The organism is Planosporangium flavigriseum (assembly GCF_011947225.1).
In the GTDB taxonomy this organism is placed as follows: Bacteria; Actinomycetota; Actinomycetes; order Mycobacteriales; family Micromonosporaceae; genus Planosporangium; species Planosporangium flavigriseum.
In genome coordinates this window covers 229,258-285,687 of the sequence record NZ_JAATVW010000005.1, presented here as the reverse complement: position 1 = coordinate 285,687, position 56,430 = coordinate 229,258, and the positions used below count along the sequence as shown (strand labels likewise).

Sequence of the window (56,430 nt, the reverse complement as noted above, 5' to 3'; positions counted from 1 at the left end):
GTCCCGTCGTAGCCGCCGCTGGGCGCGGCGGTGCGCCAGGAGCCCCAGGTGTCAGCCCCGGTCCGGCTGCGCACGGCGACGCTGACCCCGTCCGCGGGGCCCGTCCAGGTGACGCCGGCGGCGCGGAACGGTGCCAGGCCTTCCCGAGTCAGGTGCAGCGACCGGGCACCCTGCTGGTTCGCCGAACCCGCCACGAGCGGTACCCCTTCGGGCACGCCGTCCTGGCCGACGACGCCGGCCGCGGGTGCGTCGAAGCGGCCCAGGAGCAGCCGGGCGGCGCCGGGGGTGAGCCCGTTCGAGGTCGGGCCGGCCGGCGGGGTGATCGTCGGCGACGGCGCCGGGGTCTCGGTGACCTCCGCGCCGCTCGTCCCGCGGGCAAGCTGCACGACCGTCGGGACCCGGTCGGTGTTCCCGACCCCAGCCACGATCAACGGAACCGCCGCCGCGGCAACGACCCCCGCTGTGATCAACCGGTATCGTCGCCGTGACCGTGCCGCCATGCCGCTCACGCCCTACCGCCATTCGCCCGATTTGGAGTACCTCGTGGTTATATCTGCTAAAGGCGGTTTAGGTAACGTTCCCGCCGTATTTCGTGCCGCAATTGCTGCGGATCCCACACGGCCGCTGCTCACGTTCTACGACGACGCCACCGGCGAGCGGACCGAACTGTCCGGCACGACGCTGGAGAACTGGGTTGCCAAGACCGCGAACCTGCTCGTCGACGGCTGCGGCCTGGGCCCCGGCGATCTCGCCGCCGTCGTGCTCCCCCCGCACTGGCAGACCGCCGCTGTCCTTCTCGGCGCATGGTCGGCCGGGCTCACGGTCACCTATGCGGACCCGGTGCTCACGGAAGCCACCGAACCGGCCGAGGTCAGCTTCGTGACGGCCGACCGGCTGGCGACCGCCCCCGAGGCCGGCGACCGGTTCGTGCTCGGCCTCGCCCCGATGGCCCTACCGATGCGGGAAGTGCCGGCGGGGTTCGTCGACTACGTGGCTGAGGTACGCGGCCACGGCGACCACTTCCGCCCGTACGCTCCGGTCCGCGACACCGACCCGGCCACGGCCGACGGCACCACGCAAGAGGAGTACTGCCGGGCGGCGCGGGGGCTGGCGGAGGCGCGCGGCATCGGCCCGGCCGACCGGGTGCTCGTGGACGCCGCCGAGGCGGCCGATCCGCTGACGTGGCTGCTCGCGCCGCTGGTGGCCGGCGCGTCCATCGTGCTGTGCGCCAACCTCGACCCCGCCGCGCGTCAGCGCCGGCTGGAGATCGAGCGGGTCACCCGCGTCCTCTCATGATCCTGAGACTTTTCGTGTCAGCACACGGAAAAGTCTTCGGGATCATGGGTGCGGGCGGGCGGCGGCGAGCTTCTCGAACGCGGTCAACGACTCGGGGTTGACCAGCGCGCCCTTCGCGGCGGCCGACTCCACCGGCGTCCCGGTGAGGATCCGTTTCACCGGGACCTCGAGCTTCTTGCCCGACAGCGTCCGGGGCACCGCCCGTACCTGGAAGATCTCGTCGGGCACGTGCCGCGGCGACAGCGCGGTACGTAGTTCGCGGGCGATCCGGGCGTGTAGCGCCTCGTCCAGCTCACGACCCTCGTCGAGCACGACGAACAGCAGCAACTCCCCCGCGCCGCCGCTCGGGTCCTCCAGGTGCACCACCACGGAGTCCACGACCTCGTCGAGCCCCTCGACCACGGAGTAGAACTCGGCGGTACCCAGGCGTACCCCGCCGCGGTTGAGCGTGGCGTCGGACCGGCCGGTGATCACACACGAGCCCCGCTCGTCGATGGTGATCCAGTCGCCGTGCCGCCAGACCCCCGGGTACGCGTCGAAGTACGCCTCCCGGTAGCGCGAGCCGTCCTCGTCGCCCCAGAACCCGACCGGCATGCTCGGCATCGGCTCGGTGATGACCAACTCCCCCAACTCGCCGACGATCGGCTTGGCGTCGGGCCCGAAGGCCTCCACCTTCGCCCCCAGCGCCCGGCAGGAGATCTCCCCGGCGTACACCGGAAGCAGCGGCACCCCGCCGACGAACGCGGTGCACACGTCGGTGCCGCCGGACGCGGACGCCAGCAGCAGGTCCTTGCCCACCGCTTCGTATACCCAGCCGAACCCCTCGGGCGGCAGGGGCGCTCCGGTCGAGCCCACCCCCCGCAGCTTCGACAGGTCGGCGATCTCGCGCGGCACGATGCCGGCCTTGCGGCAGGACAGCAGGAACGGTGCGGAGGTACCGAAGTAGGTCATGCCCGACTCGGCGGCGATCCGCCACAGCTCACCCAGGTCCGGGGCGGCCGGGTTGCCGTCGAAGAGCACGATCGCGCTGCCCACGGCCGGACCGGAGGCCAGGTAGTTCCACATCATCCAGCCGGTGGTGGAGAACCAGAAGAACCGGTCACCGGGGCCGAGGTCGTGGTGCAGGGCGAGCATCTTGAGGTGCTCGAGCAGGATCCCACCGTGGCCGTGCACGATGGGTTTGGGCAGCCCGGTCGTCCCGGACGAGTACAGCACGTACAGCGGGTGGTCGAACGGCACCGGTTGGAAGCCCATCGGCTCGCCGGTCGGCGCCGCGAGCTCGGCCCAGCCGTCCGGGCGATCAGCGTCCAGATAGGACATGATCACCGTGTGCTCCAGCGACGGCAACGCCTCCTGGATGGCCGCCACTTCCCCGGTACGGTCGACCGCCTTGTCTCCGTAGCGGTAGCCGTCGACCGCGACCAGCACCTTGGGCGAGATCTGCCGCCACCGGTCCACCACGCTGCGGGTACCGAACTCCGGGGCGCAACTGGAGAAGACCGCGCCGAGGCTGGCCGTGGCGAGCATCAGCACATAGGTCTCGGGGATGTTCGGGGCGTACGCCGCGACCCGGTCGCCCTGCGTGACCCCCAGGCGCGCAAGCCCCGCCCGGACCCGGCGGACCTCGTCGCGCAACTGCGCCGCGGTCAGCGTGACGGGCGCCCGGGTCTGCGAGTACGCGAGCACGGCCGGCTCGTCGTCGCCGATTCCCGGCATGCGCAGGACGTTCTCGGCGTAGTTCAGCCGTGCTCCGGTAAACCACCGGGCGCCGGGCATGCGCGCGTCGCCCAGCGTCTCGCTCGGCTCGGTCGCGGCGAGCACGTCGAAGTAGTCCCAGATCGAGCGCCAGAACGCGGGCAGATCGTCGACCGACCACTGCCACAGCGCGGCGTAGTCGCCCAGGTCCCGGCCCCGTTCCTGGGACAGCCACCGAAGATAGGCGCCGATCCGTGACCGGTCGCGTATATCACTAGGTGGCGCCCACAGCACCTCGCCTGCCATAAGGCGTCATCCTTCCACGGGCCGCGGCGCAGCAGAATGGGCCCGCGACACCTACGAAGGTCAGATCTGTGGTGGTCCGGCCGCCTCGCGGGAGGCCTGGATCGCCTCCCGGCGGGCCAGTCGGTGTGCCCGCCGGATCTCCGCCTCGCGCCAGCGGCGCTCGTCCTCGGCGGTCTCCGGAACGACCGGCCGGACCTCGCGCGGGTTGCCGTCGGCGTCGACCGCCACGAACACCAGGTACGCGGTCGCGACGTCGAGGGGCTCGTCCCCGGCCCGGTTCCAGCGCTCGGCGACCAGCCGCACGCCGACCTCCATGGAGGCCGTGCCCGTCCAGTTCACCTGGGCGTGCGCGTGTACGAGGTCACCGGTGCGCACCGGTTCCAGGAACGCTATCTCGTCGATGGCGGCGGTCACCGCGGTGCCCCCGCAGTGCCGGGCGGCAGCGGCACCCGCCACGTCGTCCATGAACTTCATGATCACTCCACCGTGGACGGTCCCGTACAGGTTCACGTCCACGGCGGTCATGATCCGGCTGAGAGTCACCCGTGAGTACGACGTGGGCTTCCCGTCAGACATGCACTTGCTCTTTTCATCTTGCTGGCTGGGCTTAGCCACGAAGCAGCTGGCGCGCCATGACGATGCGCTGTACCTGATTCGTGCCTTCGTAGATCTGAGTGATCTTGGCGTCGCGCATCATGCGCTCGACCGGGAAGTCCTTGGTGAAGCCGTACCCGCCGAGAAGCTGGACGGCGTCGGTGGTGACCTCCATGGCGGCGTCGGAGGCGAAGCACTTCGCCGCCGCGCCGAAGTACGTCAGGTCGGCGTCGCCGCGCTCGGACTTGCCGGCCGCGGCGTAGGTGAGCTGCCGGGCCGCCTCGACCTTCATGCCCATGTCGGCGAGCATGAACTGGATGCCCTGGAACTCGGCGATGGCCTTGCCGAACTGGCGGCGTTCCTGGATGTACCCCTTGGCGAAGTCCAGCGCGCCCTGCGCGATACCGACGGCCTGGGAGGCGATCGTCACCCGCGTGTGGTCGAGAGTGCGCATCGCGGTGGCGAAGCCGGTCCCCGGCGCTCCGATCATCCGCGACGCCGGGATCCGCACGTTGTCGAAGTACACCTCGCGCGTCGGGGAGCCCTTGATGCCGAGCTTCTTCTCCGGCGCGCCAAAACTCACCCCGGCGTCGGACTTCTCCACCACGAAGGCGGAGATACCGCGCGCGCCGACTCCGGGCTCGGTGACCGCGAACACGGTGTAGTACTCGGAGACGCCCGCGTTGGTGATGAAGCACTTCACGCCATTGAGGACGTAGTGGTCACCGGCACGCTCGGCGCGGGTCTTCATGGACGCCGCGTCGCTGCCCGCCTCGCGCTCGGTCAGGCAGTACGAGAACATCGCGTCCCCGGCCGCCACCGGCGTCAGGTACTGGCGCTTGAGCTCCTCGGAGGCCGACAGCAGCAGCGGCATCGTGCCCAGCTTGTTCACCGCGGGAATCAGCGAGGACGAGGCGCAGACCCGCGCCACCTCCTCGATCACGATCGCCGTGGCGAGCGCGTCGGCGCCGGCGCCCCCGTACTCGACCGGGATGTGCGGAGCGTGGAAGTCGGCCGCCCGCAGCGCGTCGTAGGAGGTCTGCGGGAACTCCCCCGACTCGTCGGCTGCCGCGGCGCCCGGTGCCACCTTGCCTTCACAGACCGCGCGCACCGCCTCCCGGATCGCCTCGTGCTCCTCCGGCAGTTGGTAAACGTCGAACTGCGAATCCGCCATAGCTCTGCCTCCCGATCGGCCTGCGCGGGTGTCAGGATACCCACGAGTAACTTACGGCTGCGGGCACGGTCGGCGGGTTGGGACTATCCTCGCCCGAGCAACGTCCAAGTCGACCACCGTGGTCGTCATGTGGCTGTTAACGCAGTATTGACGACTTTTGTCCGGGTACTGCTCAGACATATATTGACAGCGAGCGGCCAGCGCAACACCCCCGTGCGCCGGAGCCCTTCACACCCACCGGAGACATGGCGTGACCATCCCGTACCCCAGCACGACACCCGCAGCTGTGACGCCATCGTCCGGCGCTGTGAGGCCGCGTCTGACCTTCCTCGGCACCGGCTACCTCGGGGCGACGTATGCGATCTGCTTCGCCGAACTGGGGTACGAGGTACTCGGCGTCGACGTCGACGAGGCGAAGATAGCGATGCTGTCCGAGGGCCAGGTGCCGTTCCACGAGCCCGGCCTCGACGAGCTGCTGCGCAAGAACCTCGCCTCGGGCAAGCTGCGCTTCTCCACCTCCTATGAGGAGGCTGCACAGTTCGGCGACGTGCACTTCATCTGCGTGGGCACTCCGCAGCGCGCCGACGGCATGGCCGCCGACCTCTCCTATGTCGAGAGCGCCGTGACCAAGCTCGCGCCGCACCTGACCCGCAAGGCGCTCATCGTCGGCAAGTCGACCGTCCCGGTCGGCACGGCCGAGTGGATCGAGCAGTTGGTCCGCCGGCACGCGCCGGCCGACGCGGGCGTCGAGGTGGCGTGGAGCCCGGAGTTCCTGCAGGAGGGCTTCGCCGTCGAGGATGTGCTGCGCCCCAACCGCATCATCGTCGGCGTGAAGAGCGAGTGGGCCAACGCGATGCTCTACGCCGCGCACAAGGGCGTGTTCGACCTGGCCGTCACCGAGGACCGCGAGGTGCCCGTCGTCGTCACCGACTTCGCCACCGCCGAACTGGTGAAGGTCGCCGCGAACGCGTTCCTGGCCACCAAGATTTCATTCATCAACGCGATGGCCGAGGTCTGCGAGGCGGCCGGCGCCGACGTCACGCTGCTGGCCCGCGCGATCGGCTACGACCCCCGGATCGGCAACAAGTTCCTGCGCGCCGGGGTCGGATTCGGCGGCGGCTGCCTGCCCAAGGACATCCGGGCGTTCCAGGCCCGGGCCCAGGAGATCGGCGCGGGCGAGGCGCTGCGGTTCCTGCACGAGGTGGACCTGATCAACCAGCGCCGCCGCCAGCGCGTCGTCCAGCTCGCGGCCGAACTGCTCGGCCGCCCGTACGGCCCCGCCGGGCCGGACCTGTCCGGCGTACGCATGGCCGTGCTCGGCGCCGCGTTCAAGCCCAACTCCGACGACGTTCGCGACTCGCCCGCCCTCTCCGTGGTGCGCAAGCTGGCCCGCAGCGGCGCGCAGGTGACCGTGTACGACCCCGAGGGCATGGAGAACGCCAAGCGCGACTTCAGCGACGTCTCGTACGCCAAGGCGATGACCGAGGCGGTCACCGGCGCCGAACTGGTCTGCGTGCTCACCGAGTGGGAAGAGTTCCGCAACGCCGACCCGCAGGCGCTCGGCGAGCTGGTCGCCGGCCGCCGCGTCATTGACGGGCGGAACTGCCTCGATCCGTCGGTGTGGATCGCCGCCGGCTGGGAGTACCGCGGCATGGGCCGGCCCGTCACTCCCTGAATTCGTTCTTCCCGCGTTCCCGCAGGTCATGGATATCTTCGGATAGTTCGATCAACTATCAGCCGGCGATATTCATGATCGTGGGGCGCGGAACGCTGCCGAAACCCGCAGAATCTTCCTGTCGAGGCCTCGCGTACGGGAAACTCCCGTAGGAGGCGTCGGGTGCGCCACGCACCCGACGGGCGGGAGGGAGCGGCGTGGACACCTATCAGTGTCCGGTCTGCGGCGGCACCGTAACCCGGGACGAGGGCTGCCACGGCTGCGGGCGCCCGTACGACAAGGACGTCGCCGCGCTGGCGATGTTCAAGCGGACGGTGGCGGCGCTCGAGGCCAAGAAGCGCCAGTACGAAAAAGACCAACTACTCCTGAAAAGCCAGCTCGCGCACGCCTCGGCGCAGCGCGACTCCCTCGCCCGCCGGGTACGCGCGAAGTTCGACCGGGAGGCCGGCGCCCGCGGCCCGACCCGCTCGCTGCGCTCCCGGATCACCCGGCGTGGCGACACCGAGCCCGTCACGGCCGACCCGGTCTCCTTCGGTGCCGGATACCCGCCCGAGCCGCCGGCGTCCCCGGCGCCGGCCGCAACCACGACCGCCGCCGCCGGTGCCGCTGCGCAGAAGGCACCCACGCCGACGAAGCAGGCGCCACGCCCGCCTCGCGACCCCCGAAATCTCCCACCCGCGATCGCCGCCCGCCTCCCCGAGGTGATGTCCCAGGCGCCGCCGCAGGTCCAGGTCCGGATTCCCGAACGCCCCCGCCCGCCGGTGACCGGCCAGGGGCGACTCGGCGGCGCCGAGACCACCACCGCGACCTCCCAGAGCGTCCTGCTGGCCGTCGGCGGCCTGCTGCTCGCCGGCGCCGCCGTCGTGCTCGCCGTCTTCGGGTTCGGCAGCCTCGGCGCGCCCGGCCGCGTCGCCCTGCTGGCCCTCGCCACCGTCATCCTGCTCATGCTGCCGGTCGAGTTGACCGGACGCGGCCTCGTCGCCACCGCCGAGACCATCGCGTCCGTCGGACTGCTCATGGTGCTGCTCGACGGGTACGCCGCCTGGTCGTTGGGGCTGCTGGGCTCGACGCTGATCAGCACCCCGGTCTACTTCGGATTCGTGTGCCTCGCCACGGCCGTCATCGCCACCGCGTACCGCGGCGCGAGCCACCTCATCGCCCCCCGCTACGCCACCGTCCTGGTGCTACAGCCGGTGCTGCCCCTGCTCGGGTACCCCTGGATCCACGGCCCGACCGGGTGGGGGCTCGCCCTCGCCGCCGTCGCGGCGCTCGACCTGGCCCTCGGGATCAGCCTGACCCGGCCCGGCCGCTTCGCGGCGCTGGCCGGGTTCGTCAAGCCCGTACACCTGCCGCTCGGGCCCCGCGCCACGGCCCCGCCCGAGGCGGAGCCGGAGCCCGCGCCGGTGGACCCCGACGCGCCGCCGGTACGGCCGGAGAGCGCGCCGGAGGAGCCCGAAGACGTCAAGACCTCGGCCGAATTCCCCGACCACACGCCGCCCGTCCGGCCGGAGCCCTCCCCCGCACCAACCCGAGCGCAGGAGGCACAGGCGCCGGCCATCCTGCGCGACGCGACGTGGGTGCTGTTCACCCTCGCGTTCGGCGCCGCCCTCGCGTACGCCTGCGTCGGTCTCATGACCGCCACCTCGCTCGCGCCGTCGGTACGCGCCGCGCTGGCCCTGCTGCTCGCAGCCGGCGTCGGCCTCGCCGGAGCCTCCGCCTGGCGGCGCAAGCCACTGCCCGACCTCACCGGCGCCCTGGCCACCCTCGCCGTCATCGTCGCGGTCACCCGGGTCGGCACGGTCGCGCTGCCGGGCCGCGCTCTCCTGTTCGCCGCCCTCGCGGTCGCGGTCGCCGCCGTGGTCGTACCCGTGCTCCCGCCAGACGCGCGGGACGGGCCACGCCTGGCCAGCGGCGTCGGCGCGGCGGTCACCGCGCTGGTACTGCTGTCAAAGGCCGGCCTCGCAATCGCCGCGCCGATCCGGGAAGCGCGTCCGTGGTGGTACGCCGACCTCAACGGGTACGCCTCCCGGATCGGCGCCGCCGCCGAGCCCTTGGGGTGGGAACTGGTCGTCGCGGGCGCCCTGTTGACCGTCGCCGTCGCGCTGGCGCTACCCGGCTCGATCCGGGTCAAGGCGGTGCTCGCCGGTGGGGTGCTGACGATTCTCACGATCCCCGCCGCAGGGCACCTCAACTGGGTGGTCACCCCCAGTCTGGTCGTGCTCGCCGCGATCGGGGTGTGCGCCAGCGGGCTGGTGGCCCGGGAGGAGAGCGCGGCGAACGGCTTCCTGATCGCCGCCGGGGTGCTCGGTGGGCACGCCGCCCTCAGCGGCCTTACCCACCCGGCGATGACGTCACTCACCCTCGGCGCGATCACGCTCGGCGGGTACGGGATCGTGATGCTGCGCCCGCTCCGCACCGGCCCGCAGGCCGAACTGGCGGCCCAGCGCGTCGGCGACTGGGCGGGCGGGGCCGCGGCCTTCGCGCTGCCCGGTACGGTCTGCGCCGGGCTCGCGGCGTTCGTACGCGATGGCGTCCTCCCCGGCGCCGGCCCGTCCTTCGTCCTCGCCGGCGGGTTCGTCGCCGTGTCGGGCACGCTCGGATACGCGGCCGTCCGGCTGGTCTCCCGGCGCCCCGTCAGCCGGCCGCTGCTGCTCGGCATCTCGCTCGGGGCGTTCACCGTCGCCTTCGCGGCGCTCGCCACCCGCGGCACGACCGTCATCGACATGGGCGTCGGGCTACTCCTGCTGACCAGCTCGATTCTGCTGTGGACAGCGCCCTCGCTGCACCGCCGGGTCGTGTTCGCCCAGGACCTCGACGGCAACGACATCGCCGCGGCGGCGGTCACCGCGAGCGCCACGGCGGCGCTGGCACGGGTACTCGCCCTGATCGTGCCCGGTATCGGGCTGGTGACCACGGCGGTGCTCGTACTCGCCGTCGCGCTCGGGGTCTCGGCGCTGCCCGCCCGGCAGCGGCGCGGCCCGGTCGCCGGCGAGATGGTCATCGGCGGCGTCATCGCGGCCGCCAGCGGCGTCGCGGCGATCAGCGCCGGGATCGGCGTGATCCACGCCGCCAGCCCGGTGTGGCACGCCGATCTTGGCCCGGCCTGGCGGCACACCGCCGAGCAGTACAGCCTGTACGGCTGGCAGCCGCCGGTCGCTCTGCTGCTGATCGCGCTGGCGGCGCTGGTCGTCGTGCCGAGTTCGCTCGGTGACGACATCGCGGCCGTCGCGATCGGGCTCGCGTCCGTGGCCGCCCCGATCGCCTTCGGCCTGCCGTGGTGGTCGCCGATCGTTTTCGGCCTGCTGACCTCGGGCGTCATGGGCGTGACCGCGGCGCTGTCGAAGCTGCCCCGGGTGGCGTACGCCCGCGGCGGAGTCGCCGCCGCGATCGCGGCCTACACCGCCGGAGCGAGCCTCGTCGGGCCCGCGTCGACCGCCGCCACGCTGTTCAGCCTCACCCTCATCGGCGTGCTGATCGGCGCCCTGGCCGGCCTGCGCCTCGACGACGCCGGTACCGCTCGCTCGCATCTCGTACCCATCGGGGGTGGCGCTTGCGCCGTCTCGGTGCTCTCGCTCGCCGGCGCCGCGGCAGCGATCACCGCGGGCGGACAGCATCCGCCGCCGGTGGTCCTCGTCGGCACGCTCGCAGCCGCCAGCCTCGCGCTGACCGTCGCCGGGCTGGCCTGCTGGCGTACGCCCGGGTTCCTGCCGTTCGTGACCGCGGCGGTCGCCATCGCCTGCACCGTGATCGCGCTCGCCGCGCTGCCCAACCGGCTGCCCATCGGTATCTACGGGGCGACCGGTGCGCTGCTCGGCGTCCTGGCCTCGCTGCTGCGGGCCGGCGCCGTCCGCCGGATCGGCTGGCGGCCCGAGGACGGCTGGCAACCGGTAGGCGGCTGGAGCCCCCGGCGCGCGTGGCAGCTCGACCGCTGGATCCCGGGCCGGGGCTGGCTCGCGATCGGCCGGTGGCGCCCCGCCGGCCAGGAGACCGGCTTCGGCGTCAGCGCGGTGGCAGCGAGCGCCGTGCCGGCGGCGATCGCCGTGGCGGCCGTCGCGCTGCCGCTGGTGGCCGCGCTGTTCGGCCCGTACCACTTTGCGCTGCACCCCTGGACGTCGACGCCGTCGGGCGCGGCCGACCTGTCCCCGTTCAACGGCTGGAAGGCTCACCCGACCGATGTGATCACGATGGCGGTGCTGACGTTCGCCGCCGCGCTCGCGGCTCTCGGGTTGGGCGGCGCCCGCGAGGCCATCGCCGACCGGACGGTGGCTGTCGTCGTCCCCGGTATCGGCCTGACGATGCTGCTCATCCCGGCCGCCGCATACCTCGGCCAGTTTCAGGCGACCTCCGCGCTGCTGGTCGCGACGCTGTGCGGGCTGAGCCTGGCGTTGACCGTGCCGCCCGCCCCGGACAGCGCGGAGCAGGCGCCGCTGCGGGTGGCGCGCCGGCTGGTGTTCGCACTGGCCGTTCTCGCCGCGATCGCCGGGCAGACCGGCAGTCTCGCGATGCGTTCGATGACGCTCCAGGCCCTCGCGGGCTCCGTGGTCGTCGGCGCGATCGGCGCGATCTGGGGCCGGTACCCGCTCGCCCGGATCCTCGGCTGGTACGTCGCCGTCAGTACGGCGCAACTACTCGCCGTCGCCGCCAGCCTCGCCGCCGACGCCCCCGCCCGCTGGGCGGCGTTCCCGCTGCTCGGCGTGTGCGCGGTGGCCGTCGCCCTGGCGGCGCGGCTGCCCCGGCTGCGTCCCACCGCCTCCATCGAAATGGAGGTCACGGTCATCGAGGCGACGGCGCTGCTCGGTATGGGCGGTGCACTCGCACTCACCATGGGGGCGCCCCGCTACACCGCGCTCGCCTGCACCGCGCTCGGTGCGATCCTCGGCCTGGCGGCGCTCCGCCCCGGCCGGCCCGAGAAGTACCTGCAGGGCCTGGTCTTCGCAGCAGCCGCGGCCGAGGTCATCGGCGTGTGGCTGCTGATGAGCACCGGCCGGGTCGCGCTGCCCGAGGCGTACAGCCTGCCGTTCGCGGTGTTCGCCCTGCTCGTCGGCGTCTTCGAACTGCAGCGCCGACCCGATCTGGGCAGCTGGTTGGCGTACGGGCCGGCGCTGGTCGCCGGCTTCCTGCCCAGCCTCGCCCTCGTCCTGATGACCGACACCGCGCCGCTGCGGCGGGTACTCGTGATCGTCGCCGGGGTGCTGACGCTGGCGGCGGGCAGCGTACGGCGGCAGAAGGCGCCGGTCGTGGTGGGCAGCGTGGTGACGGCCACCACGACGCTGCACGAGCTACTGCTGCTGTCGGCGATGCTGCCCTGGTGGCTGTTGCTCGCGCTGTTCAGCGCGGCCGGCGCGCTGCTGATCGGCCTGGGCGCGACGTACGAGAAGCGCCGCCAGAACGTGGCCCGACTGCGGGGCGCCCTGAACCGCCTGCGCTAGATCTCCGACTGGAGCGCCGCGTCCTTCTCCGCCACCAGGCGCTTGAGGTCCTCCTGGTACGCCGCCATCTTCGAGCGCAGCGCCTCGTCGGTGGCGGCCAGGATGCGCACCGCGAGCAGCCCGGCGTTGCGGGCGCCGCCGATCGACACCGTGGCGACCGGCACCCCGGCCGGCATCTGCACGATCGACAGCAGCGAGTCCATCCCGTCGAGGTACTTCAACGGCACCGGCACACCGATCACCGGTAGCGGCGTCGTCGAGGCGACCATGCCCGGCAGGTGCGCCGCGCCGCCCGCCCCGGCAATGATCACCTTCAGGCCGCGGTCAGCTGCGGTGCGTGCGTACTCGATCATCTTTTCGGGCGTCCGGTGTGCCGACACGACGTGCGCCTCGAACGCCACCCCGAACTCGGTGAGCGCCTCGGCGGCCGCCTTCATGACCGGCCAGTCCGAGTCACTGCCCATGATCACGCCGACATCAGGCATGCGGATCCCCACCCTCGGTCAGCCAGCGGGCCGCCCGCGCGGCGCGCGCCCGTACGTCTTCCATGTCATCGCCCAGCACGGTCACGTGCCCGATCTTGCGTCCGGGCCGAACCTGCTTGCCGTAGAGGTGTACCCGCGCGCCCGGCTCAGCCGCGAACAGGTGGTGCAGCCGCTCGTCGATCGACATGCCACCTTCCGTGCCGCCCAGCACATTGGCCATGACGACCGCCGGGGCGGCCAGCGAGGTGTCCCCCAGCGGGTAGTCGAGGACGGCGCGCAGGTGCTGCTCGAACTGGGAGGTTCGCGCGCCCTCGATCGTCCAGTGCCCGGAGTTGTGCGGGCGCATCGCCAGTTCGTTGACGACAAGGCCGTCGGCGGTCTCGAACAGCTCGACCGCGAGGATGCCGACGACCCCGAGCGCGTTCGCCACCTCGATGGCCAGGCGGGTCGCAGCGCACGCCAGGTCCTCCGACAGGTCCGGCGCCGGCGCGAGCACCTCCACGCAGATGCCGTCGCGCTGCACGGTCTCCACCACCGGGTACGCGGCGACCTGCCCGAACGGTGACCTCGCCACGACGGCGGCGAGCTCGCGGCGCAGCGGGACCTTCTCCTCGAGGATCAGCTCGGTGTCCGGCACGGGATCGTCAGGCCCGAGGACCCAGACGCCGCGACCGTCGTACCCGCCGCGCACCGCCTTGGCGATGATCGGCCAACCGACCTCGGCTCCGAAGGCCGCGATGTCACCGGGGTTCTCCACCGCACGCCACCGTGGGACCGGAAGCCCGAGCTCGGACAGGCGCTCGCGCATGGCGCGCTTGTCCTGGGCGTACCGCAGGGCGTCGGCGCCGGGAAGCACCGTGACACCCTCGGCCTCCAGTGCCCGAATGTGCTCGCCCGGCACGTGCTCGTGGTCGAACGTGACCACGTCACAGCCCTTGGCGAACTCCCGTAAGGCGGCGAGGTCGGTGTGGTGGCCGATGGCGACGTTGGGGGTGACCAGCGCGGCGCCGTCGGTGGGCGAAGTAGCGAGTACCCGCAGTGACTGGCCGAGCGCGATCGCGGCCTGGTGTGTCATCCGAGCCAGCTGACCGCCGCCGACCATGCCGACCACGGGCAGACCGGTGTGGGAATCCATCGGCGCAAAGACTACCTGGCGCGGCTCGACGATCGACGACCCCGCCCGAGGAGTCACAGCGCAGGACCGCGCCGCCGCAGCTCGTCGACGGCACCCAGCGCTCCGCGCAGCTCCCCCAGCCAGGCGTCGGCGTGCTGGCCGACCAGGCTCACGCACCAGGCGAGCGCGTCCGAGCGCGAACGGGCCACGCCCGACGCCACGAGGGTGTCGAGCACCTGCCGGTCGGGCTGGCGCAACCGGGTCATCACCGGCGCCGACAGCGTCGTGAACAGCTCGCGAGTGCCGCCGGCCACCGCACCCCAGCCGACCTTGCGCTTGTACCGGTGCTCCAGTTGCCGCGCGATGGCCATCCGCCGGTCACGGCTGGCCTCCCGAAACGAGGCGATCCGCCCCTGCTCGGCCGCTGCGCGGTCGGCGTCGCTGGCGTCCTGCGAGAGCGTGGGCGCCGGGAGCCGCCCGACGATGACGATCTCGTCGCGATCGATGTCGATCTCCGGCGTACCGGTGAACCAGTCATCCGGAACCGCCCCGCTGATCCAGGCCGGGGCGTCGTCGGCGGGCGGCGGCTCCTGGCGACCGCCGCCACGGCTCCACCCGGCACCGGCGGCCCCGTGTTCCGTCCTCATCGCGGGCCTCCTTCGCGCACGATTACATGCTTACATCGTTGCACGGATACGCGGACGGCGCAGCGAAGCAGTAAAGAGGGCCCGCACAGCTCAGGACGAGAGCTTGGCCACCAGTTCGTCCACGGTCGTCACGGGCGCGTCACAGACGAAGCCGCGACACACGTACGCCGTCACCCGGCCGTCCCGAAGCGGCCGTCCCACCAGCAGCGGAACCCCCGGGGTGTCCGGCTCACCGGCGACGATGACAGCACCCGGAGGAGCGGCCCGCCACGCCGCCTCCAGAAACGGCTCGACCTCCCCGCCCGGGCCGGCGATCGCGATCTCGTACGGGCCGGACAGCAGCGCCTCCCCGGTCGCGCACGAGTACCCCGCAAACCGGGCATGCTGCGCGGCCAGGGCCGCGATCTTGGTGAGGGCGAGGTCCGCCGCGTCCCGGTACCGCTTGTCGCCCGTCAACGCGGAGTACGTGGTCAGCGCCGCCGTTATCGCCGACAGCCCGGACGGAGTGGCATTGTCGGTCGGGTCGGCGGGCCTGGCCACCAGTTGCTCCGCATAGTCGGCGGTGTCGTAGAACCCGCCGGAGCCGTCCGCGAAGTGCTCCAGCGCGTGGTCGATGAGCCGCCCGGCCAGGTCCAGCCACTCACCCTCGGCGGTGAACTCGTGCAGCGCGCAGAACGCCTCGGCCACCGCGCCGTAGTCCTCGAGTACGCCCAGGGGCTCACCCACGACGCCGTCCCGCGAAACCCGCCGCAGCCGGCCGTCGACGATGTGCCTGACCAGCGCCTTCCCCGCCTGCAGCAGGGCGGCTTCGATCGCCAGCCCGTTCGACTCCCGATCTCCGATGATCGACAGGTACTCGACCAGCGCGGTCACCGTCAGGCCGTTCCACGCCGCGACGACCTTCTCGTCCCGCTCCGGCTGGGGACGCTCCGCGCGGGCGTCCCGCAGCAGGGCCCGTACCCGCTCGAAGCGCCCCTGGTCGTCCGGGTCGACCGGCAACTGCAGCACGCTCGTACCGTGCTCGAACGTGCCCGCCTCGGTGACGTTGAAGACCCGGGCCGCCCACGCGGCGTCGTCGTCGCCGAGCACCTCAGCCAGCCCGGCCGGCGTCCACACGTACGTGAGGCCCTCGACGCCGTTGGTGTCGGCGTCCAGCGCGGACGCGAAGCCGCCCTCCCCCGTACGCATCTGCTCCAGCAGGAAGTCCGTGGTCTCCCGCGCCACCCGCAGCGCGAGCTCGTCGCCGGTCAACCGCCACAGATGGGTGTACACCCGCAGCAGCAGCGCGTTGTCGTACAGCATCTTCTCGAAGTGCGGCACCGTCCAGGTGCGGTCGACGCTGTACCGGGCGAAGCCACCCGCGAGCTGGTCGTAGATGCCGCCGCGGGCCATCGCCTCGCAGGTCCCCCGCGCCATCTCCAGCGACCGCGACGAGCCGGTGCGCTGGTAGTGGCGCAGCAGGAACAGCAGGTTCATGTGCGGCGGGAACTTGGGGGCGTCGCCGAAGCCGCCGTACTGCTCGTCGTACTCCCGTGACAGCGACCCGGCCGCGGCGTCGAGCACGGCCGGGGACATCGGGCCGGCCGGAAGGTCCTGGCCGCTCGCCCGCCTGATCGCGTCGACCACAGCGGAGCTCTGGCGCAGCACTGCGTCACGGTTGTTGTGCCAGGCATCGGAGACCGACTGGACCAGGCGTACGAAGTTGGGGCGCGGAAAGTAGGTACCGCAGAAGAACGGCTCCCCGTCGGGGGTCGCGAACACCGTCATCGGCCAGCCGCCCTGGCCGGTCATCGCCTGGGTGGCGGTCATGTACACCGCATCGACGTCCGGCCGCTCCTCGCGGTCGACCTTGATCGGTACGCACGCCTCGTTGACCACCGCGGCCACGCCCTCGTGCTCGAAGCACTCGTGCGCCATGACGTGGCACCAGTGGCAGGCCGCGTACCCGATGGAGATCAGTACGGGCACGTCCCGCCGTCGAGCCTCGTCGAACGCCTCGGGACCCCACTGCCACCAGTCCACCGGGTTGTCGGCGTGTTGCTGCAGGTAGGGCGAGGTCGCATCCGCCAAACGGTTGGCCATGTGATCCACCCTACGCGCCTTCAAGATCTCCACAGCACGCGTCGTCAGCTCGCGTCCTCCTGGCGGAGCGTGATCACCTCGGCCGTGGTCAGCTCATGCAGGACCGCGATGACGCGCTCGGGCGGTACGGGCGGACAGAAGAAGAAGCCCTGGGCGCTGGTGCAGCCGAGGGCCGTCAACTCGGCCCGCTGCTCGGCGGTCTCGACGCCTTCGGCGATGACCCGCAGACCCAATCGGTGCGCGAGGTCGATCGTGGTCCGCACGATCGCCGCCGCCTCGGTCGACGCCACCATGCGCCACACGAAGCTACGGTCGATCTTGATCTCGTCGACGGTCACCCGGGTCAGGAACGTGAGCGACGAGTACCCGGTGCCGAAATCGTCGACGGAGAGCTGGACCCGCATCTGGCGCAGCGCTGAGAGCACCTGATCGATGACCGCCCGCTCGCTCATCACGACCGTCTCGGTGATCTCCAGGACCAGCCGCTCCGGAGCGACGCCGTGCTTGGCGAGCAGCCCCGCGATGTCGCGCGGCAGGGACCGGTCGAGCAGGCTGCGCGGCGACAGGTTGACCGCGACGGGCGCGTCGATGCCCTCCGCCGCCCAGGCGGCCGCGACGGTGAGCGCACGGTCGAGAACGTACCGGGTGAAGTCGCCCAGCAGCTCGCTGTGCTCGATGACGGCGACGAACTCATCGGGCATCAACGTGCCGCGGCGGGGATGGCTCCACCGGACCAGCGCCTCGACGCCGGTGACCCCGCCGGAGTCGCCGAGCCGTACCGCCGGCTGCATCACGAGGGTGAGCTGATCGTCGGCGGCGAGCGCCTCGCGCACCTCGGCCAGCAGCGACAGCCGGTCCGTGCTGGCCCGGTCACGGGACTGGTCGTACCAGGCGACGCTGGAACCGCCGCGCTTGGCCTGATACATCGCGATGTCGGCGCGCCGCAGCAACTCGGTCAGGTTGACCGCTCCCGCGGCCGCGACGACCACGCCCACGGACGCCTCGACGGAGAGCTGAACGCCCGCCACCTCACTCGGGACGGCGAGGGCGCCGGCCAGGCTCTCGGCGCGGCCCAGCGCGTACGCCAGCTGACTGGGGTACTCCGTTGCCGGCAGATCCGGCGGGACCGACTCGGCACGTGAGAGCACCGGCAGCAGGAGGGCGAACTCATCTCCGCCCAACCGGGCCAGCAGCTCACCCGGGCCGAGCGTGTCGCCCAACCGGGAAGCGGCGATCTGGAGCAGCAGGTCACCAGCGCCGTGGCCGAGCGTGTCGTTGACGTCCTTGAAGTGGTCGAGGTCGAGCAACAGCAGCCCGACCGGCGCGCCGGCCCGCTCCCGCAGCGCGGCGTCGCCCACGGCGAGGAAGCCGGCGCGGTTGGCCAGCCCGGTGAGCGCGTCGTGAACGAGGTCGCGGGAGCTCTGCTCCCCCATGACCCGAAGCTCGTGGTGCGTCGCCGCGTCATGCAGCGCCGCGGCGAGAGCGTCGGCGTACGCGGCGAACATCAACTCGTCGCGCCTGCCCATGCGGGTGGTCGAACGTAACCGCAGCCGCAGCTCACCGACGCGTACCCCACCGACGGAGAGGTCACGCGCGACGGTCCCGGGCTCGTCGGCCGCGTTCGGCTCGCACTCGGTGACCGCACGGTCGGGCGAGCCCGAGTACGCGACGACCCGGCCGTCGGCCTCGATCACCGACAACCGCGCCCGATCAGCGCCGAACAGCCGGAGCGCGCCCTGGATGCCGGCGCTCGCCGCCCCCTGCCCGTCAAGGCGGTTGAGCTGGCGCGTCGCGTCGGCGAACGTCTGCCAGTTGCGCTTCTCATCGCCGGTCCGCAGCCGGTACGCGTACGCCTGGTGCAGCAGCCACAGCGCCGGCAGCAGCAGCGCCAGCCAGCGGGCATTCACCCCGTACAGCACCACGACGAGCAGCCCGACCGCGACATTGCCCACGATCATGGGCATCTTGCTGCCGTTGGCCCGCCGCAGCACCGGCCCGAACCGTTCGTCGTGGCAGCGCGCCACCCGCCAGGAGACCATGACGAGGCCCGTGGCCGCGTACACACCGGCGGCCAGGACGAGCGCCACCGCCACCCGCAGGGAGAGTGGACGCTGATAGGTCACGGCGACGAGGTTGGCCGCGACCGCGGCCGCGGTGCTCCCGATGGTGAGCGTCGCGGCGCTCCACACCGCCGTGCCGAGTTGGCGGTAGTCGGGTCGCAGCAGCGCCTGAACGGCTCGGGCCAACCCGACGCCGACCAGCGTCACCGGCGGGATCCAGGCCACCGGCAGCAGTACGCAGAGGATCACGATGGCCGACTCGCCCCAGGCCAGCCCGACCGTGCCGGTGCCGACGCGCGTCCGCAGCATGGGCAGCTGGGCGCCGGTCACCACGGCGACCGCCACCGCGAGCCAGCCGAGATGGGGCACGGGCCCGGTCAGCGCCGGCACGCCGGCGCGCACGGCGTGGCTGCCGATGAGCGCGCCGCCAACGGCCAACGCGAACGCGACAGCGGGCACCAGGGTGCCGTGTCGTCGCAGCGGTGCCGTCATCGTCCGCACCTCTCCCGCCCAAGGAGTCCAGGGGTGCGCTCCCCCGGCGAGAGTATCTGGACAGCGGTCAATAGGACATCGGTCACGCCGGTTACAAGAGTCACCCGGCGGGCGGTCGCGCCGACATCACTGGCGCGTGCCGGCGTGACCCGCCCGCACCCGGAGAAGGTGAGCCGCCTCACCGCCGTCAGAGCGCCCTGGCAGGCAGCGAGTACACGACGGCGACCCATGCCCCACCCCCCTCACCCGGTCTGGGCGAAGGTTAAAACAAACGCCGGGGAGGGCTCCAGCCTGTTGACGGCTCTAGCCGGTTCGATGGCAAAAGTCGTATTTACGCTACCGCTGCGACCGCTCGTCGCCGGCGAGATCGCCGGCCGTGGCCCCCGCGCCATGCTGGTCGGTCGACGAAAACTGCTCCGGCAGCCGGCGCAGCCTGCTGTTCATGTTGCGGATCAACAGCACCGTGCCGATCGTCAGCACCAGGATGACGAACAGGCCCATCGGCCCGGCAAGGCCACCGGACCTGGTGTCACCGAAGTTGTTCTGCGCGAGGTTGTCGGCGAGCAGAGCGAGCGGGTTCATGGCCCCACCGTACGCTCTACCCGCCGCCGGATTCACATACGCGCCAGGTGGCGGATCCCGACGAACAGATCGTCCTCGTTGTCCGACCGCTCCACCAGACTCCGGACCAGCTCGTAGTCCTCGGTCGGCCACGCCTTCTTCTGAATCTCCAGCGGCACGTGGAACCACGGCCCGTCCGGGTCGACCTGGGTGGCGTGCGCCCGCAGCGCGTCGTCACGGACCTCGAAGTACTCCGCGCACGGCACCCGCGTGGTGATCCGATGGCTCTTGTCGCGCGCCGGATCCCACTTCTCCAACCACTCGCGGTACGGCGACTCCATCCCCGCCGCGAGCATCGCCTCGTGCAGGGCGCGGACCCGGGGCAGCGAGAAGCTCATCTGGTAGTAGAGCTTCAGCGGCTGCCAGGGCTCGCCGTACTCCGGGTAGCTGTCGGGGTCGCCGGCGGCGTCGAACGCCGCGACCGACACCTTGTGGCACATGACGTGGTCGGGGTGCGGGTAGCCGCCGTCCTCGTCGTACGTGGTGACCACGTGCGGGCGGAACTCGCGCATCAGCTTGACCAGCGGCGCGGCGGCCTTCTCCACCGACTCGAGCCCGAAGCAGCCCTCGGGCAGCGGCGGCAGCGGGTCGCCCTCGGGGAAGCCCGAGTCCACGAAGCCCAACCAGGCCTGGCGCACGCCGAGGATCTCGCGGGCCCGCTCCATCTCCTCACGGCGGATGGTGGCCATCTGCTCCCAGATCTCGGGCCGGTCCAGCTTCGGGTTGAGCACGCTGCCGCGCTCACCACCCGTACACGTGACCACGAGCACATCCACGCCCTCGGCGACATATTTCGCCATGGTCGCGGCGCCCTTGCTCGACTCGTCATCCGGGTGTGCGTGCACCGCCATGAGGCGCAACTGCTCGCCCACGGGTTCTCCTCGCCGTCAATGCTGAGACAATGAACCGGTCCATTGTGACGGGCTGGCAACGCCTAACGCCGTCGACCCGGCCCGCCCATTGTGCGCGCCCGCACCGACAGGAATCTGACGAGGACCGTGTCCGACACGTTGAACGCACCAGTGTTTCCACCCGGCCGGTACGGCCGGCGCCGCGATCCGCGCCCCGCCCGCCGGGGCCTGACCACACTGCTCGCGGTCGCCGTCGGGGTCGTCCTCCTCGCCCTCTCCGTCACGCTCTACCAGCGCTACGGTTCGCCCGACTACCGCCCCCAGGTGGTGCACTTCCAAACCGCCGACGACCAGGTCACGCTGCGGTTCGAGGTGCACAAGTCGAACGACCGGCCGGCGGTGTGCCACGTGCGGGCCCGCAACCAGGCGGGAGCCGAGGTCGGGGCCGCCGACGTTCCGGTATCCGCCGGCAACCCGGTGACGGTGACCTACACGCTCAAGACCAGCGGGCCGCCGGTGAGCGCGGAGGTGCCGGTGTGCCGGGCGGCCGGCTGACAATCTGGCCGGGAGGCGAAGAACCGGCAACGAGATCGCTAGACGTTCTGTAACGACAGTCACTGGTAAGTTAGTAGGTCTTGACCCTGTCGGCCGCAGCAATCAGAGGAGATCTTCAGTGTCGATCAACGACCGTGGAGAAAACGCCACCTGGCTCTCTCAGGATGCATACGACCGGCTGAAGGCCGAGCTGGACGAGCTTATCGCCAACCGCCCCATCATCGCCGCGGAGATCAACGCCCGGCGCGAGGAGGGCGACCTGAAGGAGAACGGCGGTTACCACGCTGCCCGCGAGGAGCAGGGCAAGCAGGAGGGCCGCATCCGGTACCTGCAGCAGCTCCTGCGCGATGCGAAGGTCGGCGAGGCACCGAAGAGCGACGCGGTCGCCGCCGGCACGGTCGTCACGATCCAGTTCGACGACGACGCGGACGACACCGAGACGTTCCTGCTCGGCTCGCGTGAGATCGCCTCAACCACCGACCTGACCGTCTACAGCCCGGAGTCGGCGCTGGGCAAGGCGATCCTCGGGGCCCAGACGGGCGACACCGTCACCTACACCGCGCCGAGCGGCGCCGAGGTGAAGGTCACCGTCGTCTCGTTCGGGCCTTTTGCGGGCTGACCGGGCCTAGGCCAGGGAGCCGGGGAACGTCACGGTGTAACCCGCGGAGCGCAGCGCGCTGACCAGCCGGTCGGAGTGCTCGGCACCGCGGGTCTCCACCGACAGCGCGACCTCCACCTCTCCCAGCCGCAGCCGCGGGTCGTGCCGGCGGTGCTCGACGTCCACGACGTTCGCGCCCCCCTCGGCGATCAGACCGAGCAGACGGGCGAGCTGCCCCGGACGGTCAACGCACCGCACCGTGAACGCCAGGTACCGGCCGGCGGCGGCGAGCCCGTGCTCGATGAGGCGCAGCATCAGCAGCGGATCGATGTTGCCGCCGCTCAGGACGGCTACGGCCGGCGTCACGACCGGCACCACGCCGGCCAGCAGCGCGGCCACGCCAACCGCCCCGGCCGGCTCCACCACCTGCTTGCCGCGCTCCATCAACATGAGCAGCGCCCGCGAGATGTCCTCGTCAGTGACCGTGACGACCTGGTCGACGAGCTTGCTCACGTGGGCGAAGGTCACGTCGCCGGGGCGTCCGACCGCGATCCCGTCGGCGATCGTCGTGAACGTCGGCAGCCGCACCGGGTGTCCGGAGGCCAGCGACGGTGGGAACGCGGCCGCGCCGGCCGCCTGCACGCCGATCAGCCGCACGTCGGGGCGCAGTGCCTTGATCGCCACTGCCACGCCCGCGATCAGCCCGCCGCCGCCGATCCCCACGACGATCGTGCGTACGTCCGGGCACTGTTCCAGCAGTTCCAGGGCCAGCGTGCCCTGCCCGGCGATCACGTCCGGGTGGTCGAACGGGTGGATGAAGACCGCACCGCTGGCCTCGGCGTACTCCTTCGCCGCGGCGAGGGACTCGTCGACGGTGTTGCCGACGAGCTTCACCTTGGCGCCGTACCCCTTGGTCGCCGCGATCTTCGGCAAGGGCGCCCCGATCGGCATGAAGACGGTGGACGCGGTGTTCATCAGCCCGGCCGCGAGCGCCACCCCCTGCGCATGGTTGCCGGCGCTCGCCGCCACCACGCCCCGCGCGCGCTCGGCGTCGGAGAGCCGGGCGATACGCACGTACGCTCCGCGGATCTTGAATGAGCCGGCCCGCTGGAGGTGCTCACACTTCAGCCACGCCGGGCCGCTGAGCTTGGCCTGCAACGGCCGGCACGGCTCGATCGGCGTGACCCGGATCACGCCGTCGAGCAGCTTGCGCGCGGCTTCGACGTCCGCGAGGGTCACCAGCTCCGTTGCCAGGGTCATGTACGCGATCGTGCCATTTGCTCCGAGGGCGGGCACTCGGAGGACCGCAGCTCGTCGAACCGGTCGTACTGAGCCGTGGTCACCCGGTCGACCGCCACCACCCCGAGCACCGCCGCGGCCAGCAGCAGGACGGCGCCGGGCAGGCGGCCGGCGATCTGGTATCCGAGCAGCTCGCCGGCCCGGTCCACGTCGACGGTCGCGCCGCCCCACACCCGCACCAGCATGGCGCGCAGCTCGGATGGCCACGTCAGGGCCGTACCAGCCAGCAGGGCGGCCGCTCCGGCAAGCCAGGCCAGCCACCACGACCACACCAGCGCCGCGGGGCGCCGGCACCGGCTGGCCCGGGCGACCGCGCCGGCGACGGACGCGGGCGCGAACCAGACCTCCGCCGTGCGGCGGGGCGGACGTTGGCCAGGAGCTAGTACCCGGGCATTGGCCTCCGCGCGAAGAAGCCAGCCGGCCAGGAGAGCCCAGGCGGTCACGTGCGTCACGGCCATCAACGCGAGGACACCGACGTTGGAGGCGAGGAGCACGGCGCCGGGCAGTTGACCGCCGCGAGCGGCCGCCTCGTGCACGGACCACACCGAGGCCAGCGGGGTGAACGCCCACACCAGATCGGTCAGGGCCGCCCCGGCCGTCGCGACCATGAGCGCGGTGGCGCGGCTGGCGACGGGGCGCACGGACGCCGGCTCGGTGCCGGTCACGCGACCCGGCTGCGCTGCCGCACCCGGGGCCAGCCCGGCGCGTGTCGCCGCCACGGCGCGGTCGCCTCGAGCTGGCCTGCCACGCCGAGCAGGGTCAGCTCACTGCCAGGCCGTCCGATGAGCTGGACCGCGGCGGGCAGCCCGTCGTTTCGTACGCCCATCGGCACGACGATCCCCGGGAAGCCGGCGATGTTCCACGGCGCCGCGTACGGCGCGTACCGCAGGGAAGCGATCAGATTGGCCTGCCACGACCGGCTGTGCCAGGCCGCGGCGACCGGCGGCGCGGTGGCCAGCGCGGGCGTCAGGAGCACGTCGAAGGCCCCGTCTGCGAACCAGTCGCGGCAGCGCTCCCGCCACGCGTCGCGGTCGAGCTCGCGTACGAGGCCGGCACGCAGGGCGCGCTCACCCAACGCGACGTGGCGACGGGTACGCGGCTGCAGCGCGTCCAGGTCGAGGCCGGCCTCCGTGGCGTCGCGGTAGGCGGCAGCGAACCAGGTGGCGAACGCGGACCGGGCCAGCCCCAACGGGTACGCCGGATCCGCGCGCACGGCGTCGTGGCCGAGGCGTACCAGCACGCGCGCGGCCGTTCCGGCGGCGCGGCAGGCGTCGGCGTCCGGGAAGACGCCCGCGACGGGCGAGCGCAGTGACACCGCCACCCGCAGCCGGTCCGGCTCGACCAACCGGTCGGGCGCGCGTCCGGCCAGCACCGAGAATCCGATGGCGGCGTCGGCCACCGTGGTGGCGAGGATCCCGTGCTCGGCCAGGCCGAACCAGTCGGTGGCACCGATCCCGGCAGGCACGACGCCGCGCCCGGGCTTGATGCCGACGATGCCGCAGCAGGCGGCGGGAATGCGGACCGAGCCGAAGCCGTCGTTGCCGTGCGCGATCGGCACCAGACCCGCCGCGACAGCGGCGGCAGCGCCGCCGGACGATCCGCCGGGCGTACGGTCGGTGCGCCACGGATTGCGGGTGATGGCGCTCGCGTCGTCGGTCGTGGCGAACAGGCCGAGCTCCGGCATCCGGGTCGTGCCGACCACGATGGCGCCGGCACCCCGCAGGCGGCGGACGACCTCGTGGTCGCGCTCGGCGACCGGGCCCGCCGCCGCTTCCGACCCGTTCCAGGTACGCACGCCGACGACCGGGGTGTTCTCCTTGACCGCGACCGGCACCCCGGCCAGGGGCAGGTTGCCCAGCTCGGGCTGCTCGTCGACGGCCTCCGCCTCGGACAGCGCCTCCACGGCGCGAATCTCCCGGAACGCGCGGACGATGCCGTCGTACTGACGGATGTAGTCGAGGTGATCCGCGATCACGGCGGTCGCCGAGGTATCACCCCGCCGCACCGCCCGCGCGACCTGCCGCGCGCTGGCGCCCACCCACCTACCGGCCTGGCCGAGCATCGCGCCCTCCCTGAGTTAAACGCCTGACTGCCCTAACGAGCGAGCGCCTGTTCCAGATCGCCCAACAGATCGTCAACCGTCTCAATCCCGACGGACAGCCGCACCAGGTCGGCCGGCACCTCGAGCGGTGAGCCGGCGGCGCTGGCGTGGGTCATCCGACCCGGATGCTCGATGAGCGACTCGACGCCGCCCAGCGACTCTCCCAGCACGAACAGCCTGGCCCGGTTGCAGATCTCCACCGCGGCCGCTTCGCCACCGGCGGCCCGGAAGCTAATCATCCCCCCGAAGCGACGCATCTGCTTGGCCGCGACGTCGTGGCCGGGGTGCTCGGGTAGTCCCGGGTAGAGCACCTCGCTGACCGCTTCGTGCCCCAGGAGGAACTCGGCGACGCGCTCGGCGTTGTCGCAGTGCCGCTCCATGCGTACGCCCAGGGTCTTGACGCCGCGGAGGGTGAGCCAGGCGTCGAACGGCCCGTTGATCGCGCCCATCGCGTTCTGGTGGTAGGCAAGCTCCTCGCCGAGCGCGGAGTCGGCCACGATGAGGGCGCCGCCGACGACGTCGGAGTGGCCGCCGACGTACTTCGTGGTCGAGTGCACGACGATGTCGGCGCCGTGGGCGATCGGCTGCTGCAGGTACGGCGACGCGAACGTGTTGTCGACGACGAGCAGGGCGTCGTTGTCGTGCGCGACGCCCCCGAGGGCGGCGATGTCGGCGATGCCGAGCAGCGGATTGGTGGGCGTCTCGGCCCAGATGATTTTGGTACGCGGGGTGAGGGCCGCCCGAACGGCGTCGATGTCGGAGAGGTCGGCCGGGGTGAATTCCAGGCCCCAGCGCTGGGCCACCCGGGCGAAGAGGCGGTAGGTGCCGCCGTACGCGTCACCGGGGATCACCACGTGGTCGCCGGGCTGGCAGACGGTGCGCAGCAGGGTGTCCTCGGCGGCGAGGCCGCTGGCGAACGCGAGGCCCCGGCGCCCGCCTTCGAGCGCGGCGAGGCACTCCTGCAGGGCGTCGCGGGTCGGGTTGCCGCTGCGGCTGTACTCGTACCCGAGACGGGGATCACCGACCGCGTCCTGGGCGTACGTGCTCGTCTGGTAGATCGGCGGAACAACTGCACCGGTACGCGGATCGGGCTCCTGCCCGGCGTGGATCGCGAGGGTGTCGAAACCGGGCCGTCGTTGACCGTTCGTCATGGGATGACACTATCCGCCGCTACGGTGATCGGCGTGACGGGATGTGTCTTCTGCGGCGTCGTCGCCGGCTCAGTGCCGGCCTTCGAGGTCGCGGCCACCGCGTCGGCCGTTGCCTTCCTCGACACTCGGCCGGTGTTCAAGGGGCACGTGCTCGTGGCGCCGCGCGAGCACCTGGTCACCGTGGCCGATCTCCCCGCCGCGGTGCTGCCGGACTACTTCTCCTTTGTCCAGCGGCTGTCAGGGGCGGTCGAGGGCGGGCTCGGCGCGGGCGGCACGTTCATCGCGATCAACAACAAAGTGTCGCAGTCCGTGCCGCACCTGCACACCCACGTCGTACCGCGGACCAAGGGCGACGGTCTGCGGGGCTTCTTCTGGCCCCGCACCAAGTACGCCTCTGATGAAGAGGCGGCGGAGTACGCCGCGCGGATCGCGGCGGCGTACACCGCCCTCACCTGACGGTCACCTCCCCGTGGCCGTCACGAGCGTCAGACCGCCGCGGATCCCCGCGCGGTCGGCGCCCGTGACCGGAGCGGTTACGTTGATCACCGTTGCCGCAACGCGCAAGCGGGAGCGCGGCGCGGCATGCTTGAGAGCGGGACTGCGAAGGGAGTCTGACCGTGTTCCTGCGTCGCAAGAAGCTCGACCTGCCCACCCCCGAGGAAGCGCTGCCCGGCCGGGACACGCCGATGCCGGTGGCCGGGCGCCACACGGTGCTGGGCACTCCCCTCACCGGCCCCTGGCCGGCCGGTCACCAGGTGGCCATCGTCGGGATGGGCTGCTTCTGGGGCGCCGAGCGGATCTTCTGGCGGCTGCCCGGCGTCTACTCGACCTCGGTCGGCTACGCCGGCGGCATCACACCCAACCCCACGTACGAGGAGACCTGCTCCGGCCTGACCGGCCACACCGAGGCGGTGCAGGTCGTGTTCGACCCGTCGGTCATCTCGTACGGGCAGCTGCTCAAGGTCTTCTGGGAAAACCACGACCCGACCCAGGGCATGCGGCAGGGCAACGACATCGGTACGCAGTACCGCTCGGCCATCTACGCCACCACCGACGAGCAGTTGGCCGAGGCGCTCGCGTCGCGCGAGGCGTTCGCGCCGGTCGTGCAGGACGCCGGGTACGGCGAGATCACCACCGAGATCGCGAAGGCCGGCCCTTACTACTACGCCGAGGACTACCACCAGCAGTACCTGGAGAAGAACCCCGGTGGGTACTGCGGAATCGGACCTAACGGGATGACCTGCCCGGTCGGGGTCGCAAAATCGGAAGCCTGACCGGCTCAGCTGGCCGCTAACCCCTCGCGATTCTGTATATCTTTCTGTACATTTTTGATATGACCATCCTTCATGACGCCCATCGGGTCAGCGTGAGCGAAGCCACCCAGCGGGGGGTCGCTGGACTGGTTGCTGACGCCGAGCACGGATCCGAAGTCGTCGTGACGCGCCGGAATCAGGCAGTCGCCGCAGTGGTGAGCATGCAGCGCCTCAACGAGATCGAAGAGGCAGCAGCAGACCTTCGGGATCTCGCTCTTGTGCTCGCCCGGACGGCGACGGACAACGGTGCGCGCACCCCGCTCGATGACGTGCTCAAGGCATTCGGGCACACCCGCGAATCGCTGGCGGCGCTGCCAGACGACGAGTGACCGATGGTCGAAGTCAGTTTCACCGAAGCGGCCGTCGACGACCTGCGGCGGATCGGCCCCGATGCGGTCCCTAAGGTGCTGAAGAAGGTTCTACTACTCGAAGAGAACCCCGAGGCCGGTTATCCGCTCGGCGGCGAACTGACAGGCTTCCGAAAACTCGTCGTAGGTCGCAACACCTGGCGCATCGTCTATCGGATCACCGACGACAAGACGGTCGAGGTCTGCGAAGTATGGGCTGTCGGCGTACGGGCCGACGCGGAGGTCTACGCAGAGGCGACAGCGCGCATCAAGGAAGCCGGTCCGACACGTCCTGAGCTTGTCAGACTCGCCCGGGTCATCGAACAACTCGGGCGCGCCGCGGGCGGCATCGTCGCCACGAACCCCACCCCTAGACAGCCCGTACCCGACTGGCTCGCAGAGAGACTGATCTTCACGGTCGGCATGCAACGGGAGGAGGTCGCAGCCTTGGACCTTCAAGAGGCCGTCGACCTGTGGGGCGCCTACATGTCGAGGCCCAAGTAGAAATATGACCCGAGCGGTAGGACTACCACCAGCAGTACCTGGACAAGAATCCCGGTGGGTACTGCGGGATCGGGCCTAACGGGATGACCTGCCCGGTCGGGGTCGCCAAGACCGATGCCTGACGGGGCATCGAACTGGACCGCAACCTGACAGACTGAATGCGAGGAGGGTGTACATGGCGAGCGGAGCAGAACGCATCGAACAGCCGCAGACCGGACGCCGCCCCCACGCGTCTCTCGATGAGCAGGTCCGCCGACGCGGTCTGAAGCCGATCAAGTCAGTGGATGACCTTGTGTGCGAGGGCATCTTCGAAACCGACGAAGAGCTGGACGAGTTCCTGGCGTTTACCTACGCCGCTCGCCGTTCAGACATGGCGTAGCCGGTGTCGGACTATGTGGTGCTCGACACCGACGTTGCGTCGTTGAGCTTTCGCGGTCGGTTGACGTCGCCAATGTCGGCTCTCCTCGCCGGCAAGCTGACATGCGTCACGTTCGTGACGGTCGGCGAGATGACTAAGTGGGCTGAGCTTCGTGACTGGGGTCCGCGTAACCGGCAACGGCCGGAACTTTAGTTGTCCGGTCAGGTGCAGTTGGGCTATGACCTCGCTGTAGCTCAAACCTGGGGTCGACTTGCGGCTGCGGGTCAGCGGCGCGGCAGGACTACGCCGGTCAACGACACCTGGATCGCGGCGTGCTGCCTCACCGAAGGCCTCCCACTGGCGACCCTGAACGTCAAGGACTACCCGGAGTTCAGCCAGCACCACGGGCTCACCCTGATCGGATCGAAATAAGCCCGACTCAGTTCGACGCAGCTTCCTGCACGCCCATGAAAATCACCAGCAGTACTTTGACCGTAATAAAGACGGGTACTACGGAATCGGACCTAACGGGATGACCTGCCCGGTCGGCGTCGGTAAGACCACGAGCAGCTGAGCCTCCCCCGCGCCGGACGCCGGACTACCCGCTCTCGTCGTCCGGCTTCGGGCCTTGCACCTGTCGGCGAGCACCACCAGCGCTCGCAGCACCGACCGCATCAAGGTCGTACGGCGGGTGCTTCAGTCGTACCGGGGAAACTCGGCCGTTGACGAATTCGAGGACCAGGCCGCGGCGGTACTCGGCCACAGCGACAGGTGACGTCTTTCGGCGTCTCGCCGCCGCGGCGGCCGATGCCGGCGCCCTAGCGCCGCCAGCAGGCCGAGCGCGAGCGGCGCGCTGACTCCCAGACCAGCGGATTAAGGCTGTGCAGTCAGCGCTGAGGTCGATCGAGACCCTGGCGTGCGGCGAACGGGTGCTGAACAAGCTGTGGCTCAGTTTCTCCGGGTTCGGGAACGGCCGCCCGCAGACTCCATCGACGGCGTGCCAAGCCCTCGGTCAACTCTGAACCGGGGCGGTTTGCCTATTCGGCGACGAACACTCCCACGCCGGGCAATGTTTCGGTAATTCCCTTGATCCGCAGTATTTGCATGGCCCGGTCGATCACCGGCTCGGTGACGCCGTAGTGCTCGATGAGTTCCCGCCGACTGGGCAGCTTGGAGCCGGGCGCGAACTCTCCGGACGCGATGCGCTCGGCGAGGTCGTCAGCGATCTGTTCGTAGCGGTAACGCGGCGGCACGGTGTTCCCCTCGGTTGGCACCACGAGTACACCACCTACGCCTGCCCTTGACTACCCAACGCTACCCATGGGAGGTTGCTTACGAGGTCGTTCCCTTCGGTTGGCGCTGTCGGGCCGTCCTCATCGGCGTGGATGCCCGGGCGGGTTCTCACGCTCGGACATCCACGTCTCGAAACAGTTGCGGCAATCGAACGAGGGGATGGCATGACGGGACTGCCGTACGACCCCAATAGCCCACCGCTTACTCCGCCTACCGAGTGCCAGCACCAGTTGATGTGGCGGATCGCTCGATCCCTATGGGATGCGCACGAGGTCGGCGTCGACGGGTTCTGTCTGGCGACTACTTGCCGACGTCAGCGCTCCTTCCATCCATGCCCACCGCTTCGGCTCGCTCAGGTTGGCATGCGAGCCGCATGCCAACCGGTCAACGAACGGCGAAACGGTGCCGGCCGGAAGTACCGGCGTCCCATGGGCGAGTGACGCCGTGGGCACGATCTATCTATCGGAGGCATTTGCCGAGTACGCCAGGGCCCAGGTCGGTTACGCCGAGGCGAGACTCGCCGAGCATTACCTCGACGGGTGCGGGCTGTGCTGCTGCGGGCGGGTTCACCCGTGCGACGAGCGACGGCACTGGCAGCAGATGAAGGGCCATTACCTGAGGTGCCTAGACAGCCTCCCAGGCGTCAACGATAACCGTCAGTTTTAGACGTGCGGAGAGCGCGGCGGCGACCGGGAGTAGGTCGACTTCTTCCCCGCGCTGACCCGTGCTACGTGTCCTGCTCACCGTTCTAGGTGCCGGACACACGCTTGTGAGGCCAGGGCACCCTGCCGTCGATTCTCCGGATGGCACGGCGCCCTGGCAGCAGCGTCAGATTTCGAGGTCGGCCTCGATGCGGCGCATGTGGTGGCGGGCCAGCGCCAGGTTGGCGCGGTCCTTGTGCAGCGCCAGATACAGGAACAGGCCCTTGCTCGACCGGCCGGTCAGCGGACGGATCAGGTGGTACTGGGTGTCCAGTGTGATGAGGATGTCCTCGATCTCCTCGTTCAGATGGAGCATCTCCATCGTGCGCATCTTCGCCCGCACCACGTCCGTGTTTCCGGCGGCAGCAACGTTCAGGTCGAAGTCCTTGCCGCCGCCGGCGATGCCCAGTGCCATGCCGCTGCTGTAGTCGACGATCGCGACGCCGACCGCGCCGTCGATATTCATCGCTTCCTTCAGTGCGGTATCCATGTCAGCCACGGTTCCTCCAGTTTCACATTGGGGTGGCGGCCCGCCGCGGCGGCGGGCCCGGTCGCCGGGCGGCATCAGCCGCACCGGTGAGGTGGTTCGCCCGGCTCTCACCGGACGCGTTTCGGTGGTGGCTGGTGACGGTGCTGCCACCGGCCAGGTGGTGGGGAGCGGTCAACGCTGCGGCGGGTTCAGCCAGAAGCCGGGTTCCGTGGGGACGAGGTCCGCAAGCGCCGCCATCGGCGTCCGCCGTGTCAGCGGCGGGACCTGGGCGGGAATTATCGGCACGGCCGGCACGGCCGGCGCGACCGGCGGGGGCGGGGAATCCGGTGGGTTCGCTGCGATCAGGGCACCGACCTTGGCGGTGGTACGCCGCGCTTCCAGGTGTGCCCGGGCCAAGTTGGCGTCCTTCCGGGTCACCAGCGCCAGCACCGCGTTCGGACCCGCCGCGTACGTGGTCAGGTAGCCGTTGCCGCACTCGATGACCGTCTCCCGCAGCTCACCGTGGCCCACCGCGTCGGCGAAGCGTTGTGCCAGGGCGAGGTGCGCCGCGGCGAGCGCGGCGACGCTGTCGGGCTCGAGGTCGTGCGCGTCGTGCGCCAGCAGCAGGCCGTCGGTGGTGGCGAGCACGGTGCCTGCGAGTTCCGGCAGGCGCCGGCGCAGGTCGGCCAACTCCGCCAGTACCGCCGGATTGGTGCTCACGGTTGGTTCTCCTTCACTGTCGTGGGTCAGCACAAGTCACCGCAGCGCCTTCAACGCGGCGCGGACCCGGTCGAGAAACGCGTCGTCCGGCGTGGCGGGCAGCGACCCGGCACCGTCGGGGCTACCGGGTTGCGGGGCTGCGTGCCGCGGCCGCCGTGGACCGCCCTGCCGGCGGATCGCGGCCGTGGTGCTGATCGATGATTTGTCCCCGCCCGCCGGTGGTGGCTCGGCGGAACGGATGTCGACCGCGCTGGGCTCCCCGCTGGATTCCCCGCCGGAGGATGGCGGGTCGGGCTCCATGGTGTCCCGCAGCAGCCCGGCCGCGGACAGCCGGCGTAGCTCCTGCAGCGTCGCGTACCCAGGGCGGCCGAGCAGATGCGACAGGTCGGCGGCTGTCCGCCGGCCGTCGGCGTGCACCACCAGCTCCCACTGCGCGGCCGTCAGCACCACCCGTTGAACCGGCGGTCGCCGGACTGGAGTGACCGGGGCGTGATCGACCGACAACTCCGGGAGGATCTCGTCGAGCACCCGGCGTCGCCGGCTGGTCTCGCGCTCCAGCGCCGCGACCTCGACCTCGACGACCCGGCCGAGCCAGTGCAACTCGCCGGGCGCGAAACGAACCGGCACGGCGTCCGGGGTCAGTACGAAGAACGCCGCGTCGTAGATCGCTGCCAGCACGCAGAGTTCCAGCTCACTTTGCATGAGGTGACCCTGCTCGACCAGGAGCGGGCCGACCCGGTGGTCGGCGCCACCGGCCTCGACCGCCGCCCGCCAGGTGCGTTCCGCCAGCCGGCCCGATGCGGTGAACAGCGTGCCGACACCGGGCGCGGCCGGGGACTCGACGTAGCTCACCCGGCCGTCGATCAGGTGCACCGTGCCGCCGGGGACGCCGTCGACGTACAGCGTCCCCGTCTCGCCCTCGTCGGCCAGCTGGGACAGCAGCTCGCCGGGTTGGGCGGACTCGGGCTGACGGCCGGTTTTGGGCATGGCTCCTCGTGGAAGGGGTGGTTGGGCGGTGGACGGCGCAGGGCAGCACCAGGGCGTACGGCGATCGACCTACGCCGCGGATCCGGCCGGTGCGTCGGGGGGCGTTCTCATCAGGTCGTCGGCGATTTCGGCGAGGCGTCGCCGAGCCATCGCGAGGTTGCCGTCCGGCCGGTCGAGCCAGAGGTACAGGACCAACTGGCTGCCGAACGGGACCGGCACGGTCCGCAACAGGTGGTAGCCACTGGCGGTGGTGACGATGAGGTCCTCGACGGCGTCGTGGGGTCGGGCGGAGGCGAACGGCGCCCGAGCGGACGCGGCGTACAGGACCTCTGCTGTGCCGGCGGCTGCGGCCTCCCCGTCGCCGCCGGGAACGGCCCCGGCGCTGCCGAGTGCCATGCCGGTGGTGCAGTCGACGAGGCTGGCGCCGACGGCCCCAGGTAGCGCCATCGCTCGCCCTAAATGATTGTCAATGCTGGGCACAGCTGCTCTCAGCCTCTAGGCGCTCGGGCCGGTGGACGAGGAGAAGAAGAAGCGGAGACCTTCTCCCAGGTGCCGGCGGAATCGGCCGCTGATGTTCTGCTCGCAACCTGGCTTCCCCTGTCACACGCCCCACAACCGCACACGGCCGGAAACAGTATGTCATCGTTCGGCCACCTGTCGCACTGTGTGTCCGTTCACCGCCCGGAAGCCCTTGGTGTCCGGGTCAACCGAATGACGTCTGGCGATGTGACACCAGTCGGCGGTGTCCGGCGAGGACGGGCCGAGGTCAGTAACTGCGCCGCCGAAGGACGGCACGTCGACGTGGTACGGGCGGGTGGCGAAGCCGGCGGCGCGGATCGACGCCTCGATGCACCAGTACGAGCACGGCGCGAAGTACGGGGAACCGGACTGATCTGGACGGCGCGGCGCCGGCGTACCTGCTGATTGTGTCGATGACGTCCACGGTTCCAGGCGAGGAGGGCGGCGGCAGATACGGCCCGTTCCAGAACGGGCAGGGTCAGCCGCCAACCTCCGATCCGCCAGCCCCCGAGCAGCCGACCTACCAGGCACCGGCGTCTCCACAGCCACAGCCGGCGCCGCCCGTCGACTCGTGGTCGCTGTTCCCCGACGGCGGACCAGGATCCCCGTCCTGGCAGCCACGCATCACTCCGGTCCCGAAACCGGCGCGCGGGCCGGTCGTCCGCGCCGCGCTCCTCGGCCTGCTCGCCGGACTCCTCGTCTTCGGACCGACCGGCTACCTGGTCGGACACCAGAGCACTCCGGCACCCGCGCCGCCGGAGAAACGATCGCCCGCTACCAGCACCGCGCAGGTGCTGCCGCTGTTCGAACACACGCAGCGCCAGCTCAACACGCCGAAGTTCCCCAACGAGCTCACCCCCATCGCCAACTCCTGGCTCCCCTGGATCACCGGCTGCGCCAAGAACGGCGACAAGGACGGCCCGCGCCTCGGCGACGGCGAAGACTCCCGAGTGGCCTGCCACTACGCCAACGCCACCATCTTCTTCGTCACGTACAAGTCACCCGACGAACGGGACAAGGCGTACACGAAGTTTCTCGCCCAGAACATCGACGCCAAACGGCTCGCACCCGGCGTCGGCGAACCGACCACGAAGAAGACGACCTCCGGCACGGTAAACGGTCGCTACGTCGAGTTCGCGTACAAGACGACCAATGACGCTACCGGCAAACCCGTGTGCGGCGTGTGGTGGTCGGACGCGAACGCTCCGATCGCCGCCTACCTCCTGGCGTACTGGTCGGAGGGGCTGGGCGAGAGCTGGGAACCGCTGCGCGACGTCTGGCGCCGCTACAGCTAGGGACGGGGCGAGGGTACGCGACCGCACGATCGCTGCGGGGACAGCGTTGAATCGCGTACCCTCCCCCGCCGTGACCCACCCCTCGGCACAACACCTGGGACGGTGTCGCATCGGCTGGGGCATGCCTAGCCGTACGGGCGGGTCCATGGTGTCGTCGGGCCTTGGCGGATGCCGCGACGCCACCACCATCGATTCAAGGTCCGGGGTTCTCGTCGAACTTCTGAACCGAACGTAATCAGGCCGTGACTTCAGCCGGCGGACAGCGTGTGCGATCCGCGCTGAAAATCTTCAGCGGGTACGCGGGTCCGGGCGGGCCATAATGAATCGATGAACGGTACCGAAGCGGTGCCGAACCTGAGCCCTGATCCGGCACCGAACAGTCCCCTGCTGGAACGGATCCGTGAATCGGTCATCGGCGACGACCAGGTGATGTGGGGACCGTACGGGCCGCGCCGCGTGACGTACGCCGACTACACCGCCTCCGGCCGGGCGTTGGAGTTCATCGAACGCTTCATCTGCGACGAGGTCCTCCCCCGATACGCCAACACGCACACCGAGTCCTCCGGTACGGGCCTGCAGACGACCCGACTCCGTGAGGACGCCCGGCGCATCATCCGCGAGGCGGTCGACGGCGATGACGATACGGTGGTCATTTTCACCGGCTCTGGATCGACCGGCGCGATCGACAAGATCGTGCACATCCTCGGGCTGCGCATCCCCGCCGATCTCGACGACCGGTACGCGCTCAGCGACCGGATCCCGGCCCGGGAGCGCCCGGTGGTGTTTATCGGCCCGTTCGAGCACCACTCCAACGAGTTGCCGTGGCGCGAGTCGATCGCGGATCTGGTGACCATCCCGGAGGACGCCGACGGGCACATCGACATCGCCCGCCTCGAGGCCGAGTTGATCCGCTACGCCGACCGTCCGCTGAAGATCGGGTCGTTCTCGGCCGCCTCGAACGTCACGGGCATCGTCACCGACACCCACGCCATCTCGGCCGTGCTGCACCGCCACGGCGCGCTGTCGTTCTGGGACTTCGCCGCCGCGGCGCCTTACGTGGATATGACCATGCGCGGCAAGGACGCGATGTTCATCTCGCCGCACAAGTTCGTCGGCGGCCCCGGTACCCCCGGGGTGTTGATCGTGCGCCGGGAACTGCTGCGCAACCGCGTGCCGACGGTGCCCGGCGGCGGCACGGTCGACTACGTCAACCCGACCGAGCACCACTACATCTCCGACCCGGCCCACCGCGAGGAGGGCGGCACGCCGGCGATCATCGAGTCGGTCCGCGCGGGCCTGGTGTTCCAGCTCAAGAAGGCGGTCGGGATCGACGTGATTCGGGCGCAAGAGGAGCACTTCCTGCGCCACGCCGTCGAGTCCTGGCTGGCCAACCCGGCGATCGAGATCCTCGGCAACCTCGACGCCGAACGGCTGTCGATCGTGTCGTTCGTGGTGCGCCGGCCGAGCGGTCGCTATCTGCACCACAACTTCGTGGTGGCGCTGCTCAACGATCTGTTCGGCATCCAGTCCCGGGGCGGCTGCTCGTGTGCCGGACCGTACGGGCACCGCCTGCTCGGCATCGACATCGAGCGGTCGCACCGCTTCGAGGAGGAGATCGTGGCCGGCTGCGAGGGGATCAAACCCGGTTGGGTACGCGTCAGCTTCAACTACTTCGTCTCGCCTGCGGTGTTCTGGTACATCATCGACGCGGTGCACCTGGTCGCCACCAGCGGGTGGGCGCTGCTGCCGGAGTACCGGTTCGACCCGTACACGGGGCTGTGGCGCCACAAGGGCGGGCTGGTGGAGCCGCCGCTGCGGCTCGACCAGCTCTCGTACGACGCGGACGGGAACCTGCGCTGGCCGGCGCATCACGAGCGCGCCGGCGAGGCGGCTTTCGAGGGTTACCTGCGCGAGGCGCGTGCGCTGTGCCTGAGGCTGGCGGAGCGGCCCTGGACCGACGGGCACGCCGGATCGGCGGTGTCGCCGGGGTTCGAGGAGCTGCGCTGGTTCGAACTTCCCGACGAGTGCCTGCAGTGACTACGCCGTCGGCGTAACCGCGACGGGCATCAATCGTCGGTACGGGGAAGTTGTCACCGGCATGGAGCCGCCGAACATCCCCGCCGCGGACGCCGACGCCCTCGACGACGCGGACGCGCTCGGGCCGGCGATCGGCACCCGGCTGCCGATCACGGTGCTGCGCCGGGGTGCCCTGGTCGACGTGATCGCCGTACCCGAGCCGTAGCAGTAGCTAGCTCAGGAAGCTCAGCAGATCCTGGCGGGTGATCACGCCCTTGGGCTTGCCGTCGATGAGGACGATGGCCGCGTCGGACTTCTCCAGCAGTGCGACCGCCTCGGCCACCGGCTGGCCGCCGCCGATCATCGGGAGCGGGTCGCCCATGTGCTTGTCGAGCATGTCGTGCAGGTGGGCCTGGCCGGTGAACAGCGCGTCGAGCAGGTCCCGCTCGGCGATCGAGCCGGCCACCTCGCCGGTCACCACGGGCGGCTCGGCCTTCAGCACGGGCAACTGCGACACCCCGTACTCGCGCATGATGTCGATGGCCTCGCGCACCGTCTCGCTCGGGTGTACGTGCACCATCTCCGGGATCTTGCCGCCCTTGCGCGCCAGCACGTCGGCGACCGTCGCGCCGTCCTGATGGCTGGACAGGAAGCCGTACCGGGTCATCCACGCATCGTTGAAGATCTTGGAAAGATATCCCCGGCCACCGTCGGGTAGCAGCACAACGATCACGTCGTCGGGGTCGGCCCGGCGGGCAACCTTGAGCGCCGCCGCGACGGCCATGCCGCAGGAGCCACCGACCAGCAGGCCCTCCTCGCGGGCGAGCCGCCGGGTGAGCAGGAACGACTCCTTGTCGGAGACCTCGATGATCCCGTCGCAGATGTCCCGGTCGTAGGTCTCCGGCCAGAAGTCCTCGCCCACGCCCTCGACCAGGTAGGGCCGGCCGGTGCCGCCGGAGTAGACCGAACCCTCCGGGTCCGCCCCAATGATCTTCACGGCACCCTTGGACGCCTCGCGCAGGTAGCGACCGATCCCGGAGATCGTGCCGCCGGTGCCGACACCGGCCACGAAGTGGGTGATCCGCCCCTCGGTCTGCTCCCAGATCTCCGGCCCGGTCTGCTCGTAGTGCGACAGCGGGTTGCTCTGGTTGGAGTACTGGTCGGGCTTCCACGCCCCCGGAATCTCGCGGGCGAGCCGGTCGGAGACGTTGTAGTACGACCGCGGGTCCTCGGGCGCGACGGCCGTCGGGCAGACGACCACCTCGGCGCCGTACGCCCGGAGCACGTTCTGCTTGTCCTCGCTGACCTTGTCGGGGCAGACGAACACGCACTTGTACCCGCGCAACTGGGCGACCAGGGCGAGTCCGACGCCGGTGTTGCCGCTGGTCGGTTCGACGATCGTGCCGCCCGGCTTGAGTAGCCCGGCCTTCTCGGCCTCGTCGATCATGCGGAGCGCGATCCGGTCCTTCACGCTTCCACCGGGGTTTAAGTACTCGACCTTGGCGAGCACCGTCGCGGAGATGCCTTCGGTGACGTTGCGAAGCCGGACGAGTGGCGTGTTGCCGATCAACTCGACGACGTTGTCGTAGTAGCGCACGGGCGCCAGCCTAGCGCCGTGATCGACCTTTATGCCGGTCGACCGCGACCGTCAGATGGAAAGCCAGGAACGCTCTGACCCGGAATGGTCATCGCTTGTTGGCGCTCCCACTCCAGGAACCGCTCGGTCTCGTCCAGGATCGCCCCGGCGAGCCACGCCACCACCGCGGCATCGTCGACGAGGCCGAGCAGCAGGAACACCGCCTCGGGTACGACGTCGACCGGCGAGACGATATACATCCCCGCGACCGCCGTCATGGCCAGCCGGGACTTGCCGTCGTACTGGCCCCGCATCGTCGCGGCGATCATTCGCGGTATTGCCGCGATCCGCTTGCCCAGGCCCGGCGTACCGGGCTTGAAGACACGGAGGAGCGCCGTCCAGGCCATTCGCCGTCGCAAGGTTCCCACCATGGTGTACCTCATCGCCCTCGGTGAGCATTCGCCGACCCGAATGGGCCGGGCGCCCTCCATGGTGCCCGGTGCGCGCCACCGCGGCCACCCGAACGGATGACGAGAGCGCCACGATGGGAGCAGGCGCGGCGGCGCCCGAGGCGCAAGAATCGGGTCATGGATCTCGATGCCGCCCGCGCGATTGTCGCGGAGCAACACCGCGCCGTACTCGCCACCCGGCGTGCCGACTGCTCGCCGCAGATGTCACCGGTCACCGTCGCCGTCGACGACGACGGATACATTGTCATCAGCAGCCGGCAGACCGCGTACAAGGTGCGCAACCTGCGCCGCGATCCGCAGGCGTACGTCTGCGTGCTGCCGGACACCTTCTTCGGACGCTGGATTCAGGTGGAGGGGCGGGCCACGATCGTCGACCTGCCCGAGGCGATGGAGCCGCTCGTCGACTACTACCGGCGGGTCTCCGGCGAGCACCCGGACTGGGCCGACTACCGCGCCGCGATGGAGCGTGAGCAGCGGGTACTGATCCGCATCGAACCGACCCGGGCCGGCCCCGACCGCTCGGGATGACACCCGGATGACGCGCTTTGGCTCCTGAACCGCACCGCGCGAGCGGTACTCCTGTGGTTGGTATGTACCTAAGACGTCAGTTTCCGACCGGCAACCCGGGCGAAGCTGAGCGATCATTGGACGCATCACCGTGCGGGAGGACCAATGGCGCAGACGAGCAGTCACGTACGCCGAATCGCCACGGCAGGCGCTTACGGCGCCGGCAGCCTGACCGCGGTCGGAGCCGTACTGACCGGGCTGGTCGTCGGTCAGGCCATGCGGGCCCGGCGCGTGATCCCGATGGCCGAGGCGCCGCCGCCACGCTGTGACGGCCGGTACGGCACCGAGCACGACGGCGAGCCGATCACCATCACGGTGCTCGGTGACTCGACCGCCGCGGGGTACGGGGCGGATGTGGCGCGCAACACCCCCGGTGCGCTGATCGCGGCCGGGCTGTCGGAAGAGTTACGCCGCCCCGTCACCCTGCACTGCCTGGCCGTCGTCGGTGCCGAATCCCGCACCCTCGGCCCCCAGGTGGAGCGGGCAATCGAGATCGGACCCGACGTGGCGATCATCCTGGTCGGGGGCAACGACGTGACCCACCGCCAGCCACTGAACGAGTCGGTCCGCCATCTCGTCAAGGCCGTACGGGCGTTGAAAGAGGCCGGCGCGGAGGTCGTCGTCGGCACCTGCCCGGACCTCGGCACGATCCAGCCGATCCAGCCGCCGCTGCGCTGGGTGGCGCGCCGCTCGAGCCGGCAGTTGGCCGCGGCCCAGACGGTGGCCGTGGTCCAGGCTGGCGGGCGCACTGTCTCCTTAGGTGACCTGCTGGGCCCCGCGTTCGCGGCCGAGCCCGACCGGATGTTCAGTTGGGACCGGTTCCACCCCTCCGGCGACGGGTACGCGGTGGCCGCCGCCGCGCTCCTGACAACCGTGATCGCGGCGTTGACTGATGAGGACCACACCAGCCGCTCCCACCTCGGTCGGGGCGAAGGGGTGCGCAGCCTGCCGGCCGCGGCCATCGAAGCCGTCGAACGCGCCGGTACCGAATTGAGCGCCGTCCAGGTCGCCGGTCGGGACCACGGACCGGCCGGGGCGTGGGCGCAGCTGCGCCGCCGGGTGTGGCGGCGCACGGAGCATCCCACCGATCCGTCGCACGTACGCTTGCAGCAGGAGCAGCAAGAGCAGCAGGCGTCCGAGTGGAGTGGCACATGAGCGAGCAGGCAGCATGAGCAGCGTCATCCGGCGTCTCGGGCAGGCGGCCGCGGTCACGGTGATCGCCGGTACTGTCGGCGGCGCGGCGGTCCTGGCTGGACAGGCGATGCTGGCGCGCAGCCGCAGATACGCGCAGCCCGATCTGCGCTTGGCGATGCGGGCGTCGCTGGGCAACTCCGGGGCGCCTGAGCTGCGGTTGGTACTCCTGGGCGACTCGACCGCGCTCGGTGTCGGCGTCGAACGCGTCACCGACACCGTCGGCGGCCAACTCGCGAGGCTGCTGGCCGACGCCCCCGGCGGCCGGCGGGTGGAACTGTCCAGCGTGGCGGTCTCCGGCTCCCGCTCGGGCGACCTCGGTACGCAGGTGGCGCGGGCGCTGGTCGGCACCCGACCCGATGTCGCGGTGATTCTCGTGGGCGGCAACGACGCGATCCACTTCACCCCACCAGAGGAGGCCGCCGACGACCTCGCTTCGGCCGTGCGTCGGTTGTGCGCCGCCGGGGTGGCGGTCGTGGTCGGCACCTGCCCCGACCTCGGCTCTGCGCGAGCGTTCCCGCCGCCACTGCGCCAGTTGGTCGGCTGGCAGGCGCGGCGACTGGCCAGGGCGCAGACGGCCGCGGTCATCGCCTTCGGCGCGGTCCCCGTCGACCTGGCCGGACAGACCGGCGCGGTGTTCCGGGCCGACGCGGGCACCTACTGCCACGACGGTTACCACCCGTCGGCCGACGGGTACCGCGTCTGGGCGCATGCGTTGCTGCCCGCGGTGACCGAGGCCGCCGCGGTCCCGCGGTAAAGACATCAGTGACGAAGTCAACTTACCGGCGGGTAGCAACACGGGTAACGTGACCGGCATGCCCGAAGCCGTCATTGTCGCGACCGCCCGCTCCCCCATCGGCCGGGCGGTCAAGGGATCCCTGCGGGAGGTCCGTCCCGACGACCTCGCCGCCACCATTGTCAACGCCGCCCTCGGCAAGGTGCCCCAGCTCGACCCGCGTGAGATCGACGACCTTTACCTCGGGTGCGGTCTGCCAGGGGGCGAGCAGGGCTTCAACATGGCCCGCGTCGTATCGGTGCTGGCCGGCTACGACCACCTACCCGGCGCCACGCTGACCCGGTACTGTGCCTCGTCGCTGCAGACCACCCGGATGGCGTTCCACGCCATCAAGGCCGGTGAGGGCGACGTGTTCATCTCCGCCGGCGTGGAGATGGTCTCCCGGTACGTCCGCGGCAACTCCGACGGCCTGCCGCCGGAGGCCCAGGCCGCAGTGGGCGGGGGCTGGGAGAACCCGAAGTTCGCCGAGGCCGGCGCCCGTACCGAGAAACGCTCCCAGGGCGGTGCGCCGACCTGGACCGACCCGCGGGACCAGGGCGACCGGCCCGACATCTACATCTCCATGGGCCAGACCGCCGAGAACCTCGCGCAGGTGTACGACGTCAGCCGCGACGAGATGGACCGGTTCGGTGTCCGCAGCCAGAACCTGGCCGAGAAGGCGATCGCCGACGGTTTCTGGGCCCGCGAGATCACGCCCGTGACGACGCCGTCCGGCGAGGTCGTGTCGACCGACGACGGCCCGCGCGCCGGCGTCACGTACGAGGCGGTAGCGGGGCTCAAGCCGGTGTTCCGGCCCGACGGGCGGATCACGGCCGCCAACTGCTGCCCGCTCAACGACGGCGCCGCCGCCGTGGTGATCATGTCTGACACGAAGGCCCGGGAGCTCGGCATCACGCCGCTGGCCCGGATCGTGTCCACCGGCGTGACCGCCCTGTCACCGGAGATCATGGGACTGGGCCCGGTCGAAGCGTCGAAGCAGGCCCTCGCCCGCGCCGGCATGAGCATCAACGACGTGGACCTGGTCGAGATCAACGAGGCGTTCGCCGCGCAGGTGATCCCCTCGTACCAGCAGCTCGGCATTCCGCTGGAGAAGCTCAACGTGATGGGCGGGGCGATCGCCGTCGGCCACCCGTTCGGCATGACCGGGGCGCGCATCACCGGCACCCTGATCAACGCGCTCGACTGGCACGACAAGAGCATCGGCCTGGAGACCATGTGCGTCGGCGGTGGCCAGGGCATGGCCATGGTGATCGAGCGCCTGTCCTGACATCGGTCCTGAAGCCAATGGCGGCCCGGGAGATCTCCCGGGCCGCCATTGGTTCTACTAGTCGATCGACGTGTTCGTCTCGTTGACGAGGTGGGTCGCGGTCGCGAGCGTCGCCTCGTCGGGGTTCGCCACGACCAGGTCGGTCACGATCACCCGTAGCTGGTCGGGCAGGCCCAGCAGGTTGTCCAGGCGCGGTACGACTCGGTGCGGCTGCCCCTCGGTGTCGGCCGCGAGATCGGCGAGTCGCTGGAGCAGCGCGTACATCACGTCCGCCCGCGTACCGGCCCCCGACGCAGCGGACGCCGCCCACCGGGGCGGCGTCCAGTGCGATACATGGTTGAGCAGCCGGTCGACCGCGCGGCTCAACTCGGTGGTCATCGGCGCAGGTAGCTCAGCAGTCGCAGGATCTCCCAGTACAGGAAGACCAGGCCGGCAAGCAGACCGAAGGCGCAGTACCACGAGTACTTCTCCGGCAGCCCGTAATTCACGCCCTTCTCGATCATGTCGAAGTCCAGGATGAACGTCAGCGCGCCGACCCCGATGCAGACCAGGCTGAAGACGATCGGCAGCCAGCCGACCTCGCCCGTGGCGCTGTTGGCCCGCAGCGGCGACTCGCCGGTGACCATCGCCAGGATCCAGTTGGCCAGGCTCATCACCACGACGCCGATGAGGGCACCGATAACGAACCGGGTGAACTTGGGAGTAGCCCGCAGCACCCGCATCTTGTAGAGCACGGCCATGCCGGCGAACACGCCGAACGTGCCGATGACCGCCTGTATCACGATGCCGTCGAAGGCTCGCTCGTAGTAGCGGCTGACGACGCCGAGGAGGATGCCCTGGATCACGGCGTAGGCGCCGATGACGAACGGGTTGGTAATTCGGGCGAACGAAATGACCAGACCCAGGACCAGGCCGGCCAGCACCGAGCCGACCATGGCCAGGAACATGACCGGCGACTCGGGAATGAGGTTCCAACTCAGGGCACCGCTCACACCGGTGAGGGCGAGCAGCCCGACGGTACGAACGACGACGTCGTCGAGGGTCATCATGCGGCCGGCGGACAGGCGCTCCCGTGAAGCGGTCTCACCGAGCCGGGTCAGAACCGGATTGGAACTTTGCACTGGCGGCCTCCCACCCACGAATTAGGACGTCACAAGATTACCGCCTACCTGCAATAAGGCTTAAAAAAGATTACAGGGACATGGTGCCCGGGGCGGGGGTCGAACCCGCACGCCTCGCGGCAGCCGCTTTTAAGGCGGCCGTGTCTGCCTTTCCACCACCCGGGCCGGTGAGGCGAATGCGTTCACGGTAACGGGTGAGGGACTGAGTGCACACCGGCTTACTGGTCCGGGTTACCGTCGTCCGGGTGACTACCCTGCCGTCGGCCGCTGAGAACTCCGAGGGCGCTGAGCAGCCGAAAAACACCGACCGACCGGCTCAGTCGTCCACTCCCCACACACCTGTTTCTGCCAGGCGCGGGCCCGGTCTGGCAGACCTGTCGGTCTGCGCGGCGCTGCTCCTGGCAGGAGTAGCGCTCACGCACCGCCTGCTAGTAAGCCCAACAAACCGGGCATTGGCCCTTAATCCCCATGATCAGGCGCTCGTCGAATGGCTCCTGGCGCAGGGGGGCCGCTTCTGGACCGGCGACCTGCACCTGGTCAGCCACCTGCTGAACGCGCCCGACGGCATCAACCTGCTCAGCAACGCGTCCATGGTCGTCCTCGGCGTGATCCTCGCCCCGGTGACGTTCACGCTGGGCGCTCCGGTCAGCTTCGCGATCGCCGTCGCCGGCAACCTCGCGGCCACCGGCATCGCCTGGTACCTGCTGCTCTCCCGTACGCTGCGGCTGCACCGGGCCGCCGCCGCGACCGGCGCGGCGTTCTGCGCATACGCCCCGGGCATGGTCTCGCAGGCCAACGCCCACCTGCACATCACGGCACAGTGGCTGGTCCCCGCGGTCGTGTGGTGCGTGGTGCGGCTCGCCCGTACGCCGGGCGACCTCCCCCGCCTGCGCTGGATGCGCCGCGTCGCCGGCACCGGCGCGCTGCTCGGCGCGATCGTGTGCGTACAACTGTTCCTGGGCGAGGAGGTCCTGTTCCTCACCGCGGCGACGCTGGCACTGTTCTGCCTGGTGTACGCGCTGATCACCCCGAAGCGCGCGGGCCGGGCGTTCCGGCCGCTCGCGAGTGGCCTGGCCGTCGGCGCCACGCTCGCCGTTCTCGTGCTGGCCTACCCACTGTCGGTCCAGTTCTCCGGACCACAGCACGTGCCCAACGGGCCGTTCTCGCCCGATTTCTTCTCCGCCGACCTGCGGGGATTCTGGTCGTTCTCGCCGCTGTCCTGGTTCGGCATCCCGGCGGCGGCCCGGCTGGTCAGCGGCCCGGCGGAGTACAACACGTTCTTCGGCGTACCGCTGCTGCTCGTCATCGTCGGGGCCGTCGGCTGGCTGTGGCGGCGCCCGGTCGTCCTCGCCAGCGCCGTCACCGGCCTGATCATGGCTGCCCTCGCGCTCGGGCCCCGCATCGTGGTCAACGGCACGCGGACCGGACAGAGCGGCCCGTACCGGCTGCTGCACGGGCTACCGGTGATCGACGGGGCGCTGCCGACCCGGTTTGCCCTCGTCCTCATCCCGGTCTTCGCGATCGTGCTCGCCATGATGATCGACCGGGCACTCCGCGACGACCGCCGGGACCTGCGCCTGCTCGTGCCGGCGATCGCGGCCCTGGCCCTGCTGCCGCTCGTGCCGAAACCGCTGCCCACCATCGAGCGGGCCCCGGCCCCCCGGTTCTTCACCGAGGGTCAGTGGCGCGAGTGCGTACGGCCCGGCGGGGTCCTCGTACCGGCACCGCTGCCCAACCCCGGCAACCCGGACAAAATGCGCTGGGCGACAGCGGCCAACGCCGCCTTCGCCATCCCGGAGGGCTTCTTCATCGGGCCCTATGCCGCCGGTGGCCGGGCGTCGATAGGCATCTACTCGCGCCCGACCTCCCAGCTACTCAACGCCGTCGAGCGCACCGGGATGGTGCCCGAGATCACGGCGGCCGACCAGGATCGGGCCCGCGAGGATATCGCGTACTGGGGGGCGTCGTGCCTGGTCCTGGCCGACCGCGACCAGGTCAACGGGGTCCAGCTACGCCAGACCCTCGAGGCGCTGTTCGGCCCGGGCCGGCAGGCGGCCGACGTGACGGTGTGGCGGTTCAACGGGGCCTAGGTGGGGCTCGGCTTCACGCCTCGCCGGCCGAGTCGGTTCCGGTGAGAGTGGCAAGCAGTCCGGCCAGGATGAGAACACGTAGCACCTGCCCTTGTGGCTTGACGACGCGGAATACGCACCCGTGACGCCTTGCTGCTCGCCGTGCCGCGACCAGGGGATAGAGACTGGCAGAGTCGATAAAGGTCAACCCACCGAGGTCGACGGTGAGCCTCGTCGGTCGCTGGACCATCGCGTCGAACAAGAGTTGGCGTAGCTGCTCGGCGCTCATCAAGTCGGCTTCTCCGGTAACAGCGATGACGATCTCGCCGTGCGCATGGCCGACCGAATGAGCGAATCGCACTTTCTTCTCCTTAAAATCCGCTGCCACGGCACGCGGCGCACCACCTCACCCGCCAGCTGCATCAACGCGTCCAACAAACCCACATCTACCGGGACCGCACTGACGGAATAGGGGGCGTCGACACATACTGGTGTCGACGCCCCCCTGATCGGACTCAGATCGGTGTCAGTACCGGAACTGACCGACCAACTGCTGCAGCTCGGTCGACATGCGCGCCAGCTCCTGCGCCGAGCGCTGGGAATCCGCGACCGCGGTGGTGGTGGTCTGGGCCGCGCTGGCGACCCCGGTGATGTTGGAGGCGATCTCGGTCGAGCCGGTAGCCGCCTCGGTGACGTTCCGGCCGATCTCGCCGGTGGTGGCGGTCTGCTCCTCCACCGCCGACGCGATCGTCGTGGAGTGGTTGCTGATCTTCTCGATGACCTCGGTGATCTGGGCGATCGCCTGCACCGCCGCTTCGGTGTCGGACTGGATCGCATCGATACGCCGCGAGATGTCCTCGGTCGCCTTCGCCGTCTCCTGAGCCAGGTCCTTGACCTCGCTGGCCACGACCGCGAAGCCCTTGCCCGCCTCGCCGGCGCGCGCCGCCTCGATCGTGGCGTTGAGGGCGAGCAGGTTGGTCTGCTCGGCGATCGAGGTGATCACCTTGATCACGTTGCCGATCTCGACCGAGGACTGCCCCAGCTGGGACACGATGCCGTTGGCCGACTGCGCGACCGCCACGGCGCTTTCGGCCACCTGCGCGGCCTCGGCAGCGCTGCCGGCGATCTCCCGGATCGACGAACTCATCTCCTCCGACGCCGCGGAGACGGTCTGTACGTTGCGGGACACCTGCTCGGCGGCCGCGGAGACGGCGCCGGCCTGCACGGCGGTCTCCTCCGCGCCGGCGGCGATCTGCTGGCTGGCCGCGGACAGTTCTTCCGAGGCGCCGGCGAGCGCCTCGCTGCTGCCGCCGACCTTCTGCACGGTCTCGCGCAGCGTCGCGGTCGCGGAATCCAGCGCGGCGGCCATCTGGCCGACCTCGTCGCGGCTGGTCACACCCGCGCTCCGGGTGAGGTCCCCGACGGCCAGGCCGGCGGCCACGTTGGCCACCTTCGCCACCGCGGAGACGATCGAACGGGCCACGAGCACGCCGAAGCCGAGCGCCAGCAGGACACCGGCAACCAGCAGGACGACGATCAGCGTGCGAGCGGAGTTGTAGGAGCTCTCAGCGTCGGCCAACGTCTGCTGAGCGTCCGCTCGCTGGTTATCGATGATTTTCTTGATAGCCTCATCAGCCTTGGTGGCCAGTGGCGCGGTTACCGTGTCGCGGATCCGCTCGACGGCCGCCTTGTCGCCGCGCCGGCTGGCCGGCAGCATCTGCTCGTTGATCTCTTTTTCGTACTGCGTCCAGGCCGTCCGCAACTGCCTGACCAGCTCGAGTTGCTTGGTCCCCTTTTCGTATGCGTCGAGACCGCTGGCGACCGCGGCGAAGTTCCCCTCGATCACCTTCTCCTGCTTGGCCATTGACTCCGGCGTGCTCGACACCGCGTGATTGAGGACATTGCGGCGTACGACGTCCATGTTGGAGGAGAGTTCGGTGAGCGCCCGCTGGCGGACCATCCCTCTGTCGTACACGTCGTGCGTGGCGGCGTTCAGGCTGCTCATTCGCGAGATCGACAGGACGCCGACGGCGATCGCGACGAACGCCATCACCCCGATGGCCAGCAGAATCTTGGTGTTGAGCTTGCGATCAAGAAGCAAAGTCGCGAGCAGCTTGCCGCCTCGGGGGGCAGGCACGGACGAACGAGGATGGGACATGCCAACTGAGCCTCTCACTACGGAACGTAACAGCGGCTCACATCGGCAAGATTATGCCCTACCTGCAGATTTGCAGCGGATGTAATTCATCTCTCGCTGCACCGTCCCGCGGCCGGTGCAACTCGCCGAGCGACGCCACCTCACGTCTAGCGGTCCCGCAGGTCCTTCGCCCGGCTCGGCAGATCAGGTAGTGGTGCGCTCGTCGGCAGCGCTTCCAGCCGGAACTTCGACTTCAGCCATGGCAACAGCGACCGGTAGGTCGCAATGGTGTACGGCTTGCCGTTGTCGTGCGACAGGATGATCCCGCCGGGCCGGGTCTCGCGCTGCACCATGGTCGTGATGTGGTTGGTCATCGCCGGCCCGACGCCGTACTTGTTGCTCTGCCAGCACTGGTCATCGACGCTCCAGTAGATCGGCTTCATGTTGAGCCGCGCGGCGAAGTCGACGAGCCGGCGCGTGAAGTAGCCGCCCGGCGCCCGGAAGTACTCGATCTTTGCATCGGGAGCGGCGGCGTGGATCGCGTCGTTGGTCGACCGCAGGTCCCCCATCAGGTACTTGTCGTCCCGCTCGGACAGGTTGTACAGGTGCTGCCAGGAGTGGTTGCACAGCGTGTGCCCCTCCGCCACGATGCGCCTGATCACCGCGGGATGGGCCTTCGCCCGGGAGCCGACCACACAGAACGTGGCCTTGACCCCCTGGTCCCGGAGCAGGTCGAGCAGGTCATTCGTGTTCTTCGGATCGGGCCCGTCGTCGAACGTCAACGCCACCGCGTCGGAGCCGGTCGTGGTGAGCGAACCGGCCGGACCGCGCCCGGCGGCTGGGATGGGCGCGGGCGCCGCTTCCCGCAGCGGTGCGTGTGTCACGGCCGGCGAGGAGGGACTCGTGGCGGTGCTGGACGGCGACGGCGGCGCGCTCGGCGGCGTGATCGGCTTGGCGTTGGCCGCCCGAACGGCAACGTTCTCGCCGCAGCCGGCCGCGGCAAGAACGGAAACTATGAGAACGGCGAGAAACGGCATGACGCGACGCACGACAGAAAGACTCCCGGATGTACGGGCAGGGGCATCGTCAACATACCGAAATGCACGTAGGGTGCGCTGCCCCGTGGACCCTCGGATTCCGGGTCTGGCTACATCCTCACAGCGGCTTGCGCACGGGCCAAGATCTGCTCAATGACCCCAACCGTCCACCTTGGACAGCTCTGGCGGCGCAAACATCATCGAGGTCTCACGGCAGCGCGACGAGCCGGAAATGCGACTTCAGCCAGGGCAGCAGCGACCGGTACGTAGCGACCGTGTGCGGCTTCAGGTTTTCGTGCGACAGGATGATCGACCCGGGCCGGGTGTCCCGCTGCACGATTGTCGTCATGTGGTTCGTCATCGCCGGGCCGACGCCGTACGTACTGCTCTTCCAGCACTCGTCGTCGACGTCCCAGTAGATCGGCTTCATGGTGAACCTGGCCGCGAACTCGACGAGCCGGGGCGTGAAGTTTCCGTACGGCGCCCGGAAATAGTCGATCCGGGCGCCGGGCACGGCCGCGCGGATAGCGTCATTGGTGGACTGCAGGTCCCACATCAGGTACCCGTTGTCGCGCTCGGACAGGTCCTGCAGGTGCTGCCACGAGTGGTTGCAGAGCGTGTGCCCCTCCGCGGCGATCCGCCTGACCACCTCGGGGTGGGTCTTGACCCGGGAGCCGACCACGCAGAACGTGGCCTTGACCCCCTGCTCCTTGAGCAGGTCGAGCAGGTCGTTCGTGCTCTTCGGGTCCGGCCCGTCGTCGAACGTCAACGCCACCGCGTCCGAGCCGGTGCCCTTGATGGAGCCGCCCGGACCGGGCGCGGTGACCGGACTACGAGTGCGGGGCGGGGCGGCCACGGGCGGCTTCGTCGAAGCGCTCGGCTTCACACTCGGAGTCTGCTTCGCCTTGGCCGATGGCGATGCTGACGGCGACGGGCTGGCCGCGGCAGCCGACGGCGCGACCGGCTCGCTCGTGGTCGGGCTCGCCGAGGGCGCCGAGGGCGCGCTCACGAACCTCACCGTGGTGCTCCTGGCACACGCGGACCCGGCCAGCATGGACGCGATCGCAACAGCGAGCAGCGGGGCGGCACGACGCACGACGGACAGACTCCGGGACTAGTAGGGGTGGAGCGCGCCCCAACGTATCGAAGAGCAGCTCTGTCCGCCACCCCGCCAACCGGGCGTTAGGCAACGACTACGGGCGGTTCAGGACCTGCGCGACAGCGTCAGCAGCCCGGCCAACGCGGCCACGAGCAGCACCCCCGCCACCGCCGCGACGAGGTACGCCTGGCCGGAGACCACGCGTACCCCCACCACGGAGGCGACCGCGAACCCGACGGTCAGGGCCAGCACCACGGCGGTACGGGCGAGCCAGCGCACCAGTACGGCCGGCGCCACGACCGTGTCGTAAGGCACCACCGCGGCGAGCGCCGCCGTGGTGTGCACCAGGTACAGCAGGCACGCCAGCGTCGCCAGCCGGGCCCACGTCACCGGCTCGGCGTACGTCGTGGTCGCGACGATCCAGCCGCCGACCGCGAGGAACAGCACCATCGTGGTGAGCCTGGTACGCGGGGCCAGCGCCGGTGCGGCCCCGCAGGCGACCAGGGCCACCGCGGCGCCTGGCCACAGCAGGATCTCGCCGGGGAACGCGACCAGCAGGGCGCCGGCCGCGAACACGAAGGCCGCACCGCGTACGAGCAAGGTTCCCGGCGTGATCCGGGCGGCCCGCTCCCGCAGCGAGCCCAGCCATCCGGTCATCGCCTGCCCACCTTCGGCGCGCTCGCCAGCCGCGTCACGTCCCGCAGCACATGGTCCAGGCTGCCGGCGCCGGCCCAGCCGACCACCGGGACGCCGTGCTCGCGCAGCAGGCCGATCACGTTCTCCCGGCTCATCCGCCACACCCGGTCCGCGAGCGGCCCCCACGCGCCATCCGTCGGTGGGCGAAGACTCGGCGGCAGCGTGTCGACGGCGACGACAAACCTCCCCGAGCGGGCCAGCCCCGCGACCATCGCCGCGGAACGCTGGTCCAGCAGCGGCGTCAACACGATGACGAGCGCGTTCGCGCTGAGCAGGTGGGCGCCGAAGGCACCGGTGGACGGCTGGTCCGCGCCGCCGGCCGGCTTCGCGTCCAGCAGCCATTCGAGCACGGTCAGGTACTGGCGACGGCCGGTCGCCGGGCGCAGCCGGCGCGCCCGGAATCCGTACTCGAGCATCGCCACCCGGTCGCCCCGGTGCAGGTAGTGCTCGGCGATGCCGGCGGCCGCGCGTACGGTCGTGTCCAGCACCGACGCGGCTCCCCCGGTACCTCCCGACTCCCCCGCCTCGTGCAGGACGTCCAGCAGCAGGACGACCTCCGCGTCCCGGTCGGACAGCGTGGACACGACATGCACCCGCCGGGTACGCAGGGTGACCCGCCAGTCGATGCGGCGCAGCCGGTCGCCGGGCGAAAACTCGCGCACCCCGGCCAGCTCGCCGCCCTCGCCGGGCTTGCGGGAGTGGTGCTGGCCGACCAGGCCGGCGGCGCGCGGCATCGCCTCGTCCGCTCGGAACGGGTCGGTCGCCGGGTACGCCTTGATCGGTAGCGGCTCGCACTCCACCCGCAGGGACACGAGCAGCCCGTCACAGGCCACTCCGTGCAGCGAGAGCGGGCCGACGTCGTGCCGGCCCCAGCGCAGCGCCGTGCCGGACAGGTCGATCTCGGCGACGCTTCCGGCCGCCACCGGCGCGGCGTACGGGTGGTCGGCGTCGCGTACCCGTACCCAACGCGGCAGCCACAGCCGGACCAGGACCAGGTCGAGCGCGACCGGGTCGGGGTTCGCCACGCTCACCCGCACCGCGAAGTCGTCACCCTCGACGATGCGTGCGTCCATCGTGGACAGTTCCGGAGCCGGCAGCGCCGCCGGGCGCCGGCGCAGGGAGAGCGCGGTGCCGAGGGCGAACGGCGCGGCGAGCACAACGAGGTCGTACCGGCCGGTGAGCGCGGCGAGCAGCACCAGCACCCCGACCACGAGGATGGCCCGGCCGAACGCACGGGTGGGCACCCAGCCGTCTTCGTCGCCCGCGCCGCCCAGGGAGCCGTCGGCCACGGTCAGCCTCTCGGCGCGGCGTACCGGTAGGGATCCGCACCGGGCAGCGCGCCGGCATAGGTCGGCACCGCCCCGCTGGCCGGAGCGGGCGTGCTGGCCACGATCTCGGCCACGATCGCCGCTGGGTTGATGTGCCGCAGCCACATCTCCGGCCGCAGCGTGATCCGGTGGGCCAGCGCGGGGATCGCGACGTACTTGACGTCCTCTGGGACCACGTAGTCGCGACCGGCCAGCGCCGCCCGCGCCCGGGACAGCAGCAGCAGCGCGAGGGAGCCCCGCGGTGACGCGCCCACGAGCACCTGTGGGTGCGCGCGCGTCGCGGCGGTGAGGTCCACAATGTACCGTCCGATCGAGTCCTCGACCGCGACGTTCTCCAGCCCGTCCTGCATCGCCAGCAGCGTCCGGGCGTCCACGACGGGCTGCAGGACAGCCTCCTCGCGGCGGCGGTCGATCCGCCGGCGCAGCACGTCCCACTCCTCGTCGCGGTCGGGGTAGCCGAACGACACCCGGAGCAGGAACCGGTCGAGCTGCGCCTCCGGCAGCGGGTAGGTGCCCTCGTACTCGATCGGGTTGGCGGTGGCCAGGACGTGGAACGGCGCTTCGAGCCGGTACGTCGTGCCCTCCACGGAGACCTGCTTCTCCTGCATCGCCTCCAGCAGCGCCGCCTGCGTCTTCGGCGGGGTCCGGTTGATCTCGTCGGCGAGCAGCAGGTTGGTGAAGACCGGGCCGGGCCGGAAGGAGAAGTCCCCGGCGCGCTGGTCGTACAGGAACGACCCGGTCACGTCGGCGGGCAGCAGGTCGGGCGTGAACTGCAGCCGCCGGAACTCCATGCCGAGCACCTGCGCGAACGAGCGGGCGGCGAGGGTCTTGCCGAGGCCCGGCAGGTCCTCCAGCAGCACGTGGCCGCCGGCCAGGATGCCGGCGAGCACCATCTCCAGGGGTTCCCGCTTGCCGACCACGACGGCGCCGACCGCGTCGAGCACGGCCCGGCCCAGCCGGCCCACCTCCTGCGGTGGCATTGCTCGGGCGTTCACGCGGCCTCCCGTGTCATAGCTTCTCCATGTCGTCCACTACGGCCGCCAGCTCCCGCGGGTTCGGGGCGCTCGCGAGCGGCGCGAACAAGAATGTCCACAGTCGCTCACCCATCAGTTCCCGCGCGCGCCACGGGTCGTCCGCCCGCGTCACCCCGTGCCGCTGGCGCAGCCGCTCGTCGGCGATGTCGGCCAGCCGGGGTCGTACGTCCGCGATGAACCGCTGCGGGTCCTGCTCGCTCCACGACAGCCGGGTCTCCCAGCGGCCCAGCGCGAGTTGCATCCCGTCGGCCACCTGGGTCGGATCGATCCGGGCGGCCGGGCGGGGCGGCGCACCCACGCTCAGCCTCGGCGCCTCGACCACCCTGAGCGCCCGCCAGAGGATGAGCAGGGCGAAGGACATCGCGAAGAGCAGAATGTACGGGATCTTGAAGCCGGCCGCGAGCAACACCGCATACGCCGCGCCGGCGATGATCAACGCGATCCCCGCGGCCCGGAGCGGACCGAGCGTCGCGGCCTTCGCCGGCCGTACCTCGACCTCCGCGTCGGCCGGGACCCCCAGCAACTCGTCGATGCCGACATCCCGCTCGGGCGCCATCAGCTCACCTCCGCGTGAACGGCCAGCTCGCCGCGCAGGTGACCGAGAGATGCCACCGCCGCCGCGCGCATCCGCTCGTCGACCACGTGCGTGGCGTACCGCGCCTCCCGGTAGACGGCGGCGAACTCGTCGAGGACCGGCCGGCTGACGTGGTGCGCGGCCAGCAGCCGGGCAACCAGGTCGGTCGGGGTGTCCCCCGGGTCACGGGGCGTGCCGGCGGCGGCCGCCGCCTCCTCCAACCGCACCCAACAGGCGATGACCGCGCGGCGCGGGTCGGCGTCGGAGTCGCCGAGGCGGTCCAGCCCCGCGTCGAGCGCTGCCACCACTTCTTCGGTGCCCGTCGCAGCCGCCTCGGCCGGCCGGGAGGCCAGCGGGGCGGAGCGCACCCGGAACCGGTCGCGGACCAGGTACCAGACGAGCATCCCGACCACGACCGCCACGAGCGCCAGGCAGAGCCCGGCGGCGGCGCTGCCGAGCCAGGACGGAAGCTGGCCGTCCGGCGCTGCGACGTCCGCACCCCGGTTGGCGGCCGCGGGCATGGCCTCCACCTGCTGCGGTGAGCGCTCGGCCGGCAGTGGCACGCGGGTCACCGCCGGCGACGACCACGCCGCCGCCATCACACCGCCCACCAGCAGTGCGGCGACGGCGAGCAGCGGCAGCAAGCGGCCGAGCGCACGGCGGTCCATCGGGTCCCTGCTGTAACTAGAGCCCGGCGAGATCAATCGCGCGGGCGAACACGTCGTCCAGCATCGCGGGTGTGAGCCGGCCCGTAAAGGTGTTCTGCTGGCTGACGTGGTAACACCCGAGAAGCGCGGGCAAGCCCGCAGGACCCTGCCAGAGCGTACCGTGACCGAACGCGGGTCGCGGCACCGGCGGACGTGCCCCGTAGACGGCCGTCAACGCCGGCCAAAAGGCCGACCAGGCGAAGCCGCCCAGTGCGACGACGACGCGCATCGTCGGGCGGACCAGTTCCATCTCGCGGTGCAGCCACGGCGCGCAGGTGTCCCGCTCGGCCGGCGTCGGCTTGTTGTCCGGCGGCGCGCACCGTACCGCCGCGAACACGCGGGTGTGGTGCAGCGTGAGGCCGTCGTCGCGGCTCACGCTCGTCGCCTGGTTGGCCAGCCCGGCCCGGTGCAGCGCCGCGAACAGCACATCGCCGGAGCGGTCGCCGGTGAAGATGCGTCCCGTGCGGTTACCGCCGTGCGCGGCCGGGGCCAGGCCGAGAATGCCGATCTCCGCGTCGGCCGGCCCGAAGCCCGGCACCGGACGGCCCCAGTACTCCTGGTCGCGGAAGGCGGCGCGCTTGGTGGCGGCTACCTCTTCACGCCAGGACACCAGCCGCGGGCACGCGCGGCACTCGGAGACCGCGGCGTCCAGCTCGCCCAGCTCGGCGATGGCCGGGGCGAGCTCGGCCGGGCCGCTGACGACCGACTCAGACAATCCGGGTACGGAAGAACTCGAGCGTACGGGCCCAGGCGAGGGCCGACGCCTCCCGGTTGTAGACCTCGGGCCGGTCGTCGTTGAAGAACGCATGGTGGGTGCCAGGGTAGTCGTAGCAGACGACCTCGCCGCCGGCCGCCTCGATCGCCCGCACGGCCTGCTGGATGCCGGGCGCCGCGCAGGTGCCGTCCTCCTCGGAGGCGTGGATCATCGCGGCCTTACCGCTGTAGTTGTTCCATTTCGGACTCATCCGCTCCCACGGCACGGCCGGGTAGAAGCCGACCGTCGCCACGACGTGCTCGGACAGCGTGGCCGACCAGAGCGCGAGACTGCCGCCCATGCAGAAACCGACGCAGCCGACCCGGCCCGTGACCTCCTCGCGGCCGGCCAGGTACGCGGCCGCGCCCGCGATGTCCTTGGCCGCCTGGTCCATCGCCAAGCCCATCATCAGCTTGCCCGCCTCGTCGGGCTCGGTCGTCTGCACGCCGTGGTACAGGTCGGGCGCCAGGGCGACGAACCCGGCCTCGGCGAACCGGTCGGCGAGTTCCTTGATGTGCGGCACGAGGCCCCACCACTCCTGAATGACGATCACCGCCGGGCCGCTGCCGCCGGCAGGCAGGGAAAGGTAGCCCGCACTGGTCCCACCGTTGCTGGGGTAGCTGACCATTTCACCCATCGGCCGGCCTCCTGTCATTCAGTCGTCATTGGCTGTTCCACCAGGGGGGTTGTGCACGGTAGCCAACCATGACGCGGGCACGAGCGAAAGCGGGCGGCGACGTGGGGTATGCCTCAACCGGCGATCACGGAGCCCAGGCACAGGACGAATCCGTCGGTGCCGTTGCGGCTCTCCCAGTAGGACGCCTCCGCGTTCGGCCAGGCAGCGCAGGCCTGCTGCTTGGCCGCGTGCTCGCTGCTGCGCTGCACCACGCCGAGGACCATCCACCGCACGGCCGGGTCGTCGCACGGAACCCGCCTGAGGTCCCGGTCACTCTCGCCAGAGAAGCAGTCGCCCGGTTTAGCCCGTAATGACGTTTCATCGGCACGGTTGTTCATCGCGATGTGTACGCCGGCCAGCACGGCGGCGACCACCATGACCGCCAAAGCGCCCCACCCGATAGCGCGGAGCGGACGGCGCCAACGGGCCCAGCGGTCCCCGGCCGGCTCCGGCGGAGTCACCTCATCAGCCACCCGGATCCTCCAGGACAGTACGGATCGACCGCAGGGCACGGTATCCGCTACCGGCCGCCCGCGCCATCAGCGGCGGTCGTTACCGGAGGCTGTACGCGATCCCGTCCAGGA

The 56,430-nt window shown here is 70.7% G+C and carries 58 protein-coding genes, 1 tRNA gene and 1 pseudogene (2 of these 60 cut by a window edge); 22 read left to right on the top strand and 38 right to left on the bottom strand.

The features are described from left to right. Positions 1-425 carry the 5' portion of a peptidoglycan recognition protein family protein gene (locus tag HC028_RS10465; RefSeq protein WP_168075771.1) on the bottom strand. The gene continues 1,678 nt to the left of window position 1, outside the view, so the window shows 425 of its 2,103 coding nt (coding positions 1-425); its start codon is at positions 423-425; its stop codon lies beyond the left edge, outside the window. A gap of 73 nt (positions 426-498) precedes the next feature. Between HC028_RS10465 and HC028_RS10460 the strand changes: the two genes are divergently transcribed. Beyond that, complete coding sequence (locus HC028_RS10460; RefSeq protein ID WP_168075769.1) at positions 499-1,296, top strand: TIGR03089 family protein; 798 nt, start codon at positions 499-501, stop codon at positions 1,294-1,296. 42 nt (positions 1,297-1,338) lie between these two features. On the opposite strand, the gene HC028_RS10455 is transcribed toward HC028_RS10460, so the two are convergent. Genes HC028_RS10455 through HC028_RS10445 form a run of 3 tightly spaced genes read right to left on the bottom strand, consistent with a single transcriptional unit; the run spans position 1,339 to position 5,065 of the window. Next, complete coding sequence (locus HC028_RS10455; RefSeq protein WP_168075767.1) at positions 1,339-3,297, bottom strand: acetoacetate--CoA ligase; 1,959 nt, start codon at positions 3,295-3,297, stop codon at positions 1,339-1,341. A gap of 60 nt (positions 3,298-3,357) precedes the next feature. Next, entirely contained in the window at positions 3,358-3,873 is a 516-nt protein-coding gene (locus tag HC028_RS10450) for an acyl-CoA thioesterase (protein WP_168075765.1), read from the bottom strand. Between the two features lie 31 nt (positions 3,874-3,904). Next, on the bottom strand, positions 3,905-5,065 hold the full coding sequence (locus HC028_RS10445; protein ID WP_168075763.1) for an acyl-CoA dehydrogenase family protein: 1,161 nt from the start codon (positions 5,063-5,065) through the stop codon (positions 3,905-3,907). Positions 5,066-5,315: 250 nt separating this feature from the next. Between HC028_RS10445 and HC028_RS10440 the strand changes: the two genes are divergently transcribed. Both HC028_RS10440 and HC028_RS10435 read left to right on the top strand, forming a co-directional pair. Next, positions 5,316-6,740 (top strand): UDP-glucose dehydrogenase family protein, encoded by a 1,425-nt coding sequence (locus HC028_RS10440; RefSeq protein WP_168075761.1) that lies wholly within the window; start codon positions 5,316-5,318, stop codon positions 6,738-6,740. Positions 6,741-6,937: 197 nt separating this feature from the next. Further along, complete coding sequence (locus tag HC028_RS10435; RefSeq protein WP_168075759.1) at positions 6,938-12,169, top strand: SCO7613 C-terminal domain-containing membrane protein; 5,232 nt, start codon at positions 6,938-6,940, stop codon at positions 12,167-12,169. Here HC028_RS10435 and purE read toward each other — a convergent pair. The 7 genes from purE to mca form a co-directional block, all read right to left on the bottom strand. Then, entirely contained in the window at positions 12,166-12,654 is a 489-nt protein-coding gene (gene purE / locus HC028_RS10430; protein ID WP_168075757.1) for a 5-(carboxyamino)imidazole ribonucleotide mutase, read from the bottom strand. The genes HC028_RS10435 and purE overlap by 4 nt on opposite strands. Then, the gene (locus HC028_RS10425) at positions 12,647-13,789 is read right to left on the bottom strand and encodes a 5-(carboxyamino)imidazole ribonucleotide synthase (protein ID WP_168075755.1); all 1,143 of its coding nucleotides are present in this window, start codon (positions 13,787-13,789) and stop codon (positions 12,647-12,649) included. The genes purE and HC028_RS10425 overlap by 8 nt, the downstream gene beginning before the upstream one ends. Before the next feature lie 53 nt (positions 13,790-13,842). After that, on the bottom strand, positions 13,843-14,415 hold the full coding sequence (locus tag HC028_RS10420) for a hypothetical protein (protein WP_168075753.1): 573 nt from the start codon (positions 14,413-14,415) through the stop codon (positions 13,843-13,845). A gap of 90 nt (positions 14,416-14,505) precedes the next feature. Beyond that, positions 14,506-16,497, bottom strand: coding sequence for a thioredoxin domain-containing protein (locus HC028_RS10415; protein ID WP_168075751.1), 1,992 nt, complete (start codon positions 16,495-16,497; stop codon positions 14,506-14,508). 44 nt (positions 16,498-16,541) lie between these two features. Then, on the bottom strand, positions 16,542-19,049 hold the full coding sequence (locus HC028_RS10410) for a putative bifunctional diguanylate cyclase/phosphodiesterase (protein WP_168075749.1): 2,508 nt from the start codon (positions 19,047-19,049) through the stop codon (positions 16,542-16,544). Positions 19,050-19,385: 336 nt separating this feature from the next. Then, entirely contained in the window at positions 19,386-19,631 is a 246-nt protein-coding gene (locus tag HC028_RS10405) for a hypothetical protein (RefSeq protein WP_168075747.1), read from the bottom strand. Positions 19,632-19,663: 32 nt separating this feature from the next. Further along, positions 19,664-20,542, bottom strand: a complete 879-nt coding sequence (gene mca, locus HC028_RS10400; protein WP_168075745.1) for a mycothiol conjugate amidase Mca — start codon at positions 20,540-20,542, stop codon at positions 19,664-19,666. 126 nt (positions 20,543-20,668) lie between these two features. Here mca and HC028_RS10395 point away from each other — a divergent pair, with 126 nt between their 5' ends. Continuing rightward, complete coding sequence (locus HC028_RS10395) at positions 20,669-21,076, top strand: DUF4307 domain-containing protein (protein ID WP_168075743.1); 408 nt, start codon at positions 20,669-20,671, stop codon at positions 21,074-21,076. Positions 21,077-21,200: 124 nt separating this feature from the next. Further along, positions 21,201-21,695, top strand: a complete 495-nt coding sequence (greA, locus tag HC028_RS10390) for a transcription elongation factor GreA (protein WP_168075966.1) — start codon at positions 21,201-21,203, stop codon at positions 21,693-21,695. A gap of 6 nt (positions 21,696-21,701) precedes the next feature. Here greA and ilvA read toward each other — a convergent pair whose 3' ends face one another. Genes ilvA through HC028_RS10370 form a run of 4 tightly spaced genes read right to left on the bottom strand, consistent with a single transcriptional unit; the run spans position 21,702 to position 26,225 of the window. Then, positions 21,702-22,934: a threonine ammonia-lyase gene (gene ilvA, locus HC028_RS10385; protein ID WP_168075741.1), complete on the bottom strand. Its 1,233-nt coding sequence runs from the start codon at positions 22,932-22,934 to the stop codon at positions 21,702-21,704. Continuing rightward, positions 22,931-23,692: a hypothetical protein gene (locus HC028_RS10380; RefSeq protein WP_168075739.1), complete on the bottom strand. Its 762-nt coding sequence runs from the start codon at positions 23,690-23,692 to the stop codon at positions 22,931-22,933. The genes ilvA and HC028_RS10380 overlap by 4 nt, the downstream gene beginning before the upstream one ends. Next, positions 23,635-25,035 carry an amidase gene (locus HC028_RS10375; protein WP_168075738.1) on the bottom strand — a complete coding sequence of 467 codons (1,401 nt, stop codon included), beginning with the start codon at positions 25,033-25,035 and terminating at the stop codon, positions 23,635-23,637. The genes HC028_RS10380 and HC028_RS10375 overlap by 58 nt, the downstream gene beginning before the upstream one ends. Positions 25,036-25,067: 32 nt before the next feature. Next, entirely contained in the window at positions 25,068-26,225 is a 1,158-nt protein-coding gene (locus HC028_RS10370; protein ID WP_168075736.1) for a cystathionine gamma-synthase, read from the bottom strand. 3 nt (positions 26,226-26,228) lie between these two features. On the opposite strand from HC028_RS10370, the gene HC028_RS10365 reads away from it, so the two are divergent. The 7 genes and pseudogenes from HC028_RS10365 to HC028_RS27510 all read left to right on the top strand — a co-directional run bounded on the left by HC028_RS10365 (position 26,229) and on the right by HC028_RS27510 (position 29,179). After that, positions 26,229-26,681, top strand: coding sequence for an HIT family protein (locus tag HC028_RS10365; RefSeq protein ID WP_203981185.1), 453 nt, complete (start codon positions 26,229-26,231; stop codon positions 26,679-26,681). A gap of 161 nt (positions 26,682-26,842) precedes the next feature. Further along, positions 26,843-27,499 (top strand): peptide-methionine (S)-S-oxide reductase MsrA, encoded by a 657-nt coding sequence (msrA, locus tag HC028_RS10360; protein WP_168075732.1) that lies wholly within the window; start codon positions 26,843-26,845, stop codon positions 27,497-27,499. A 59-nt stretch (positions 27,500-27,558) separates the two neighbouring features. Then, complete coding sequence (locus tag HC028_RS10355) at positions 27,559-27,867, top strand: type II toxin-antitoxin system Phd/YefM family antitoxin (protein ID WP_168075730.1); 309 nt, start codon at positions 27,559-27,561, stop codon at positions 27,865-27,867. Positions 27,868-27,870: 3 nt separating this feature from the next. Then, a complete protein-coding gene (locus HC028_RS10350; RefSeq protein ID WP_168075728.1) occupies positions 27,871-28,389 on the top strand; it encodes a type II toxin-antitoxin system RelE family toxin in 519 nt (172 codons plus the stop codon). Positions 28,390-28,409: 20 nt separating this feature from the next. Beyond that, a pseudogene (locus HC028_RS27030) lies at positions 28,410-28,511 on the top strand (peptide-methionine (S)-S-oxide reductase MsrA); the annotation flags it as partial. Between the two features lie 53 nt (positions 28,512-28,564). Beyond that, on the top strand, positions 28,565-28,768 hold the full coding sequence (locus HC028_RS10345) for a hypothetical protein (RefSeq protein ID WP_205861323.1): 204 nt from the start codon (positions 28,565-28,567) through the stop codon (positions 28,766-28,768). Positions 28,769-28,960: 192 nt separating this feature from the next. Beyond that, a complete protein-coding gene (locus HC028_RS27510; RefSeq protein WP_240939956.1) occupies positions 28,961-29,179 on the top strand; it encodes a PIN domain-containing protein in 219 nt (72 codons plus the stop codon). A gap of 605 nt (positions 29,180-29,784) precedes the next feature. Here HC028_RS27510 and HC028_RS28435 read toward each other — a convergent pair. From HC028_RS28435 to HC028_RS10315, 5 genes are all read right to left on the bottom strand, one after another. Further along, positions 29,785-30,024 (bottom strand): winged helix-turn-helix domain-containing protein, encoded by a 240-nt coding sequence (locus HC028_RS28435; RefSeq protein WP_168075726.1) that lies wholly within the window; start codon positions 30,022-30,024, stop codon positions 29,785-29,787. Positions 30,025-30,868: 844 nt separating this feature from the next. After that, positions 30,869-31,240 carry a hypothetical protein gene (locus HC028_RS10330; RefSeq protein WP_168075962.1) on the bottom strand — a complete coding sequence of 124 codons (372 nt, stop codon included), beginning with the start codon at positions 31,238-31,240 and terminating at the stop codon, positions 30,869-30,871. Between the two features lie 162 nt (positions 31,241-31,402). Beyond that, entirely contained in the window at positions 31,403-31,930 is a 528-nt protein-coding gene (locus HC028_RS10325; RefSeq protein ID WP_168075724.1) for a roadblock/LC7 domain-containing protein, read from the bottom strand. Between the two features lie 36 nt (positions 31,931-31,966). After that, a complete protein-coding gene (locus tag HC028_RS10320) occupies positions 31,967-32,917 on the bottom strand; it encodes a DUF4388 domain-containing protein (protein ID WP_168075722.1) in 951 nt (316 codons plus the stop codon). A gap of 69 nt (positions 32,918-32,986) precedes the next feature. Next, positions 32,987-33,364, bottom strand: a complete 378-nt coding sequence (locus HC028_RS10315) for a hypothetical protein (RefSeq protein ID WP_203981184.1) — start codon at positions 33,362-33,364, stop codon at positions 32,987-32,989. Positions 33,365-33,659: 295 nt separating this feature from the next. On the opposite strand from HC028_RS10315, the gene HC028_RS10310 reads away from it, so the two are divergent. The 4 genes from HC028_RS10310 (at position 33,660) to HC028_RS10295 (ending at position 36,973) form a co-directional block, all read left to right on the top strand. Continuing rightward, entirely contained in the window at positions 33,660-33,809 is a 150-nt protein-coding gene (locus tag HC028_RS10310; RefSeq protein ID WP_168075208.1) for a hypothetical protein, read from the top strand. A 40-nt stretch (positions 33,810-33,849) separates the two neighbouring features. Then, complete coding sequence (locus HC028_RS10305; protein ID WP_168075206.1) at positions 33,850-34,731, top strand: hypothetical protein; 882 nt, start codon at positions 33,850-33,852, stop codon at positions 34,729-34,731. A gap of 327 nt (positions 34,732-35,058) precedes the next feature. Further along, on the top strand, positions 35,059-36,768 hold the full coding sequence (locus tag HC028_RS10300; protein WP_168075718.1) for an aminotransferase class V-fold PLP-dependent enzyme: 1,710 nt from the start codon (positions 35,059-35,061) through the stop codon (positions 36,766-36,768). Between the two features lie 61 nt (positions 36,769-36,829). Continuing rightward, complete coding sequence (locus HC028_RS10295; protein WP_168075204.1) at positions 36,830-36,973, top strand: hypothetical protein; 144 nt, start codon at positions 36,830-36,832, stop codon at positions 36,971-36,973. A 6-nt stretch (positions 36,974-36,979) separates the two neighbouring features. On the opposite strand, the gene HC028_RS10290 is transcribed toward HC028_RS10295, so the two are convergent. Further along, positions 36,980-38,344 (bottom strand): cystathionine beta-synthase, encoded by a 1,365-nt coding sequence (locus HC028_RS10290; protein WP_168075716.1) that lies wholly within the window; start codon positions 38,342-38,344, stop codon positions 36,980-36,982. A 29-nt stretch (positions 38,345-38,373) separates the two neighbouring features. Beyond that, the gene (locus tag HC028_RS10285) at positions 38,374-38,754 is read right to left on the bottom strand and encodes a YkvA family protein (protein WP_168075714.1); all 381 of its coding nucleotides are present in this window, start codon (positions 38,752-38,754) and stop codon (positions 38,374-38,376) included. A gap of 156 nt (positions 38,755-38,910) precedes the next feature. Here HC028_RS10285 and HC028_RS10280 point away from each other — a divergent pair, with 156 nt between their 5' ends. From HC028_RS10280 to HC028_RS10265, 4 genes are all read left to right on the top strand, one after another. Continuing rightward, a complete protein-coding gene (locus tag HC028_RS10280; protein ID WP_168075712.1) occupies positions 38,911-39,321 on the top strand; it encodes a PPOX class F420-dependent oxidoreductase in 411 nt (136 codons plus the stop codon). A 144-nt stretch (positions 39,322-39,465) separates the two neighbouring features. Next, on the top strand, positions 39,466-40,515 hold the full coding sequence (locus tag HC028_RS10275; RefSeq protein ID WP_168075710.1) for an SGNH/GDSL hydrolase family protein: 1,050 nt from the start codon (positions 39,466-39,468) through the stop codon (positions 40,513-40,515). A 13-nt stretch (positions 40,516-40,528) separates the two neighbouring features. Further along, positions 40,529-41,308 (top strand): SGNH/GDSL hydrolase family protein, encoded by a 780-nt coding sequence (locus HC028_RS10270; protein ID WP_168075708.1) that lies wholly within the window; start codon positions 40,529-40,531, stop codon positions 41,306-41,308. Between the two features lie 58 nt (positions 41,309-41,366). Then, positions 41,367-42,614, top strand: coding sequence for an acetyl-CoA C-acetyltransferase (locus HC028_RS10265; protein WP_168075706.1), 1,248 nt, complete (start codon positions 41,367-41,369; stop codon positions 42,612-42,614). 57 nt (positions 42,615-42,671) lie between these two features. On the opposite strand, the gene HC028_RS10260 is transcribed toward HC028_RS10265, so the two are convergent. From HC028_RS10260 to HC028_RS10250, 3 genes are all read right to left on the bottom strand, one after another. Continuing rightward, complete coding sequence (locus tag HC028_RS10260) at positions 42,672-42,992, bottom strand: hypothetical protein (protein WP_168075704.1); 321 nt, start codon at positions 42,990-42,992, stop codon at positions 42,672-42,674. Then, the gene (locus tag HC028_RS10255) at positions 42,989-43,735 is read right to left on the bottom strand and encodes a Bax inhibitor-1/YccA family protein (protein WP_168075702.1); all 747 of its coding nucleotides are present in this window, start codon (positions 43,733-43,735) and stop codon (positions 42,989-42,991) included. The genes HC028_RS10260 and HC028_RS10255 overlap by 4 nt, the downstream gene beginning before the upstream one ends. Positions 43,736-43,816: 81 nt before the next feature. Next, positions 43,817-43,900: transfer RNA gene (locus HC028_RS10250), tRNA-Leu, on the bottom strand. Positions 43,901-43,941: 41 nt separating this feature from the next. On the opposite strand from HC028_RS10250, the gene HC028_RS10245 reads away from it, so the two are divergent. Further along, positions 43,942-45,825, top strand: coding sequence for a DUF6311 domain-containing protein (locus tag HC028_RS10245; RefSeq protein WP_476742326.1), 1,884 nt, complete (start codon positions 43,942-43,944; stop codon positions 45,823-45,825). 13 nt (positions 45,826-45,838) lie between these two features. Here the strand turns inward: HC028_RS10245 and HC028_RS10240 are convergent, their stop codons facing one another. From HC028_RS10240 to HC028_RS10225, 4 genes are all read right to left on the bottom strand, one after another. After that, positions 45,839-46,165: an STAS domain-containing protein gene (locus HC028_RS10240; protein WP_168075700.1), complete on the bottom strand. Its 327-nt coding sequence runs from the start codon at positions 46,163-46,165 to the stop codon at positions 45,839-45,841. A 165-nt stretch (positions 46,166-46,330) separates the two neighbouring features. Continuing rightward, positions 46,331-47,941, bottom strand: coding sequence for a methyl-accepting chemotaxis protein (locus HC028_RS10235; RefSeq protein ID WP_239075351.1), 1,611 nt, complete (start codon positions 47,939-47,941; stop codon positions 46,331-46,333). A gap of 167 nt (positions 47,942-48,108) precedes the next feature. Then, positions 48,109-48,990 (bottom strand): polysaccharide deacetylase family protein, encoded by an 882-nt coding sequence (locus tag HC028_RS10230; protein ID WP_239075350.1) that lies wholly within the window; start codon positions 48,988-48,990, stop codon positions 48,109-48,111. A 196-nt stretch (positions 48,991-49,186) separates the two neighbouring features. Then, positions 49,187-49,864, bottom strand: coding sequence for a polysaccharide deacetylase family protein (locus HC028_RS10225; protein ID WP_239075349.1), 678 nt, complete (start codon positions 49,862-49,864; stop codon positions 49,187-49,189). A gap of 19 nt (positions 49,865-49,883) precedes the next feature. Here HC028_RS10225 and HC028_RS27500 point away from each other — a divergent pair, with 19 nt between their 5' ends. After that, a complete protein-coding gene (locus HC028_RS27500; RefSeq protein WP_168075696.1) occupies positions 49,884-50,096 on the top strand; it encodes a hypothetical protein in 213 nt (70 codons plus the stop codon). 86 nt (positions 50,097-50,182) lie between these two features. Here HC028_RS27500 and HC028_RS10215 read toward each other — a convergent pair whose 3' ends face one another. The 9 genes from HC028_RS10215 to HC028_RS10175 all read right to left on the bottom strand — a co-directional run. After that, on the bottom strand, positions 50,183-50,734 hold the full coding sequence (locus HC028_RS10215) for a hypothetical protein (RefSeq protein WP_168075694.1): 552 nt from the start codon (positions 50,732-50,734) through the stop codon (positions 50,183-50,185). After that, positions 50,731-52,062, bottom strand: coding sequence for a DUF58 domain-containing protein (locus tag HC028_RS10210; RefSeq protein ID WP_168075692.1), 1,332 nt, complete (start codon positions 52,060-52,062; stop codon positions 50,731-50,733). Before HC028_RS10210 ends, HC028_RS10215 begins: the two co-directional genes overlap by 4 nt. Positions 52,063-52,064: 2 nt before the next feature. Next, complete coding sequence (locus tag HC028_RS10205; protein ID WP_168075954.1) at positions 52,065-53,081, bottom strand: AAA family ATPase; 1,017 nt, start codon at positions 53,079-53,081, stop codon at positions 52,065-52,067. A 28-nt stretch (positions 53,082-53,109) separates the two neighbouring features. Next, positions 53,110-53,691, bottom strand: coding sequence for a hypothetical protein (locus HC028_RS10200; RefSeq protein ID WP_168075690.1), 582 nt, complete (start codon positions 53,689-53,691; stop codon positions 53,110-53,112). Further along, complete coding sequence (locus HC028_RS10195; protein ID WP_168075688.1) at positions 53,691-54,377, bottom strand: DUF4129 domain-containing protein; 687 nt, start codon at positions 54,375-54,377, stop codon at positions 53,691-53,693. Before HC028_RS10195 ends, HC028_RS10200 begins: the two co-directional genes overlap by 1 nt. 16 nt (positions 54,378-54,393) lie before the next feature. Further along, positions 54,394-55,131 carry a uracil-DNA glycosylase gene (locus HC028_RS10190; protein WP_373313852.1) on the bottom strand — a complete coding sequence of 246 codons (738 nt, stop codon included), beginning with the start codon at positions 55,129-55,131 and terminating at the stop codon, positions 54,394-54,396. Then, positions 55,124-55,807, bottom strand: a complete 684-nt coding sequence (locus tag HC028_RS10185) for a dienelactone hydrolase family protein (RefSeq protein WP_168075684.1) — start codon at positions 55,805-55,807, stop codon at positions 55,124-55,126. Before HC028_RS10185 ends, HC028_RS10190 begins: the two co-directional genes overlap by 8 nt. A gap of 113 nt (positions 55,808-55,920) precedes the next feature. Continuing rightward, positions 55,921-56,319 carry an LppU/SCO3897 family protein gene (locus HC028_RS10180; RefSeq protein ID WP_168075682.1) on the bottom strand — a complete coding sequence of 133 codons (399 nt, stop codon included), beginning with the start codon at positions 56,317-56,319 and terminating at the stop codon, positions 55,921-55,923. Positions 56,320-56,398: 79 nt separating this feature from the next. Next, positions 56,399-56,430 carry the 3' portion of a Ppx/GppA phosphatase family protein gene (locus HC028_RS10175; protein WP_168075952.1) on the bottom strand. It continues 874 nt past the right edge of the window, so 32 of the gene's 906 nt are visible here — the last part of the coding sequence; its start codon lies off the right edge, out of view; it ends in the stop codon at positions 56,399-56,401.

Excerpts from the sequence above, each read along its gene's own strand:
- HC028_RS10460 (WP_168075769.1), top strand. The coding sequence starts at position 499 with ATGCCGCTCACGCCCTACCGCCATTCGCCCGATTTGGAGTACCTCGTG.
- HC028_RS10455 (WP_168075767.1), bottom strand. The coding sequence starts at position 3,297 with ATGGCAGGCGAGGTGCTGTGGGCGCCACCTAGTGATATACGCGACCGG.
- HC028_RS10450 (WP_168075765.1), bottom strand. The coding sequence starts at position 3,873 with ATGTCTGACGGGAAGCCCACGTCGTACTCACGGGTGACTCTCAGCCGG.
- HC028_RS10445 (WP_168075763.1), bottom strand. The coding sequence starts at position 5,065 with ATGGCGGATTCGCAGTTCGACGTTTACCAACTGCCGGAGGAGCACGAG.
- purE (WP_168075757.1), bottom strand. The coding sequence starts at position 12,654 with ATGCCTGATGTCGGCGTGATCATGGGCAGTGACTCGGACTGGCCGGTC.
- HC028_RS10425 (WP_168075755.1), bottom strand. The coding sequence starts at position 13,789 with ATGGATTCCCACACCGGTCTGCCCGTGGTCGGCATGGTCGGCGGCGGT.
- HC028_RS10420 (WP_168075753.1), bottom strand. The coding sequence starts at position 14,415 with ATGAGGACGGAACACGGGGCCGCCGGTGCCGGGTGGAGCCGTGGCGGC.
- HC028_RS10415 (WP_168075751.1), bottom strand. The coding sequence starts at position 16,497 with ATGGCCAACCGTTTGGCGGATGCGACCTCGCCCTACCTGCAGCAACAC.
- HC028_RS10410 (WP_168075749.1), bottom strand. The coding sequence starts at position 19,049 with ATGACGGCACCGCTGCGACGACACGGCACCCTGGTGCCCGCTGTCGCG.
- HC028_RS10405 (WP_168075747.1), bottom strand. The coding sequence starts at position 19,631 with ATGAACCCGCTCGCTCTGCTCGCCGACAACCTCGCGCAGAACAACTTC.
- ilvA (WP_168075741.1), bottom strand. The coding sequence starts at position 22,934 with ATGACCCTGGCAACGGAGCTGGTGACCCTCGCGGACGTCGAAGCCGCG.
- HC028_RS10375 (WP_168075738.1), bottom strand. The coding sequence starts at position 25,035 with ATGCTCGGCCAGGCCGGTAGGTGGGTGGGCGCCAGCGCGCGGCAGGTC.
- HC028_RS10370 (WP_168075736.1), bottom strand. The coding sequence starts at position 26,225 with ATGACGAACGGTCAACGACGGCCCGGTTTCGACACCCTCGCGATCCAC.
- HC028_RS10365 (WP_203981185.1), top strand. The coding sequence starts at position 26,229 with ATGACACTATCCGCCGCTACGGTGATCGGCGTGACGGGATGTGTCTTC.
- HC028_RS10355 (WP_168075730.1), top strand. The coding sequence starts at position 27,559 with ATGACCATCCTTCATGACGCCCATCGGGTCAGCGTGAGCGAAGCCACC.
- HC028_RS10350 (WP_168075728.1), top strand. The coding sequence starts at position 27,871 with ATGGTCGAAGTCAGTTTCACCGAAGCGGCCGTCGACGACCTGCGGCGG.
- HC028_RS10345 (WP_205861323.1), top strand. The coding sequence starts at position 28,565 with ATGGCGAGCGGAGCAGAACGCATCGAACAGCCGCAGACCGGACGCCGC.
- HC028_RS10320 (WP_168075722.1), bottom strand. The coding sequence starts at position 32,917 with ATGCCCAAAACCGGCCGTCAGCCCGAGTCCGCCCAACCCGGCGAGCTG.
- HC028_RS10315 (WP_203981184.1), bottom strand. The coding sequence starts at position 33,364 with ATGGCGCTACCTGGGGCCGTCGGCGCCAGCCTCGTCGACTGCACCACC.
- HC028_RS10305 (WP_168075206.1), top strand. The coding sequence starts at position 33,850 with ATGACGTCCACGGTTCCAGGCGAGGAGGGCGGCGGCAGATACGGCCCG.
- HC028_RS10300 (WP_168075718.1), top strand. The coding sequence starts at position 35,059 with ATGAACGGTACCGAAGCGGTGCCGAACCTGAGCCCTGATCCGGCACCG.
- HC028_RS10295 (WP_168075204.1), top strand. The coding sequence starts at position 36,830 with ATGGAGCCGCCGAACATCCCCGCCGCGGACGCCGACGCCCTCGACGAC.
- HC028_RS10285 (WP_168075714.1), bottom strand. The coding sequence starts at position 38,754 with ATGGTGGGAACCTTGCGACGGCGAATGGCCTGGACGGCGCTCCTCCGT.
- HC028_RS10280 (WP_168075712.1), top strand. The coding sequence starts at position 38,911 with ATGGATCTCGATGCCGCCCGCGCGATTGTCGCGGAGCAACACCGCGCC.
- HC028_RS10275 (WP_168075710.1), top strand. The coding sequence starts at position 39,466 with ATGGCGCAGACGAGCAGTCACGTACGCCGAATCGCCACGGCAGGCGCT.
- HC028_RS10270 (WP_168075708.1), top strand. The coding sequence starts at position 40,529 with ATGAGCAGCGTCATCCGGCGTCTCGGGCAGGCGGCCGCGGTCACGGTG.
- HC028_RS10265 (WP_168075706.1), top strand. The coding sequence starts at position 41,367 with ATGCCCGAAGCCGTCATTGTCGCGACCGCCCGCTCCCCCATCGGCCGG.
- HC028_RS10260 (WP_168075704.1), bottom strand. The coding sequence starts at position 42,992 with ATGACCACCGAGTTGAGCCGCGCGGTCGACCGGCTGCTCAACCATGTA.
- HC028_RS10215 (WP_168075694.1), bottom strand. The coding sequence starts at position 50,734 with ATGACCGGATGGCTGGGCTCGCTGCGGGAGCGGGCCGCCCGGATCACG.
- HC028_RS10205 (WP_168075954.1), bottom strand. The coding sequence starts at position 53,081 with ATGCCACCGCAGGAGGTGGGCCGGCTGGGCCGGGCCGTGCTCGACGCG.
- HC028_RS10200 (WP_168075690.1), bottom strand. The coding sequence starts at position 53,691 with ATGGCGCCCGAGCGGGATGTCGGCATCGACGAGTTGCTGGGGGTCCCG.
- HC028_RS10195 (WP_168075688.1), bottom strand. The coding sequence starts at position 54,377 with ATGGACCGCCGTGCGCTCGGCCGCTTGCTGCCGCTGCTCGCCGTCGCC.
- HC028_RS10185 (WP_168075684.1), bottom strand. The coding sequence starts at position 55,807 with ATGGGTGAAATGGTCAGCTACCCCAGCAACGGTGGGACCAGTGCGGGC.